The sequence below is a fragment of the Methanosarcina sp. 1.H.T.1A.1 genome (assembly GCF_000979295.1).
Classification (GTDB): domain Archaea; phylum Halobacteriota; class Methanosarcinia; order Methanosarcinales; family Methanosarcinaceae; genus Methanosarcina.
The window spans coordinates 57672-103177 of record NZ_JJQY01000074.1 but is presented as its reverse complement, the minus strand read 5'-3'; the positions used below and the strand labels follow the sequence as shown (position 1 = coordinate 103177).

Below are 45506 nucleotides of genomic sequence, written 5' to 3'. Positions count from 1 at the left end.
GCTTTTATGTTTGCCAAAAAGATCGCCGAAATTAAGCTTTTCATAAAAGAGTTGGACGGCAAGGATCGAGCCGATAGGAACACATATATTCTTGTTAGGAATTGTAGGGAATGCTCTCTGTTTTGTGATGTTCATTGGACCGAATTACACAAAATAGAGAGCACTTATTTTTATGTAACTGTCAAAGTCAGGTTATTATTTTGACCACATAATAGTTTTGGGATATGCTAAAAGAAAAAAGTTCATTGAGTTGAAAGTAAGAGCTTTCCACTCAATTTGAAGAGGATACGAAATTTACAAATTGCTCGTATAAAAGGCAATTTCTCCATCCTTTAAATATTTAAGATTTTTCAAACAATATAGGTAAGCTCCAAAAAGATATTTTATATATAAAAGATTATTTTGTGAAGGTTTTAAAAAGAAAACTCCTACTTTTGTCATGATTAAGCCAATCCGACTCCATACGAACATACACTTATTGAGGATGTTTTGATCAATGTTTTTAAAAAAAAGATATGTATGATAAACCTGAGTGGTAAAAATAATTTCTTTTTTTGCAGGTCTACCACTGCTTGAAACCTTATGTATTAATTTTGCAAAAGGAGTTTGATATAAAGTACCTGGATACATTTTATTTATTCTAAAAGATAGATCAGCATCATCACCAGCACAATATTTGTACAGATATTCATCAAATTTAAACTTATCGAATACGTCTTTTATATAGCATGTGCAACCAGCCATCAACCATTGACATGAAACAATTTTAGTTAAAGGATACGCATAAACATCTTGAAAAGAAGATAGTAATTGATTACGGTTTTTCCTAGAATGCTTTAAAAAAAAGACTCGTTCAATAATATCAATTAATGGGTTTACTTCCATATTTTGTATATAACCTTGTACACCTATCGCGTTAGGATACTGTGAGAAGGCATTTAAAATTTCTTTGATGAAATTAGGATCTAAAACGACATCATCATCTACAAATAATAATAAATCATTTTTAGCGTTATCTGCTCCAATATTCCTTGCAATATTTGCACTATTTAATTTTCCATTTTTAATATATTTAATAATAGCTCCTTTATTTTCAAAGAAGACTTTTTCTACTGAAACTATTTTTTCGGTTTCAAAATCATCTGCGTTATCAACAACGATTATTTCAGAAGGAAATTTAGTTTGAATAAAAATAGAATCAAGACACTCTTTTAAATCATGAGATCTCTTATATGTAGGAATAATTATTGAAACATTCATATCGCTCATATTTATACATCCTTGTAAACTGTAAGTAAATTTATTACAATATTATCCCATCTGAACTGCTCCATATAATCCAATATTTTGGACTTATCCCACTTATGATCAATTGCATACGAGATTTTTTCTGCAAGATCCTCTGAATTTTTAGGCTTTGCTAATAAACCGTAATCTTCAGAAATAATTATTTCTTCACTACCTCCATTATAAGTCGAAATAACAGGTGTTCCACATGCCATAGCTTCCACTTGTACAACTCCAAAGCTCTCACTTAAACTAGGTAGAACAAAAAAATCACAAGCATTCATCCACAAAGGCAACAAATTGTCTGGGACAGATCCTAATAATTTAACTTCATTTTGCAATTTGGAGGAATCTATCTGTTTCTGTAATTTATTTTTTAATGGACCTGAACCACCAATAAAACACAAAACTTCCTTCCTCCTTTTTTCTTTGAGAATCTTCATTGATTTTATAAGGTAACCAAAACCTTTCCTTTCCACAAGCCACCCCAAACTGAACAAAATAACCGCATTAGATGGCAAATTTAATTGCCTTCTACACTCAGTTTTGCTTAGAGGTTTAAACTTTGATGGGTATCCATTTGGAATAAAAAAGGAATTTTCATTAAATTTTTTTAGAACCGGAATATCTTTCTTGTTGACCCTTATTAAGGCATCAGCACTTTTCCAAGAATTGTTAATTAAAGAATAATCCATATTCACTTCATCACAGAACCATTTAGAATTTTCATGGATGGTAACAAAAAGAGGTATTTTGTATGTTTCTTTAAGTTTTGATCCAATGTATGCAGAAGGCCAAGTAAAGTGAGAGTGTATTATATCAAAACTAATTCCTTCTTTTTCAATCAAATTCCTAACAACTTTGAATCTATTATCAATCAAGATCTTATTGAAATAAAAAATAGGAATATAAGTACAGCGTGGGTAAAAAACCTTAACATTGTCATACGTATAATCTTGACATAATTTATCATTCGAAAGAACTTTGAAGCTAAATAAAACAGGACTGATAACAAAGATCTCTTTGAAATATTGACTCAAAGAATCAATCTGATTTTTGACAAAACTGCCCCCAATATATTCCCCACTACTATTAGGATATAAGGAAGTGATAACTAGCAGTTTTTTATGATGGAAATTTTTAAATTCTGTAGGGTCCACTGATAACACCAACAAATAAATTACATTGAACTCAATAAATGATATCTTGAATTCACAATGCTTTTTTTAACTTCTTTACATGCTTGTAGATCTCTTCTTCTATGAAACTCAGATTTTTTCGATACGTAATCTACAATTTCATCTACATCCCTAGAGTGCAAAACTCTACCTTGGTCCACAAAGTATTGGTCAACTGAAAGCAATTTAGAGCTCGGAAAGAAAGAAACCGAGGTAGTACTCATGCAGGCTGCCTCCCTTGTAAGCGTCCCAGTACCTGTTAAAACTGCGTTTGTGTAATAACAAAGGTCAAGTGAATACTTTGAAAGGTAATCTTCTCTTTATAGAGTGCTATCTGAATCAAAGAATAAACTATTTTTATCCTTTGTCAGAGTGTACTGATACACAGATTCGTAGATACCAGAGTTATCTGACAAATTCAAACCCAAAATATTTATTGCAAATTCATAATCACTGATTCTCAAGTCACCTTTTCTTTTCAGCATCAGCTTATTGTACACATGAATAGGAATTAATCTACTGTTATAATATCCAAAATGTATTACTTCTAAAATTGGTTTGCGGAATAACCGCTTGAAACCATAAAAATCACATTTCGTTTAAGATCCGACAGACTGAAGTCATTACTTCTTTTTTGACTATCCCACAACGGCCAATATCCCTAATTGAAGTCACCACTTCTTTTTTGACGGTTCCACGTCGGCGAATATCCCTGAGTTTAGAATTCTTAGACCTATTTAAGACATGATCTATGATTTCATCTACGTCTCTTGAATGAAGGACTTTCCCCTCATCTACAAAATACTGATCAACTGAAAGTAATTTAGAGCTTGGGAAAAACGAGACAGAAGTCGTACCTATACAAGCTGCTTCCCTTGCAAGCGTCCCAGAACCTGTTAAAACGGCATCTGCATAGTAACAGAGATCGAGTCCATCCAATGCCCTTTCGGGTTTGTAGAATTTGCATCCTTCCGCATAACTTAGATCCCCTTTTTCCCTCGGGAGATAGATAACATTGATATTTTCTTTTTCAAAGGCTTTCAAAAGATCATGAACAATGCTTTTATTTTCTTTGACATAAAATGATGCTAATGCTTCTGGGCGCACCACCACAAAATTTTTAAAAGGCACCTTATTCAGGAAATTCGGACCGGGCTTATAATCTGCAATATAAATATCTTCTTTACATCCATCATAAGTTATCAACTTATTATCATCAAATATTTTACAAAAATTCTCAAAACATACCTGAGGAATAATAACGTAATCAGCAAAGCTTTTTACTTTTGACTCCATATCTTGAACAAAATTTTTTTTCTGCGAAAACTTCAAGTCATTATCGCAAAATAAAATAGATGGTTTTAGGCGTACCTTCGAAATCGCTCCTGACATTGGATTTTCAAAAGACATAGATACATCAAATTTTGGTGCAGAAACCGCGAGATTCAACGTTCTAGAGGCAACGGATAAAATCTTCTTTAAAGGATGAGTGTCGACAGTTCCTACCACTCTACCATGTATTCCAAAAGATTTACACAACTCAACAGTTTCGGCTCGATCTCTTATCGTAATATTTACCTTATAATCTGATAATTCACTAAGTATCGAGTTAAAAAAAAGTGCATGAGATGGGTTTATGATATCAATCCAGATGTTAGTCATTTTACCACCGCATCAGATGAATAAATATCATGCATAAGATTTTGTGATTTAACTGATGAGTCAGACAAACAACTATAATCATCTAAAACATCGTTTATTGTAGAAAATTCAAATTCTTTTAATAATGCCTCAAATTTAGAGAGAGATGAATTAATTCCATAGTAAGCCACAAATCTAGAAAAAAGAGGCAATTTAAACCTGGGGGTATTTGGATATGTTTCCCAGGGATGGATATAAATTATCACTGGCCTTTTTTTATTTACATGCCTGATCCCCAATTTAAGAAACCAAAGTGGAAAGAGACGAAGATAGAAGCCCCCTGCAATAGGAATATTTATACCAATTTTTAAAACAGTCATTGGGAACTCAATGATTTTACCTTTAGAGTCATATTTCGTAATATCCTCTTTACAAGGTTTGTAAATATTTACAGGTGCCTTGGGTTCACCATATAACATTGTTTTGATAGGGAATATGCTGGAATCATATTTGAATCCGTATTTTTCCAGAATTTCAAAAGCCCACTTAGTAGAATTATCTATTGAGAAGCTGGGTGCACGAAAGCCAACTGGTTTTTCACCAGTAATTGATTCCAGAAGATCAACTGAGCTTTTAATTTCTTCCTCAAACGCGTCTTTCCCCAATTCCTTGAGAGTTTTATGCGAATAACAATGTGATTGAATTTCATGTCCTTTATTATAGATTTTTTTTATAGACTCAGGATTTCTTTTAGCATAAGTGCCAAGGACAGCAAAAGTTGCACTTACATTATATTTATCTAATAAATCAATAATCGGCTTTACGGCTTCAAGATCTTGATCTACTTTTTCAGATGGAAGATATTTTGTAAGAAATTCATTAGAGTACCAATGCTCAAGATCTATAACCAGTGCATTTTTCATTGTAACCCCCACGCAAACTCTATAAATTTTTTGCAATAACATCTATACCTTGATATGCAACGGATCATCCTGGACAGCTTTTTATATTGCTTCATCCACTAATTCGACTTCATGACATGAGTAAAAATATTAATTCTTTAGAGATCCCCTGATTATTCCTGCAATCGAATGCAGCATAATCCCTGTAAATGCCATAAACGTCCCGACTAAAGTTAGCAAAATCATCAAAATCGTAGGCCCGAAATTCAACCCCCCCCCGAGATAAAAAGTATGGAGAAAATTGATACCCATATAAATTCCTCCCGTTCCTAAAGCAATACCTGGAATCGTAAAATAATACAGAGGCCTGTTAAACTCCATATCTTTCAGAATTTTTAAAAGAACCATCAATCCATGCCTTATTGGATTCTCTGTCGAATGGCCCACATCATACCTTACCCCTATCTCCACCTCTTTGATCCTTAACCCTGCATTTCCTGCATCTGCTAGCATTTCGCTTTCTATTTCCATGCCGTTTGAGTTGAAGCGGAAGATGTCTTTGGTGTACCCGGCAAAGGCGCGAAAACCGCTCTGGGAATCGGTTACCTGGATGCTGGAGTTCATGTTCGTGGCTTTGTCCAGAATGGTCTGGCCTACGCGGCGGTAGGCAGGAGTGTTTTTGTCGTTTCCGTTGAGGTAGCGGCTACCGTTTACCATGTCGGCAACGCCCTCTACAATAGGAGCTACGAGTTTTGGAATGTCTGAAGGGTTGTGCTGGCCGTCAGAGTCCATCGTTACAATGACATCGGAGCCTTCAGCGGCTGTAAAGCCGGTCTTGAGGGCCATACCTTTTCCCCTGTTGGGTGAATGTACAATCACTTCGGCACCGACTTTCTCCGCGATCTCGGCTGTCCGGTCTGAGCTGCCGTCATCTACCACGATCACCCTGTCCGCATGCTGTTTCGCGAGCAGGACAATGCTTCCTATGGATATTTCCTCATTAAAGGCTGGAAGGATCACGGTTATTTTCTGGGGAACCGTTTCCCTTGCGCAGGAAGTATCCTCCTGTGCGATGCATTGGGAGCTGTTGCTCAGAAGCAGTTCGCTATTCACTTTCAATTTCTCTATTGGAAAAAATGAACCATTGGATGAGATACTACTTGTGAGCATCTAACCCCCTCACAAAGCTATTCCCTTTTTTATATTACAGACCGTTTATTCATATATTGCTGGGCAATCAGTGACAGGCAGCAGGAAAATCAAACAATCCCTAATTCAAACCTCTTCGTTAAAATTCTTGATAGTAACAACTATACCCCAGATACATTTCCCAATTTTTCCCCCTCAAAAAGGAGCCCTGGAGCCCCCACACAACTTTTTATCAGTTGTATATTTTCAAACAATATATCTCAAAAAGTATTCCTTACTTTAATATATTAATCTATATAAATAACTAGGAAATTTTATGTAGGAATATACGTATTTGAACTGATTAATCAATGTCATTAAACATTTAACGGTATTTTTGATTATTAGGTTATTAGTCACCTGGCATGGGAATTGCATCTGCAGGATTAATCAAATTCGTACCGTTCATCTTTTTGATACAAATGACTCTAACATTCAAAATATTAGATTGTAGTCAACTTAGCAATTAACTACACTTTTTATTTGTTCCTCAAATATTTTCATCCAATTCTTAACAAATTATTTTGTGACGAGCCCTAACCTCTCTAGGGAAAAATTAATGAGAATTGAGTGCAAGGTAAACAACACATATCTGAAATTACTCAAATGAAATTTTTCCCTTCTTCTGGAGTGTCCATCTTGAAAGTAAAAAAAGCAGTTATCCCTGCAGCAGGTCTCGGAACCCGTTTCCTGCCTGCCACCAAGTCCATGCCAAAGGAAATGCTCCCGATCATCGATACGCCCGTCATCCAGTATGTCGTGGAGGAGGCCATAGCCTCGGGGATCGAGGACATAATTATCATCACGGGAAGAGGCAAGAGGGCCATTGAAGACTACTTCGACGATTCTCCTGAACTGGAGATGCACCTTGCGAAAAAACACCAGACCGACATGCTGAAGCTGGTGAGGAACATCTCCTCCCTTGTGGATATCCACTACATCCGCCAGAAAGAGCCAAATGGTCTGGGAGATGCGGTTCTAAGGGCAGAAAACCATATCGGAGATGAGCCTTTTGCAGTGCTTCTCGGAGACGATATCATAGTCAACGACAAACCTTGCACTGCCCAGCTTATCGAGAACTTTGAAAAATACGGAAGGTCAACCATCGCAGTCGAAGAGGTGCCTTACGAAAAACTGAGCAGCTACGGGATTATAAAGGGCAAGCCTATTGATGATTCCCTGTACGTGCTTGAGGATATTGTGGAAAAACCCTCTCCTGAAGCTGCTCCTTCCAATATCGGAGCAATCGGACGCTATGTCTTTACTCCTGAAATTTTTGATTGCATAAAGGAAGCTGGAACCGGTGTAGGTAGTGAGATCCAGCTCACGGATGGCATCCGGCTCCTGAACAGGTCTCAGATGATCTACGCCTGCAGGTTCAAAGGAAAACGCTTCGATACCGGGGACCGGCTTGGGTATGTAAAGTCCATAGTGGACTTTGCCCTTAAGAATGAAAACCTTAGAGATGATGTACTTGAGTACCTGCGCGAAATCCTTGCAGTTGAAAAGGTTCCGGCAGAAAAGAAAGAGTAAAGGTAATAACAAACCAGATAATAAAAGAAGCATCAAGTAAGATCGATTTAAAAAAAGATAGCCAAAAGACTATCTAATAAATAGGTAATAAATGGGGGCGATAATTTCTGCTGATTTTCACCAGCAGAGTCCCTCATAATCCACATTTTTCGCTTTAATTACCCGCCTTCCGTCAATAACTATCTTTCCTTTCATGCCCTGGAATTCGGAATCGAGATTCTTGAACTCCTCCCATTCAGTCATCACAAGACAGGCATCTGCATCTTTAAGGGCATCTGAGGCCTTATCAAGGTATTCGATTGTGGGAAAGACGCGCTTCATGTTGTCTGTTGCCATCGGGTCATAAGCCGAAACTCTGGCTCCAAGCCTGAGGAGTTCAGCAATCACAGGAATTGCTCTGGATTCTCTTATGTCGTCCGTTTCATTTTTGAAGGCAAGTCCAAGGACTGCGATCTTTTTGCCTGCAGGATCCCCTATTTTCCTCTGGAGAATTTCAGTCATAAGAAGGGGCTGCCTTTCATTTACAGCTATCACGGACTCAAGGAGCACAGGAGCGTATCCTATTGCTTTTGCTTTTCCTATAAGCGCTTTTACGTCCTTCGGGAAACATGACCCTCCAAAGCCTGCCCCGGAATTTAAAAACTTTGAGGAAATCCTGAAGTCTTTCCCTACAGCTTCCATGACCTCATAGGTATCGATCCCCAGTTTTTTGCAAATATTTCCTATTTCGTTGGCAAAGGAGATCTTGGTTGCAAGCAGGGAGTTATTTGCATATTTGATCATTTCCGCGGTTGCCGGACTTGTACGCGTGATCTCACATTCAAAGGTCCTGTAGAGTTCGGAAACCAGATCTCCTGAGCGTCTGTCGATCGCCCCAACAACTATTTTGTCAGGGTGCATGAAATCCTGGACTGCCTTTCCTTCCCTGAGGAATTCTGGATTCATTGCGACACCGAAGTCTTTTCCGGCTGTCTTTCCTGATGCTTCTTCAAGGACCGGGAGGACAAATTTTTCTGTCGTTTCGGGCACTACTGTGCTTTTTACTACCACCACATGGTAGCCTTCTTTCTTTGCCAGGGCTGCACCGATACTTGCTGCTGCTGCCCGGACAATTGAAAGGTCTATACTCCCATCTTCGGCTGAAGGTGTTCCTACACAGATAAAGGAAATATCCGTTTCATTGACCGCAAATTCATAATCAGTAGTTGCTATGAGTTTTTTTCCTGCATATTTTTGCAAAAGCTCTCCGAGCCCCTCTTCATAGATGGGGGGAATGCCTGCGTTTATCTGCTCCGTTTTTTTCCTGTCAATATCTACACAGATGATTTCGTGTCCGACCTCTGCAAAACAGGCTGCAGTGACTGAACCCACATACCCTGAACCTATAACCGAAACTTTCATAATCTGAACCTCTTTCTTGGGAATTGAAGAGGTAATCGATCCCAATTCTTATTTATTTTTTGATAGGCTGTATCTCTTTGCAATTCCTGGTTTTTGAAGGTTCTCGTTTTCAGGCTTTCATATACTTATCTTTTTCGTACCGGTTTGAATATTTATATAGTTTGACAGTTTATAGGTTTCTATAGTTAGAATTTAGTACATGTTCTTACAATACCGTTAATGATAAGTTGGGGGATTTATAGTGCTTTCAATGCTGATCCTGGGTACCGAAAATCTTGCTCTGGGAAATCATTTTCCCGGTTCAGGCATCTGTTTTGTTTACACGGACTTTGGAGTTCCTGAATTTTACAGGATAACGGTTCTGGGACTAATCGTTCTTGTGGGGATGAAGGAAATGCTTCTGGTTTCCCTGAAAGAAGATTCTTTTTCAATAGATTCTATTGATATGGGGATATACCCTCTGTTGATATGTTTTGTTACCAATTTCCTCTTTGCATGCTTGGAAATGATTTTTACAGGGTTAACCCCCTAAACACTTTAATTTTTTTACGTTTTAGTGATTTTCTTCGTTCTTCCGGAGGTGGTCGTCCCGCTGAAATATTACCGAGTAATAATAGGTTATAATAGATTATTTTTTTTCGTTTGTGAAGCTAAAAAAATTGGAATTATCCGTGGGTTTTAATTTATACTTATCTTAGTTCAGTATCTTAGTTTCCATAACTATTTATTCCTGAACTATTTATCTTCTAAGCATAATAGTATTTGTTAGTGATCCTATCAGTATCAAATATTTAAGTTCAAGGAGGCGCTGTAATTGGGTGGGCTATAGCCGGGGGGCCGGGTTGCCGTCATCCTGTTGTCAGCTCAGGGGAAATTTAAGGGACGTTAAATCACATCAGGGTTCGGAAAAAAGGAACTTAAGAAGAACCAGGGTTCAACTGACTGCTTCTCTAATAGATGAAGTAGAATGACTTCCTGATTTATCTAAAGCATCTTGCCTTATCTGTTTCCGGATTTGGCATTTAAATTCGTTTCTTACCTTCCTTTATACCGTTGCCTTCTCGTAAGAAAAACTGTCTTTTTCCTCAATTAATGGAATTATGATTGGGGGATCAGTTCGGGAGTGAAAATCTTGAGGGTCATTGTTGATATAGGGCATCCAGCCCACGTTCATTTTTTTAAAAACACTATTTGGAATCTTGAAAAAAAAGGACACCAGGTTATGGTTGTCTCAAGGGATAAAGATGTTGTAATAGAGTTATTAGATGCCTATAAAATCCCGCATAAAGTTTTAAGTAAGGTCAAACAGGGCAAGATTCACCTGTTTGAAGAGTTGTTCATAAGAGAGTCTAAACTTTATAAAATCGCCCGCCAGTTTAATCCAGACCTCATTATGGGCATTCTTTCCCCTCCTGTTGCCCATGTTGCGTGGGCACTGGGGAAAAAATCCATAATTTTTAATGACACTGAACATGCAGTAATAGCCCAGAAAGTTACCTATCCTTTCTGTGATGTTATATGCACGCCCACATCCTTTAAAAAAGATGCAGGAAAAAAGCAGATCAAGTACAGTGGCTATCATGAATTGGCATATCTTCATCCAGCTTATTTCTCCCCGAATCCTGAGGTTTTACGGGAGCTCGGTATGGAAGTAGGCGATCCGTTCGTAATCCTGCGCTTTATTTCATGGGGTGCACACCATGATGTGGGACAGCATGGAATCGATAATAAGATCGCACTTATTAAAGAACTCGAAAAATTCGGTAAGGTTTTCATTTCTTCAGAAGGAAAACTGGCTGAAGAATTTGACCGGTACAGAATCCGGATACCCTCCGAAAAAATTCATGACCTTCTTTATTATGCTACACTCTGTGTGGGTGAGGGAGCAACCATGGCTGTTGAAAGCGCAATTCTTGGAACTCCGGCTATCTATGTTTCCTCCCTTGCGGGAACGATGGGAAACTTTTCGGAACTCGAGGAGAAATACGGTTTGCTCTTCAATTACAGCGATTCGGAATCTGCCCTGAAAAAGGCTGTGGAACTCCTTAAGGACCCTGAACTCAAGAAGACCTGGGGCCTTAAGAGAGCTGCCCTACTCAGGGATAAAATTAACGTAACCGAATTCATGGTAGAACTCATAGAGGGCCTTCCTGGTAAAAAGTCCGGAGGTTCTGTATCTGCGGTTTCGGATGAGAGCTATGCATGATTTACTAAAGCAAAACGCAAAAATATGGGACATTTTTTCCCGAAAAGAAGAGTATTTGTCCGAAAAGCTCGATGAGCACGGGCGTTTTCTTTTTGCTGAGAAAGACCTCAGAAACGCCTCTGAGCCTGAGGCATCCAGATATCTGGTAGAACACGGGATGAAAGTTGAATTTCCGGAAAACAAAACCTTTGCTGTGTGTTTGACTCATGACATGGATGATATTTATCCTCCTCTTTCCCACAGCCTTCTATCCTCAGCCTACTGCCTGAAAGATCTGGATTTCCGGAGTTCGGCAGCTCAGTTCCTCTGGAAATCCCGAGGGCCTGAGCACTCGCCTTACCTTAACTTTTCCGAAATCATGGATCTTGAGGCAGGTTTTGGGGCAAAGTCCTCTTTTTACTTCATTGCTAGCAGAGAGGACCCCAAAAGGTTCAGATATGATATAGAGGATGTAGAAAGCTATCTGGGAGAGATTGCCGATAGAGGGTGGGAAGCTGGCCTGCATGGTGGATATTATTCATATAACAACCTTGAAGCGCTAAAAAGTGAAAAAAAAAGGCTGGAAAACGTTCTGGGTAAAAAAGTCATAGGTTTTCGCAATCATTATCTCAGGTTCAAAACTCCTGAAACCTGGGAACTGCTGGCAGATGCCGGTTTTAGCTATGATTCAACTTTCGGATACAGTGATTCAGTTGGCTTCAGGAACGGCATGTGCCACCCTTTCAGACCATATAATCTGAATGAAGACCGGGAGATAGGTATCCTGGAAATCCCGCTTACTGTAATGGATGTCGCTCTTTTCAAAGATTCCAGATCTTTTGAGGAAGCCTGGAGATGCACAAAGGACCTGATAGATACAACAGCAAGGTTCAATGGGGTCATTACCCTGCTGTGGCATAACTTCGTTTTCGGGTGCAGTTTCAGAAAAGACTGGATCAAACTCTATAAAATGGCTCTGCAGTACTGCTCTGAAAAAGGGGCATGGATGACAAGCGGAGAAGAGATTTACAGGTGGTGGGAGAATGAATTCTGATTCTAATGGGAAGTATCTGCTGATTACACCTGCAAGGAATGAAGAGGAAAACCTTCCTGATGTTTCTAAGTCTGTAACAGGGCAGAAAGTAACACCTGCACTATGGATCATAGTGGACGATGGGAGTACGGATGAGACTCCCCGCATTCTCGAAGGGCTGAAGGCAAGATACTCCTGGATTCAGAGCATAAGGCTCCCTCCAAGGCCAAGAGATATAACCTTTCACTATAGCTACGTCTGCAAACAGGGATTTGATCATGCACTGGATTACTGCAGGGAAAATGGCATTGAGTATGATTACATAGGTCTTCTTGATGCCGATACCGTACTAAATGAACACTATTTTGTAAAGTTGCTGGGTGAATTTGAAAAAGATTCCTCTCTTGGGATTGCAAGCGGAGGGGTTTACTATGATGTTGGCGGCAAACTTTCACGAGAAGTATCAGATAAAAATCTGCCCCGCGGTACAGGAAGGCTCTGGAGAAAATCCTGTTTCCTTGAAACTGAAGGTTATCTGGTAGAACCATCTCCTGATTCCATTTCCAATATTAAGGCCCTTCTTCGGGGCTGGCAACTCCGGCAGTACGCAGATGTAGTTGAAATCCAGAAACGAAAGACGAGTGCAGGGGAAGGGCTCTGGAAAGGATATGTCAAAAACGGCTGGATGGCTTATTATGTGGATAAAAATTTGCCTGTGGTTCTGTTAAATACGCTTTATTATACTCTGAAGTCTCCCTATTACACAGGAATTGCATACCTCTATGGATACCTCAATTCAACCCTTAAGAGGGAGAAAAAGATCAAGGACATGGAAATAAGGGCTTACTACAGAAGTTTAAACCTCAGGCTGTTGTTATCCAGAATTTCGGGAGCTTTAAGCCGTAACTCTACAGATGCCCAGCAGGGAGAGCGGTGAATATCTTAAAATATTTTATAAGAGTTATGTATTGAAGGTGATAGTATGAAGATGCTCTTTCTGGATATAGTATGGCCCCTTTACCTGGCTGATGGTTCGCTTATCCACAGGCATGAGCTTGTAAGCAACCTGGCAAAGCTGGGTAATGAAATCCATATCTTCACTACCGATAGTTCTACTCTTTCTAACCTGGACAATATCCGCTGCCATTATATACGTCCTGGAAGTCTTCTGACCCTTACAATTAACTATTTCCGGAGCTCTGCAGGTCTGGTCGGTTCCGAAACTTTTGATGTGCTGTATACCAGAAATCCTAATTTCGGTTTTCTTGCCGGGCTCTTTTGCAAAAGCAGATGCAAAAATCTGGTTTATGAATTAAATGGAATCCCGGAGGATGAAAGCAGCCTTATCAAATCCAGGTGTAGTGAGGAGAAGTCTTTGCAAGAGGAACAAATGGTAAATTTATCCAGGTATTTTTCTTCTGCAAAAGCCAGCTTAAAGGTTTCGGTTTTGAAAAAAGCTCTTGGGCTTTCAGATAAGGTAATCGCAGTAACTCCAGGAATAAAAGCGAATCTTGAGAGTTCTTACAACATTCCAGGAGAAAAAATAACTGTGGTATCCAACGGAGCAAACACTTCCCTGTTCAAACCTCTTGAGCAGGAGGCCTGCAGGAAAGAGCTTGGTCTGGACGCGGAAACTCCTTATATATGTTTTGTGGGAAACCTTGCTCCCTGGCAGGGGGTAGAATATCTGGTAAAGGCAGCTTCTTCAATACTTTCCAGGTCTCCTGAGTGCTGTTTCCTTATTGTCGGCGATGGAGTTATGAAAGAGGAGCTGCTCAACCTCTCAAAGGAGCTCGGAGTTGCAGACCGGTTTGTTTTCACAGGTGTGGTTTCCTATGACCGCGTGCCTGTGTACATCAATGCAAGTGATATCTGCGCTGCTCCCTTTATCCTGGCCAGAAACGCAAAAATAGGGCTCTCCCCTCTGAAACTATATGAATATATGGCTTGCGGAAAGCCAGTTGTTGCGAGTGCAATCAGCGGGGTCGATGATGTCCTTAAGGCTTCAGAAGGAGGAATTCCTGTCCCTCCAGAAAACCCGGAAGCCCTTGCAGAAGCTATCTCAAAGCTACTTGATAATCGGGAATTGAGGGCGAAACTGGGCTCAAAAGGTTTAAGTCATGTTACTGAAAATTACAGCTGGTACAGTGTTGCGAAACAGGTAGACGGGGTCTGCAAATCGGGACCCAAAGGCTGAACGCCCGGAATCCGTCTTTCGAATGTTATTATAACTTGTCAAAAATACAAATTATTGTCTTTCACACGGGGCTTAAAATGGACGAAATTGAAGTCAGAGAATTATTACAGTCTGAATATAATGATTGGGATCTGCTTGTGGAAAAAGCTCAACCCGGTACGCTCTTTCACACAAGTGACTGGCTGGGAATCTGCAGAGATGTCCTTTCCAGAGACTTAAAGATTTATGGTTGTTTCAGAAACGGTGAGCTTGTGGGTGGATGTCCCATTTTCATTAAGAACATCAAAGGTATGCTGAAAGTAGCATCTTCTACCTGTAATATGACTGATTATTGCGGTCCCCTTATAAAAGAGGGAGCCAGCTCTAAAGCTAGCAAACGTATGCAGGATACACACGAGATCCTTGAAGCTCTTAGGGAATTCCTCTGCAATCAGGGATTCGACAGCATTACCCTTACACTTGCCCCCGGGCTTGAAGACGTAAGACCTTTTACCTGGAAAGGATGGGAGTCGAGTGTACATTATACTCATCATCTCGACCTTAATGAAAATGTAGATAGTAATCTTTCTAGGAAAATCCGGAGAGAACTTAAGAGCGCAGAGGAAGCAGGGCTTAAAACGAGAGTCTCAAACGACCCTGAAACTTATTATCGCCTGCTTTCCCTTGTCTATGATAAACAAAATCTGGAACCTCCCGTGCCAAAGGAATTTTTTGAAAGGGTATTTAAGTTGATCCAGGAGAAAGATGTTGGCTATATGTTTGTCTCAGAGACTCCCGAAGGAGAAGTAATTGCTTCTCATCTGAACCTGTATGGTAAAAAATGCACGGTTACCTGGTCTTCAGCTCTTAACCCTGAATTCGGTAGAATGGGTCCAAATGCGCTTCTCTATTATAATGAGTTTCTCGACCTGAAGTCCAGAAATTTCGAATATATGAATGTAATGGCAGCAAACATCCCAAGATTTACGGACTTTATTATGGGATTTTCCCCGAAGATTGTCCCTTATTATAGAGTAACCCTGCGCAGCAAAAAATATTCCCTTATGAGGTTATTATACCAGGCTACACATGAAGAATCAGAATGATTGGAGAAGCAGGAGAACTTTATTCTTGCTTAAAGGAATATAAAGGAATATTTTCCTCACTGAAAAGAATAATTCCTTACCGAAAATCGGAATAAGCTAAAACCGAAATCAGGATATTTTTCCTGAAATCAGATATTTTTCCTGAAATCGGAATTTAATCATTTTTTGTTTTCCTGGAAGGAGATTTAATCTCCTTCTCAGTTCCTATTTCTTACGTTCACAAGAAAAGTTGAGAACATTTTTCTGAATATAGGATCGTCGTGAAGGGTTATTGCGTAATAGATAACTGTTATGATGACGGCTGCAAATATTATTACGTAAAAGCTTGAAGAAATCATTTCTATCAGAATTAACGGGATCGAAACAACGAGGCCGATTGTCGTATATTTTATAAGGATTTCTATGCTTTCTTTCTTGCTAATTCCTGCAAGGCCCAGCAGGTATGCATTGTTCCATAGCCAGAACACAATCCCTGTAAAGCTGTACAGGGCAAGAGCGAACTCAGGGGATCCATAAGTTCCCCCAATGACCAGGGCTACTATCCTTGAGACCAGGAGAATTATACTGAAGGTAAGCCAGACGGTCTGTTTCTCAAATACATTATAGAGAGTTGATATCGGTGAAGAAAGAAAGACCAGGAAGATCCAGGGCACAAGAATTTTTACATATGTGCCTGCAATGCTCCATTCCTCTCCGAAAGCAAATGTGAAGATCTGCTCTCCGAGAATCATCAGGAGTATCATAGGGAAGATTCCTATCGATATCAGCTTTTTATAAACCTCCCCAACTATAACCTTCATGTCTCCTTTCCCGTTCCCGTTCTTAACTTCGCTTACTTTCTGGAAAAAAACCTGTCCTATAGCGCTGCCTACAATTCCCATTGGAAGGTTTACAACCTGATTTGCAAGTGAAAAATGCCCTACAACTGATGTACTGTAAAAGTATGCGAGCAAAAAAGCAGGGACCTGTGGAGAAATAGTGTTTGCGATCGATGACCAGGAACTGAATAACGGAAATTTTTTGTATTGAATGGCCATCTCTTTCATTCTTTTTAGTGAGATCTTTTTGAAGACCTGGATATCTTTTTTAATGCCCTTGAGCATGACAAGGTCTGCAAATGCATATCCTGCAATAAATCCGCCAACCAGGCCTAATGGGGTAATACTCCATTTCGCAAATCCTATTTGAAATGCCTTTGATGTTAAGGTGTTCGAAACTCTGGACCCTGCAATGACTCCAAACCGGGTTTTTCTTGAAAGCCAGTAATTTTGCACAAAAAACATACCGTTGAGGAATATTATTAGCGGAAGGAGAGGTAAATACCTTGAAATCCCCGGGGTATTGAAAATATTAATATTATCCGGAATAAACAAAATCACTACGCCTGTCAGTAAGGATATGAAAGTTACCAGTACGGTGCATACAGAGGCAACATTTGCAGCATCCTCCTCTGTTTTTGGCAGCATGATCGCAAATTGATACGAAAAAGTAGAAACTATTACAAGTATGCCTGAGATTGACATGAAAAGCTGAAAAATCCCAAAATCATCTGGGTTATAAATTCTTGTGATTATGGGTATAAGAAGTATACTCAGAAACTGTGCAGTAACACTTCCGGATATAAGCTTTAGTACGTTAGTTATAAAGTTCGACATGGGGTTTCCAGCTTTGAAATATATCAATTCAGTTTTTGCCGTAGATAGGGGGTTTCACTCAGGTGATTTATATAATAGTTTCCGATGAAGTTTTATTTTTTTACTTCTTTATTTTCTTTAAGGTAAGCAAGTACCTCTGCATTGTCATATACCAGTGCATACTCCGGAGCTTCGAAGCTGTTGAAGAACTCTACTGGTAATGGCTGGATTGTGTTTATCCCGTATCTGTTCGGGTCATTTATGGATATTGGTTCCCCCAAGGATGATCTTCTCAGCAATACCATACGATCGCCGCTTATTTCTCTCGATTCGATCTGGTTTGTATTGAAGTATGTTGCGTTATTTGCATCATATCCCTGATCCCTGTAAAAAAGACAGCTGTCATAGGGGGAATCCATCAGAATGTTTCCTGAGTACACGGCAGATAATGTTTTCACAGGCTGGATTTCAATGTTCTTGAACTGGTTTCTTACGGTTGTCTCTTTTCCTACAAGAGGATTGTCTTTATTAATTCCTGGTGTGGTAACCATTACGAATGAGAATAATAACACTATGATGAAAATTGCAGAAATTTTCGCTTTTTTAGAGTTAAACAGGCTTGTTAGCTTCAATATATATGAGGCAGCTACCAGGACCAGAAATACTGCTATTAGCGGGAACCACCTGCTTGTAAGGAAATTTCTCATGCCCAGTAAAGGAATTCCGTAAGCAAAGCTATACAGAATTACAACAACCAGAGCAATTGAGAACTTATCTATTTTTTCGGCGTCCCTGCGGGAAAACCATGTCAGAACTCCTCCTATTGCAAAGAAAGGCAGGGCAAGGTAGCTTATGTGAAGTATCAGTACTTCCAGTGAGTCCGGATTGGTTGCAGTCCCCACGATAAGTTCCTCACTTGAGTAGCTGGATCCAACCTGAAGTACTTCCATAAGAGGTTTGAAGATCATCTCAAAAAAGGAGGTCTCCGGATTGACATATGTAAACATCCAGTAGGTTTGCAGGCTAATCACAAAAAATAGGAGGTAATTAAAACTGGCTGCTGCAGTGGGTAAACTCTCATACAGGAGGTTGTGCAGGTATTTCCCTAATAAAATTGAAACTAAAGACAGAAAAACCACAAAAGTAGTTAACTGGTGGGTCAGCACCATCAGAACCGTAGCCAGGAGAAGAAGTCCTGTCTGCACCAGGCCCGGCTTTTCGCTAAAGATTGCATACAGGATAATTATAAAGTAGCAAAGAACCAGGGAACCCGGGGTTATATTTGTAATCCCGCTGACAATATTGTGATTATTCAAGTTTATTAATAAAGCTGCAAGCAAGCCCATCTGAGGGCCTTCGAGTTTCTTTCCTATAAGGTAAATCCCTGCCGTACTGAAAATATTGGCAAATCCTATAGAATAAAAGAATCCGTCCTTGATATCCAGTCCGCCCATAAGCTGGGTTATCGAGACAAAAATGTGGGCAAGAGGATAATATAAATATTTACTGCTTATCTCAATAGGGGGAATAGCCCCTGTTTCAGTTATCAGTTTTGCCATACCTGCATGAAAATAAGCGTCATAGCCCATGAGACTTGGGAAATTATAATAGATTCCAGCTCTTATAAGGATTGAAAGAAGGAATATCTGCAGTAGTATTGAGGTTACCCTGTCTCCTTCTCTTACATACAGGATTTCCGAAGCTATGATTCCTGCGAGTATGCATATCAGTATGAAATAAGATATGGGCCTGTAATACAGGTTCATGCTATATATGAGCACACTTATCAGGAATACGAGATAAAAGGAAAGGTTGAGTACATTCTTTAACCTGTCTTTTCCTGAGGAAATGGGTGCCTCATTTTTAAATTTTTTTCTAAATATAAAATAGATTAAGCAGGCAGAAAGCACAGCAATTCCGATGTCTTTCTGGTTTAAATTGATCAGGTAATATAACGAAACAATAAACACGCCTAAATTGAATCCCATTACACTGAGAATCGTGTCAAGATTTCCTGTAAATCTCTCTTTATACCTTTTTATAGTTTCCATACAACCCTCAACATAACAACTTTCTTTAGGATTATATAGTTTCCCGATGAAGCATTTTTCTTTTATAAGAAGAAGCGTAAAACCCCAGGGTTTTAGCCTGGGGATAGTTCAAAAATCCAAACTATCCTTTTTATCGGACTGCAATTTCTTTTAACCTTTCCTTTAAGCCTTGATAGCTGTTTTTCTCCATTCTCTTCTAAACTAATTCTCTTTCTTTTTAATTGAGGTCTCTTTTACTTCTTTTTAAATCCCAGCATTGTCCTTAATGCCTTATTCTTTTTTTAACCAGTTACAGATCTGAGCCCCTGGGGCCACTCCTACTCCTTTTAAAGAGTCAGTTTCATGAGTAAATTCAGATCGATTACTTCACCCGGCTGCAGCTTCATATCTCAATCATTTTTTCTTCCCTGTATGACTGGATTGCGGCCAGTGCCACTTCCAGAGCATGTTTTCCTTCTTCTCCCGAGGGCATCGGGCAGGTTCCATCCTTTGCACAGCAGATAAAATGGGAGAGTTCCTTTTGCAGAGGTTCGGCTTTTTCTACCCTGGCTTTCTGGATCCAGCCATCGTCGTGGAGCTCTACACTTTGGTCAAGATAGTCCAGATATGCAACACCCTTCAGACCAACAGCCGTAAGCTTCCGGATTTTGTGGGGGGTAAGCCAGTTTGTCTCCACAAGCCCTGAGTATGCATGGTTCAGGCGGAGATGAATTGTCGCATGATCTTCAAAGGAATGAATGTCTGATCCCGCTACGGCATATACCTGGTTTATCTTCATTCCGTAGATACAGGAGATTATATCTATGTCATGTACTCCAATATCCAGGATTACCCCCACATCCCTTATCCTGGGATTGTAAGGCCCGACTCTTCTGGTTGAAACAGAGACGATTTTTCCCAGAGCCCCTGAGTCAACGATTTCTTTTAATTTCAGGACCGCAGGATTAAACCTTTCTATGTGTCCTACCATCAGGTGCCTGTCCATCTCTTCAGCAGATTCTATCATTGCAGCTGCATTTTCCACACTGTCTGCAATAGGCTTTTCTACAAGCACGTCTGCCCCGGCTTCAAGTGCATCAAGCACTATGGGGCAATGAAGGGTAGTAGGAGCTGCGATACTTATTGCGTCAAGCTTTTTTTTCTCAAACATTTTTTTATGGTCTGCAAAAGGCAGTGTATTATATCTTGCTGCAAGCTCTTTTACCCTTGAAGTATTGGGATCGGAAATCCCTATCAGTTTAACGTCTTCCATTTCACTATAGATCCTGACATGGTTCTCCCCCATGTAACCGGTTCCAACCACTCCTACGCGTATCAATTCTTTTACCCCCCACAATAACTTTATCAGGCGCTTTTGTCTCGATTTGTCTGATCTCCTGCAAAAAAAGCAGGGTAATTTACACAGGTAGTATACTATCAGTAAACTATTCAGTAAATAAGATCAATTCGTGCAAAGAAAGACCTTGAGTTCTTACTGCTTTTTCAGATCGGCTTCAATTCGGTTTTTCCATGTTCCTTTCATTGTATGGAAGCCTTCCAGAATACAGTTAAGTTAAATCTCAAACTCTTTTTCCCCAATTGACGGTATATGCTTTCACCATTATGCCGTCTCCCTTTAAATTAATAAATATTCTTAGAATATAAGTTTTAGCCTTAGACTAATATTTTTCATCAGTATACTCTGGCTACGTGCATATATTGAACTCATCTGCCTTATTTTTTAAATCCTATTGGTACTTTTCATATTTTGCTTGGATCCCTCTGAAATAAAGAACCCCCTAATTACTTTATGCGCTCTCAGGGCATGGATATACAGGGGCGTTTTTTATACCACTTAACTCTATGTTCCCGCAGGTCGCTCCTTTCCCTATTCACCTGAGGGTTAAATAAGCTCCCTGTGGATGTATTATTTTCCGTAACGGCTACTGCCTGAAGTCCAGGGATTTTTCCGGTGTTTATCTCCCCCTTTTTCTTCCCGCAATAGCCATATCATTTTTCGCAATGTACTATGCCTTTTATGGTGTTTTTTTCTCTTGCCCGCTCGCGCAGATCGGTTAAGTTCTTCCCTGCCCCGGTCCCCGAGAGTCATACTATGACATGTAACTGGGTCAGGGCATACAACTAAGGTTTACTACCTGAATTTTAACTAATTTATCTATAATTTTTTTCTCGGTTGCGATGCCTTCATAATAATTAACTCTGGAGTAGCACATGTACATTTTTGCATAATAGAACGGCTTTTCCATTTGCTGTAGGAGCGTAAACTATAACCCATATTCTACACACTCATATGTTTTATGGTGTATGAATGGGCTTCATGATTCTGTTTTCTTCCTAAAATCCAAAGTTCTATCTTGTGTTTTTTAATTTTTTTCTATTTTTCATTTTTCGGACCCATTATGCCGCTAAAACGTGTTTTTTGTGATGAAATACTGTATTTTATGTTAGTAGGATCTTCCAACCTTGGGCTATATACCATAACTCTCTATTCAATAAAGGAAGCATCCTTGTAAGTTATTAATATTTTAACAGATTATTTTCAGTCACATGTTAACTTTATATATATTTTTCTCCAAATATCTTTTAAATGATAGCCTTTAATATTTTTGCATTTATACACATACAGGGGGTTATAGTATAATCTATATTCATAGGGGGTGGAGAGGGTTTGTATTCAGCCCTTACACTTTGTTTTAATTCTCTAATTTCCGATCCCATCAGTATAGTTTCATCGCCATCTCAACTTTCCGATAGGCCTCTAAGGCATGAGTTTACGGTCTTGATTCCAGCTCAAAACGAGGAGGCCTCCATAGGAAGCAAGGTACTGCTTGCGGCGAGTTATGCAGACCGCGTACTTGTGCTTGACAAAGGTTCTACTGACCGAACTATGGAAGTGGCAGCTCTGGGAGGGGCAAGAGTCGTCCCCCTGGCCGGAGGAGAGGAAGCATTGCTCAAAGTCCTTTACAGGGCATCCCTTGATTCAGAGCTTGTGGTTCTTATCTATCCTGATTGCATGCAGGATATAGATCTGCTGTCTCATGTTCTCGAGCCGCTCAGGCAGGGATTTGACCTGTCGGTAGGTTCCTGGCCCTGCCGGGTTTCCTGCGAACAGGAGACAGTCATGCTTCTGAACGGGAAAAGCACCTTCAAAGAAAAAATAGGCTTTCTTGCCTTAACCTCAAGATCGCTTCAGAATATTAGCTCAGGCAAAGAGCATATGTCTTTGAAATCCCTGCTTTCTGCTGCCAAAACTGAAAAACTTAAGGTTAACTACCTGAGCTTTGACGTTGATCCTGCATTTCGGAAGCTTGAGAGCACCCGTATAGGAGTTGTAGTACCTGCCTATAATGAAGAACTGCTTATCGGCGAAACCCTGAGAGGGATTCCAGAGTATGTGGATCGGATCTATGTTATCGATGACTGTAGTACTGATCGGACTGGAGAAATTGTAAAAAAGTTCGGAGATCCGAGAATCGTTTATCTGCGCCACGAAGTAAACAAAGGCGTCGGGGCAGGGATAATTAACGGGTACAAGCTTGCTCTAAAAGATGAAATGGATATTGTAGCAGTTATGGCCGGGGATAACCAGATGGACCCTACCCAGCTTCCGAGATTGATCTTTCCGATTATCGAGGGATGGGCTGACTATACAAAGGGTAACCGGCTTCTCTCCGACAATTTTATGACCGGGATGAGCAGGTGGAGGTCTTTTGGAAACCTTCTGCTGAGTTTCCTTACTAAAATAGGGAGTGGATACTGGCATATCATGGATCCGCAGAACGGGTATACAGCCATTTCCAGGCAGGCCCTTGAGGTTATCGATCTGGATTCGGTTTATCCTTACTACGGCTACTGTAATGACTTGCTTATCAAGCTTAACGCCTTTGGAATGAGGGTCATGGATGTAGTAATCCCTGCCCGTTATGGCAGAGAGAAGTCATCCATTAAGTACAGTAAGTATATCCGTAAGATTTCGCCTATGCTTTTCAGGGGCTTTCTCTGGAGGCTAAGGATCAAATATACGGTTCTGGATTTCCATCCTCTGGTTCTGTTTTACTTCCTTGGGATGCTTGCCCTACCTGCGAGTGTCCTCTTTGGTATCTGGGGACTTTTGCAGATATTGCTTCAAAACCCGCTACCGTCCTATTACCCACTGCTTGGTTTCCTCGTACTGGGTACTGGACTTCAGATGCTTCTGTTCGGAATGCTCTTTGATATGCAGGTTGAAAAGAGAAGGAATGAAAGGGTAGGACTTGCTCGTTGAGGTCCGGAAGTTTTCCTTCCGGGCTTTTTCTTTTAATGTATTTTTTCTTGCAAAAACAATAAGAGCCCGCTTGTTTAATTCGGGCTCTTTAATCTGATTCTTTTTTAATCAGGATTTTCTAGTCAGAGCTATTTTGATTCAGTCTTTTTTTTATCCAGATTCCAGTAAAAATAACAATTATTCCTATTCCCATAATTTCTGCAATGTAAGTCTGGGAAAATTCAGGTTTGAATGAGCCCTCTAGCATTTTTATTAAGTATTCAAAGCCTGTGTAATCAATAGAATCTCTCGGGAAACTCCATCCAAGCAGAGGCCATAAAAAAGTTTGAGGCCGCCCCCACATCTGGTCTTCGAGGATATGGAAAAAAGAACCCAAAGCTAGGGTACATATTCTGGTATCTCTTCTTTTTTGATACAGGTAGATACCGGCAAGAACAAGAAGGCAGCTGAACAACAGGGTATGACCTATCATACGCCCGTTTGCAAAGGTCGATGCGAATATTACTTTTCCTATTGGTTTATCTATCAGGTCAGGTAAAAGGGCTCCAATAGCAAGATACCTTAAATCTATTACGGATTTTAAGCGAGGAATAAGTCGCCGAAGGCCGATAAATGCCCCCAGTGTTATTCCCAGATGTCCGAAGAGAAGCATCGAAGGTTATAACGGCTCTTCATTTATATCTAAATATTGCCTGTGCTTTATATACTCTAACCTTTGCTTAATCTCAGATTGTATTATTCGCCTGTATACTCTATAGTAAGTTTAGGTCTCTGAGCTTTGTTTTGCCACTCTGAACTGTATAAAGCAATATAGTTATTATCTTCCACTCTGGCTTTTATAAGGAAACCAGTATTTTCATACTTCCCGCTGGTATATTCCTGCACAAGCTCTGTTACATCAAGCTCGTAATACCTGTCGTCTGGAAGGGTACTGCCCTTAATAGTTATTGTCGCATATGGGGTGCTGCCTTGAGATACACCTTTTTTATCGTACCAATCACCCCCTGGATTCTGCCAGAGAGTTCCTGTTTCTCTTACTTCCCAGGTAACATGTTCCTCACACCATTTTTCCGGCCTGTATACTTCCAGAATAGTATCTTCCGGTCTGGCTTCGTCAGGGTAATACCAGAACAAAGAAAGGGTTGCCTTTTCAATACTATCCGTTTGACCCAGCTGGTTCAATTCAAACAGTATGACATCCCTGTATTTTCCGCCCTCTGCTCTTTCACCCACATCCATATATTCGGTTTCCCTAAATGTCGTGTTAGGAGACTCTTCTTTCAGCCTGTTGTCTGAGACAACCGAAGGTAAGGCGATTTTTATGTTTTCGTCCTCTGATTCTCCCGAAGTGAACCCCAAAAAGATATTTTTCACAAACCGTACCATTTTTGAGATCGCCCTTTTAATATCTGATCCAAGACCTTCTTCCTGTCCCATATCGATGCCATTCTCATCTATCTCATAAGGCATTTCCTGTGGTCCTACTTTCATAGCGTCTGCACAGGGCAGGTTTTGCACTGAAGACCCATTTTTTTCCAGCTGTTCTATAAGTGCAGGGTCGGCTTGTACGTCCGATGTAGAGCTGGTATACATATAGTCCCCGCCTGCGTTATTTGATAGACAGTTTTTTTGAAGGGCGAATGAGTGGGTATTTTCCAACTTATTATAAAATGCGTAACCTTCTCCGGCTGCAGGGCTTGATTTTGTATTTATTATTATATTGTTCCGCGCAATGGTTGTATAACCTGTACCCGTGGATGTAAACTCTTCATCTACCTCTTTATGGGCAATTGCCGCCCCGTAGCATCCATCGAATAAGTTGTTTTCTATCAGGGTATCATAAAAACCGTTGAGGACGATACCTCCTGCCCAGTCAGCACCGGGATTAATACCAGTTTTGTAAAATTTATTATTGTGAATGTATATGTTTTTAGCAGAGTCTTTCGAATATGCTGACCCATACCCTGTAATCCAGATTCCTGCGGTATTTGTCTCATAAAGCAGGTTGTTGTAGATTTCGATATCATTCATTACTGTTGAAGAACCTGCCTTCTGGATTTCAATTCCAGCTCCCCCCTCCCCTTCGGAATTAATTATATTGTTATAGAATTTAACCTGATTTCCATTATATATTCTGAGTCCGCTGTTTGTTCTGCATGTTATTTTGTTGTTCCATGCTTCCACATTTGAAGAATAGATTACGTAAAGAGCGTCATGTCCTAGCTTGTATATTGTGTTATTATAAAACTGAATATTGGCACCTTTCACCACTTTCAGCCCATCACCGTGGCTGTCGTGCATATACATGTCATAAACCTGAATATTTTTACAATTGAGGAAATGTATCAGGTTATAGTACCCTTTTCCTCTGCCTTTTTCTTTATTTCCGTCATGATTCCCGTCAATTTCAAAACCTCTTATAGTAATATTCTGGTTTCCCGAGCTATCGATCTGGGTAATCAGGGGCTTATCCAATGGCCAGTCTGCTTTATCTTCAAGTTTTATCACAGCTGTAGAATCCCCTTCCAGGATGGAATTGCTTCCAATGAAAATACTACTCGAGATAACGTATGTGTTAGGGCCTTTCAAATGAACGGTCGTAAGCTCTGGATGTTCTGCAACGTATGCGAGAGCTTTATTGATCTCTATCTGGTCATCGATTCCATCGCAGTTGAAATCTCCACTCCCGTCGGTATTTACATAAACCGTCATTTCGGAAGGAGCGGTTGAGAGGGCAATAGTTACACTTGCGACCAGAGTAATAAGAAGTAAGATCAGGATCCCTTTTTTCTTTTTTTCTCCCTGTCTATATATCCAATGAGTTTCGTTCATTTTGTACCCCCAATACACTAACTATAACTCTCTAAACTTAAAAAAAGTTATCTGTTGATATCTGCAAAAAACTTTACAGGAAAGATTTGAATCCTTTTCATAGCCTGATTTCCATAGAGCTTGATTGTTAAATGAGGCATCTCCCAGTCTCTTCATAATTATTGGGATATAATATCTGGAAGTCGTGAATCTTTGAGGTTAGTAGAAGGGCCTGTTCTGAACCTTGTCTTATATCTTCACCGCAGAAAGTTAAAGTTCCAGAGCACTTTATTTTCGTTTTTACCTTTTCTGGTGTGACTGGCCAGGATTCAATCGTCAGGTGTGATAAAGATCTAGATTTATAAGCATTCACGTTAGGCTTACATGGACCCGGGGCAGATTTGACTCTAAAAGTTAAAAGCAAACCCCTGAAAGTTTAAGTTAAAATCTTCATCCAGGGGCTGGAAAAATTAATATTTTTTAATTAGGGACACACCTGAGAAAGCATTAAATCTGAATTTTAAAGCAGAATAGAAGGAAGGTCTTCAGGAACATCCTGAACATCCTCCATTCAGGCGAAAATATCTGATGCCACCAGGCCACATATCCGGGCATTATCCCTGACTTTGATGCTTCTTCAGTGTTTCCGTATCTTCCTATATTGATCCGTTTTCCATTGTTTTCGGGCTCATTTGAGTAGTCAGAGGAGGAATAACCTGCATCAATGCACGGAGAACTTTCAATATCCTTTATCCATGTTTTCCCATCCCATCTGCCGCCTGTCGATCTAAGATGGTAATCATTTCCTTTCTGATTTGTGAAAAGAGGGTTTACATAAATATCACTTGTTGATGTTGCGTTTCTATAGTCTCCTGCAACATTATTGTAAAAGCAGTTGTTTTCCAGTACAAGGATATGGGTTTCGGGGAGGTAATTGACAACACCAAATCCTGTTCCGCTTGACTCGCTCTTGCGACGTTCCGTATTTGTAATTATGTTATTACGGACAATGGTCGTGTATCCCTTACCTTTAGGTGAGATGTCTATGGTGCGGTCTGTAGGGTACATCAGGACGATAGCAGCATGATATGTGCCATCAAACACGTTATTCTCAATAAGGGTATTGTTAAACCCGCTGGTTACAATACCTCCTACCCAATCAATACTTGGGTTCGTGCCTGTGCTGTAGAATGTATTGTGATGAATATGGACATTCTGCGCTTCTTTCAGAGGGTAGCTACCATAGCCCAACAGCCAGATGCCAGGTCCGTAAGTGTTGTGGATGGTATTGTTATATACTTCTATATCATCCATGACGGCTGCAGATTTCTGGATCTGAATACCCGGACCACCTGCGCTCCAGTGATAAAAGGAATCAATAGTATTGTCATGGAATTTTACATGATTCGAGTCCCATACTCTAAGCCCGCTGTTAGTCCTGCAGGTTATCGTATTATTCCAGGCTTCCAGATATTGAGACTGGATCCCGTAAAGACCGTCGTGACCGAGCTTATATATTTTATTGTTGTAAAACTGAATATTGGAACTGTTTTCAACTTTCAATCCATCTCCATGACTGTCATGCATATACATATCATGAACCTGAATGTTTGTTGAGTTCATGAAATGGATAAGATTGTAGTATCCAGCGCCTTTCTTTTTATCTGTATTGGCGTCGTGATTTCCGTTTATCTCAAAACCCTTTATAGTAATATCCTGGTTTCCCGAGCTATCTCTCTGCGTAATCAGGGGCTTGGCAACTGGCCAGTTTGCTTTGTCTTTAAGTTTTATCACAGCCGTGGGGGCCCCTTCCAGAACGGTATTGTTCCCGACAAGGATACTGTCTGAGATAACGTATGTGTTAGGGCCTTTCAAATGAACGGTTGTAAACTCCGGGTGTTCTGCGACGTATGCGAGGGCTTGATTGATCTCTACCTGGTCGTCAGTCCCATTACAGTTAAAGGTCCCACTCCCGTCTCCAGCCACATAAACTGTCATGCCTGATGGCGTGATCGAAAGGGCGGTTGTTACCATTACAATCAAGAACATGAAGACTGCAATGTAAAAACCCGTTTTTTTTCTGTTTCCCCATCTGTTTATAAGATCTTTTCCGTTCATTTTTTATCCCTGCACCCTGAGATATAATTCCTCCAAACTTGAATAAAATTTATCGCTGGAAGGTACTGTCACTGGAGTTTTTTAAAAAACCTGATGTCATCAGTGATCTCACGGGTTTAATCTTCACAACAGTTAAAAATAATTCTTTGCACGCTATCGGCTTTTCTCGAATCCATATGAGCTCTAACATAAAGATACTAATCATTGATTGCGGCAGTGTACAAAAAGCTTATGTGCTTAAAGTTATTCACATTGTTGGGGGGTATGTATTGAATAGACAACGTCTTATGAATCAGAATAGCTCTATTTATATAATCCGATTTGAAACAAAATTTATGTACAGTGAGCTGATTTAAATTTTTAACAGCAACACACGAGTACTTTTTGAAATATATGTACTATTAAATTATATATTTGCTCTGAGGGGAGTTAAATATGTTCGATAAAACTTTATTCCTACTTCTGTATGAAATTGTCTACTCATTTTTTTCTAACCTGCAGACATTCCATCAGATCTCAATGAAATTCATATGAAAAGAAGATCAAAGGAAAAACTTTCCGCAGTTTTTAGCCTGAAAATTCTCCCTTATGACTAAAATAAGTTGGAAGAACTCAAAGGTCTGGGTTACGGAGGTCTTTTTGTCATCTCCGCACTTCCCCGCCTTTCAGAGGTCTCTTCCTGAAGTTAGGGCTGTTAAGCTACAGCTTTCTCTTCTATATTCAGCATTGGACGCTGGTTTTCATCTTCGATTTCGCTGCTGTAGAATGCTACGTAATCCGCATTTTCGGTACGGGTTTTAATCAGGAACCCTGTGTTTTCGTACTCGCCGCTGACGTACTCTTTTACGAGATCAGTTACGTTCAGCTCATAGTACCTGTTGTCCGGTATATCGGTTCCGTTCAGGGTTATCGTAGCGTACGGTGCATCTCCCTGAGAGACATTATTCATGTCTAACCAGTCTCCTCCGGGCTGTGTCCAGAGCACACCATTATCCCTGCTGTTCCAGGTCACATTTTCAGGATTCCAGGTTGCAGCGGGTCTGTATATCTCTACAACCGCATCTTCTGGTCTTTCCCGTCCGTCAGGATAATACCAGTAGAGGGAAAGGGTTGCATTGCTAATATTTTCAGCATCGTTGTAGTCACTCAGGTCAAACAGGAGCAGATCTCTGTACCTTCCTATTCCGGGCCTGCCTCCGATGTCAATATAGGTCTTGTCCTGGAAAACTGTATCAGGGGAAACTTCTCTGAGGCGGTTGTCTATAACAATGCTTGTTGCATTCTCTTCTGTCAATGATGTATTATCAGTTCCAACTACCTGCTCAGGAGCGGTCTCTGTTACAGGAGGTTCGTCAACTGGTGTCGCTACAGAAGTTTCGTTACCGGTTGTCTGATTGCTGGTCGTTGCAACTTCGGTTTCTTTTGCCTCTGTTACAGCAGTTTCATTAACTGTTGTCTGGGCATCTGTTCCAGATGTTGGATTTTCAGTTGTTGTATTCTGGGCATTTGAAGCACTGCCAATAGAGCCATATCCATACCCTTTTGCTACCCAATTCTCAACACTGCGATCAGATGGTCCTAATATGTTTGTGCCTGAGCCTACCTCAACGTAAGGAGACACATTCCACATAACGTTATCACGAACGCTAATAGACCCTTTTGCATTCCAATTTCCAATGCCTGCACTGCTGCTTGATCCTTTGTAATCATGCATAATGTTGTGATGGACATCCACATTTGTCAGTGTATTTTCCAGCTCAACGCAGCACCATCCGGACCCTGCACTACCTGTGAAGGTATTATGGTCCACTTCAATATTTGCACAGTTGTCTACCCTGACACCTGTGTTGGTCTGAACCTCAACGTAACAGTTATACATTCTGGAATCCTTAGTACCGGACAAAAATGACACACCATCGTGTCCTGAGGACGTTATTCTGCAATTATATACCTCTATTCCAGAACTTTTACCGATTCTGACACCATCACCATACAGATAGCGATTGAATAAAATGTCATGTACTTTACTGTTAGTTACAGAGGTAAATTTTATGCAGTTACGGTAGTCTCCATGACCTCCATCACCAGGTCCGGTTGCCGTACTTTGGAATTGAAGATTAGACACTTCAACGTTAGAAACACCTGATCCGTATACATACGCAGGTGATCCCGCGGAGTTACAAACTGAGCCAGTAGCAAAGATTATTGTACTGTCGCCCGCGCCTTTTAGTACTACATTAGATTTCAAAATTATAGGTGCACTTATCTTATAAGTGCCAGCACTAAGGAGAACATATCCCGGGTTACTTGATGTTGCTCCTGATGCTACAGAATTTATTGCATTATTAATTGCAGTCTGGGCATCTGATCCAGATGTTGCATTTACAGTTATTGTATTCTGTGCGCCTAACGCAGCGGGTACGGTTGTTAAAATAAGGCATGTTACTAGGAATAGGGTTCCTATCTGTCTTTTTAGCATCGTATCACCTTGGGTTGGATTTGGAATTCGAGCAATATCAAAAAATTTGTAGGGTCATAGTATATTTTTTCCCAAAGCACATACGGCCGTTAAACTAAGATATGTTGTCAGGAATAGGGTTTCCTGCTCCATCTCTAGCATCGTATCACCTTTGGGTTGGATTTGGAATTTGAGTAAACTCAAAAAACTATTATACAGTTTTACCTTTCTCCAACAGTTGATACGGTTGTTAAAATAAGACATATTGTCAGGAATAGGGTTCCTAAATTCATTTTTAGCATCGTATCGCCTCTGATTGGATTTAGAATTTGAGCAAACTCAAAAAATCCAGGATAATCGTATACTCTTTCCCAGATATTTCTCAAAATTCCATATTACGTATTCGTAATGTTTTTCCGAACTATCTAATTAGACCGAGTTTATCTCAAATATCTAATTATGTCGGGTCTATGCGGTAATTCAAAAATTCTAATTACGTCTTCGTAATATTTTTGAACCTTTTCAATTCGGTTCTCTGCGTTTTTGTGGGGCGGACACGGTGCAGAGGATTTTCCACTCTTCATTTTCACTGTTATGAGTGGCTATTTTTTCGGGGGTGGCCGGACATGAGAAGCTCTGGTTCTGGATTTTTATTCAAAATTTGTTATAACGACAGGATATTTCTCCTTTCAGGACAATATTTCCTGTTCTTATCAACCATAGCTTTTAGCCCGGTCAACTCATCTGCGAAACTTTTGTTTACTTATGTAATGTTGAGTTGACTTTGAAGTTTATGTGGTTCTACTATAAAACCTTTCCGTTACTTCTTTAAATATTTTTATACAGTCCACGGGACACTTTATATTCTTGTACGCACCTTAAGGCCGAAAAAAGCAGTTTTTTAGAAAAAAGGTTGCGTGAATTTTCAGGACTGGTACGTTGTTATTTCGGGGTTTGGCAGTTTGCTCTTCCTGTTTTTCTACATATATGAAATTTTGAGATGTGCGTCGAGTTCTTTTTACAGCCTGTGGAATCTATTTATCTAAAATTTATACCGTTATTTTTTCTACTGAATTATTCGACAGCAGGGGTTGGGCTAAATTATTACAGTTTTTTCACTTTTTTCCTCTGTCAAAATAAGATGTGATTCTAACACCATTAATTCTCATCCGGGTTGGATTTATGAAACGCCTGTTTCCTGCCGGTCTCATACACGGAGATTCTTACATTATGAATTATTTTTGCTTTATCAAAGTGTTCTTTATACTGTACTCATTGTCACTGCGTGCAGTAAAAACCTTTTTCTGAGAACCTCTTCAATATCTCTTTAAATAGAATTAGGGATGCTGAGATAAAACTAATTCTAAAAGTGCATCCATTTTCTCTCCTTATCTATTATATATTTCTTATTATGTTTTTCTAATTAAGTCTGTATCTCTTAGCAAACTGACCTTTCTACTGCTCTTCTCAACCATATTTCTAAAGATCCCACATCAAGATTATATTGATGCTGACGTTATCAGTTCCTGTAACTGAAAATCCCTTTTCAAAATTGTGAGGGCATCTGCTAAAAGTAGTGATGCTTTTTTCTGGAATGTTCGTCAACCGCAGAATCCATCACAGAATGTGCGATTCGCACAATAATACTTTTTCTCTCTACGGCAACATAACTAATATTCAGGAGTCTAGGAGGCATTCTTTCTAGAGCCTTCCTTTTTCTAAAAGAGGCTGTTTTCTATTCAGTAATCTGGAAATTTTAATCGTAATTTCGTTTTTTCAATTGGTTTACAACTCAAAGGTCGCTTTCGGTTTTCGTGGTCCCAATAACAGTTCTGAGTTCTACACTTTCAGGTATCATCCCGAAAAACCCTTTTGAAGCCCAATACCATTAGGTTTGATCTGAAATTTTTGCGCCGTATTGTTCGACGGGATCGAAACCTGAAAAGTCTATACCGGGCAATTTATCTAATTTTCACTTTACAGAATTAGTTTAAATAAGTCTCAGCTTCATGGAATTATTCCTATTCCTGCTCTCAGACCGGGAGCAGAAAATTTTCTTCCGAACACTTTTTCCATAAAACCAGCTTTCTTGCCGCCAGCCTCTTTATATCCAGTACTTAATATAGTTTTATCATAGCTCTGCCTATGGAAAATCTCTCTAAAAAACACCTCCCGAAAAAAGACTTCAATCTATTTTATTTCTTGGAAATCCGTACTTCTTTTTTCGAGGCAAATAATTGAATCGATGAATTATCTTACTTTACTTAACACCCTAACATCTCAACAAGTGCCCAGTCCGACTATGTAAGCGAAACATGTACTATTAATTCTTATCTGCTTGGTGTAATTTATTTAGTCTGTTTTCGCCGTTACAGTATTTTTTTTCAATACAGTGCATCATGGCTCCTTTCTTTCTTATGATATCTCACAAAATCTTTTATACTCTTAATGTGTTCGTTTAGGTGGGGAGGCTTTCTAAGCCATTGGGGAATGCATAGTTGCTAAATTCCCATTCTTAGTGAAACTTCCAGTCTAGTTTCACGATATATGCAAATACAGCTCGTAGTGAGGGGATTTCATGAACGGTAGTCTTTCGGTTACAGTAGATCTTGAAGATTGGTATCATATTCCTTCTGTCTGCAGTTCTCCGTTTTCGGTTTACAGGAATGTAGATGAGTTCTTCAAAACATGGGACGGCAGGTATGATTTCTTGAGTGAGCCCACAAAAAGGGTGCTGGATATTCTTGATGAGTTCAACATAAATGCTACTTTCTTTGTAGTTGCAGATACCATTGAACACTACCCTGGATTGGTAGAGTCAATTGTAGATAGGGGGCACGAGCTAGCCTGCCACGGGCTGAATCATGCCTGTAAAATCGACCCTGATACAAAAAAACAGTTAATGAGTGTGGAGGAGTTTGAGCAAAGGACCCTGGTTGCAAAGAAAATGCTCGAAAAAATCAGCGGCGAAAAGTTGGTAGGCTACAGGGCACCAAACGCTCTGGTAAGTGGGTGGATGGTCGATTCCCTCGAAAAGCTGGGATTTAAGTATGATTCATCTGTTTCAGTAAATTCCTTTTACAACAAAACTGATTCAGCCCTTAATACAGTTTCATCCTTCCCCTATTATCCGGAGGAGAGCGAACTTGAAGCAGGCAGTGACCGGAACTTTATTGAGTTTCCATGGGCTTATTGTCAACATGGATTAAAGTTCCCTGCATCAGGCGGCCCTATGCTTCGATTCCTGGGTTCATCATTCATTCTGGACGGGCTTATGCAGAGTCTTAAAAGAGGGCACACCATTTTCTATTTCCATCCACTGGATATCTCCTGTACCAGATTTCCCTCTCTTGGGAATAAGAGGCCCTTTTACTGGTGCATAAAAGGGAAGCTTGTTGAACAGAGGGTCCGGCATATCCTGAGTAAACTGAGCGAAGTTGATGTAATGTGCTTGAGGGATTATTCCGGAGTATCATGTGTTTGAAAGGGAACTTCTTTCTGCTCAAAGCAGAACGGCCAGGCAGTGTTTGCCGTTTTCTGCTCTCTGAATATATCTAAATCCTGAATATTTCATCATACAAAGGTACATAGCCAGAAAGTATAAAGGTGTCAGGATTCGTAAGGAAACCGAATTCCTGTCCCTTAAAATCTAATTTTCGGACTCTGGCTTTTTGGATTTGCAGTCCGCCACTTATGTCCCCCAGGCTAAGGAGGCTGTCCGACAATTCTATTTCAGAGCAAAAACATGTAAAAAATAAGGTATAAATCCTTTAAATCGATAAAGAATAAATTCGGTTATTATTGGTAGTAATTGTAGGACAGCCTGTAAAGACCTGGAGTTTTTACGCTTCTTCTTATAAAAGCCCGAAAGTCTTTAATTCTTGGGGATTTTTACTTATGAGAAACATCAATTCTCTTGAGGGGCAGTATATCAACCTGCGACTCGGGCACAACAATTAATTATTTGTTGAGCGATTGGGTATACGAAACATAAATAGGAGAACAAAGTAAAAGAAATCTTTATATAGAAGGAAATTTTGAGCATGGAAGTTTACCTGCCGCGAGCTGCCTGTGAAAGCAGACTCTATGGGAGTAGAGGCGCTGTTTCAGGAAAGTTCTTATATAAAGGTGCGGAAACTGGACTCTGTAACTTTCCGGAAGGACGGGGGACATATTGTCTAAACTCAACAATAAAATCTTAAATCTGATTCCAGCGGTTTCTCTGTTACTACTTGTTTACAACCTCTTTGTTCTCAGGGAAATTCAGCCTGAAGGATATGCAGTTAATATCTATGAACAGCTTCCTTTCCATTTTTACCTGATCCTGCTCTTATGTTACCTTTCTGCCTGCTTTCTGCTTCTTGCATATAGAAAGATTAGTGCAGTTTTCACACTACTACTTGTTCATATTATTGTATTGATAATCCCGTATATGCTTGGTTACGCTTCAGTAGGCAGGGGAGATGAATTTTCATACCTGATTCTGGCAGGAAATACAGGGATTTTCGGTTCCTCAGGTCTTTCTGCCTTTTCAGATCTCTCCCCTACAGGTCCTCTACTGGTCTCAGCTCTGGCTCTGACCTCAGGAATGAATGCACGGGCACTATCATATTTTTTACCGGTTTTATTTTCTATTATATTTATTGCCGGTATGTTTCTGTTCTACCGGGGCTTTATGAGCCGGGAAAAGCTGGTATCGGTAACTTTTCTCTGCTCGGTCATTCCATACTTCGGGCATTTCCAGGTATCAACGGTCCCCTACTACCTTACTTTCTGTCTTGTTCCTCTCTATCTTCTTTTGCTTTGGAATGCAATCTCCAATAAAAACAGAACAGCGGGAGTTGTTTGTTTGCTCTTTATGATACCTTTGCTCCCGTTAGCTCATCCTTTTATCTTCATGTACCTGGTATGTTTCTCTCTGCTGCTTGCTTTTGCAGGTAAAGTCATGCAGTCAGGGCTCCTTAAAAAAATCCTCAGTCTTAAAAGCCTTGCTCGAGATCCCCTTTCAAGCTCTTCAGGAAGAATAGTTCCTCTATTTATCCTGCTGTCATTTACTTCGGGCGGCTTCTTGCTCTGCGCAAAGTACGCTTCAGGGTTTTTTGATATTTTTCTCCCGGCTCTTGCCTGGCGTATCAATTCCCTTGCAGCTGCGGGTTTTGCTACAATTCCAAGCATGGACCCCGGGATTTTCGAGTTCATACACCTTTTCAACCTTTATTACGGCAAGTACTACATCCCGTTAATTTTTGTTGTAATTAATACAGTAATCGTATGGCAGAATCGCAAACGCTTTTGCCACCACTTTGTTCGCAGATACCCCCGCTTTTTATTCCTGTATATAATTGCATTCTTCCTTGAGCTTGGCTTTCTCTTAAACCCCTTCATCCCTTACCCGCCAGATAGATTTGCAAACTTAAGTTTCATCATCTTTGCCCAGATCCCGCTTCTGGGGTACTCTCTCTATATTGTCCTTCTCAGGAAGGGGTATACAACCGGCCTTAGCGCTACAATCCTGGTTCTGGGTCTTCTCTGGACTTTAGGGTTTTTCAGCTGTTTCAGTTCCCCATATGCCGGAGGAATCTCGGAAGCTATCACACAAAATGAGGTGGAAGGAATGCAGTGGTTAGTAGGATCAAAAGCAGCAGACCCGTATGTTATGTCTTCTGGAGATAAAGTGGGTTATACCTTTTCAGGAAATTCTACCGACAGTCCGGGACAATATGATGCATTTCCCGAGGTTTCTATCATATCCGGGTCAGCCCCTGCAAACCATCCCGCGGATGTAAAGTCTTTGAATAATTCCACTACATTTGGACCTTTCTACCTCGTAGTAACAACTTTCTCAGAGGCTCTGAACCTGGAAAAATCAGGATCTGATAATCTGGGATATTCTTCAGCAGGAAACAGTTCCGAGACTCAGGACAATAAGCCTCTGTACAAGATTTACGACTCTCTTAACATAAAAATCTACAAGCATACTCCTTGAGTCTGCTTTTTCCCTAGTAGCGCCACCCTAGTTGCGCCACCCTAGTTGCGCCACCCGAATTGCGTCTCGGGAGTACGCGGTCCTTTTCGCTGCGCTCAAGAGGACTAATTTTTGGGTTTTAGAAGTGAGCTTTGCTCAAGAGGACTAATTTTTGGGTTTTAAAAGTGAGCTTTGCTCAAGAGGACTAATTTTTGGGTTTTAAAAGTGAGCTTTGTTCAAGAGGTCTAATTTATGGATTCTGTCACGTTCGATGCGGGAGAGCGAGCTTTCAGACCACAAAGAAGAGATAAGTCCAAAATAAAAGTTATAGAGGATCGATAAAAATTAGAAATCGCAGAAAGACCCTGTGATTTTTTCTTACGTGGCTGGTGAGACGGCTTTAGCTCTGTAAGGCGCAGAAGAGATAATAAATATTTCAGCCTCTGATTCTGGAATCTATAAGCCGATTAATCAGATACTACATTTTTTATTAGTCCTGCTCTTTTGCTTTCTCTTTCATTGTTTGAGGGCTGTATTTTTTTCTTCTATTTTTGTCCTGATATAACTGCCCGCAAAAAGGAGAATAATGCTCAATCCTATTATTTCCGGGATAAATGCGCCTGAATACGCCGGATTGTATGAATTACTCAGGATTCTCATGAAGTACTCAATAAAACCTCCGGAAAGCGTATCTTTTGGAAACTCCCATCCCATAAGTGGCCAGAAAAGGACTTCAGGTGAATTCCATATCTGGTCCTCAAGCAGGTGACAGAATGAAGCGCCTGCAACAATAAGGGGTATCATCCAGCCCTTTCGGTAGAAGGTGTAACCTGCAACCAGCCCTATCAGGACTCCGAAGAGAAGGGTATGGGCAAAGATTCTTCCGCTTCCTATAGTCTCAGTAAGAATTATCCTGCCAAGGGGTTTATCGATAAAGTCCGGAAGGAGAGCCCCAAAAGCTATCCATTTAAAGTCTACCGGAATATTCTTTTTCGAAAATAAACGGTTCAGGGAATAGAAGATCCCCAGAGTAATGCCTATATGCCCGAGAATAAACATCAGATTAAAAAAGTTGATTGCGTATAATTATGTTTTGGCCGGCCGGCCTAAAAGGCAGGCCAGCAAAGGGTTCCGACGTTTTACTGATGTACGAAACTTTTCAGATCTGGCACTCAGATACAAGCTTTTCTACAAGTTCCTGCCTGATCGCAGTTCTCCGGTCTCCGCCGCAGACCATACCCCGGACGCCAATTATGTCGGGCCCTATCCTTTCGAGTACCGGAAGGTCTTCGAATTTCAGGGAACCGGCAATTGCATTTTCAAGCCCGTGTTCATGAGCAAGGTCAGTAAACTCTGTCAGCTCTTTTTCATCCATGAATTCGAAGGTAGATTTCCCGTCCTTGATGCCTGTATCTACCATAACCACATCTACTCCGGCCTCTGCGGCAACAGCGGGGAGTAAAATCGGAGAAATCGAATTAATACGTTTATAGTCCGAATATCCTGAGGCAACAACCTTTTTTGATGGGTCATAGTCTTTTACGGCTCTTGTAATCTTTGTGAGCAGTTCAAGGGCCTGTGCTTCGGTCTGGATATCGTAAAGGCCTACTTTAATATAATCCGCTCCAGATGCTGCTGCTCCCAGGGCAGCAAGGGCAGCAGTTCCGGGTTTATAGTTGAAATCTCCTATTGTTGCGCTTATCGGCTGCCTACCGTTTACAACCTCTTTAATATCCCTGATCACCCAGGGGAAATTGGCTCCAAGAGAACCTTCTTTCGGGTTTTTGACATCTACAATGTCTGCGCCGCCTCTGGAAGCGATGATTGCTTCCTCTTTATTTATTGGACTTACAAGCAGTTTCATAAAAAGCCTCTAATTAAGAATGAAGTTAAATCTCTAATGATATATATTGTTTATTTATATACAATCAATCTTATTTTATATTTTTTTATAGGATGATGCAGCTATGTGATAAGTATGTTCCGAGTAATTTTTGTGATGGATATATTTAACCGTAACGTTGTTCTTGCAAAGGGCGGAGTAAGGGAAAATTACCGCCCGGTTTCGGATTCAAGTGTTATATGCAGCAGTTCGGACCCTGTTGATATACTCGAATCTGTGCACCCTCGCGAAGTCTACATTGCCGATCTTAATGTACTGCAGGGGAAAGGTCCCCTCGAGACTAATGCCAGTATTATCCGGGAAGTAAGTTTTAGAGCAGAGACAATGCTTGATTTTGGAATCGCTTCTCTTGAAGATGTGGACAAAGCGCTTTCCATCGCCCAAACTGCAGTCATAGGCACAGAGACAGGCACACTTGCAGTGATCAAAGAAGCAGCTTTACGATACCCCGGAAAAATAAGTGTCAGCATTGATATAAAACACGGGAAGCTTCTTAAACAGGACCCTGAGATCCCTCAAGATCCCTTCGAAATCGTAAAGCTGCTTAACGGACTCCCCTTAAAAGACCTTCTCTTCCTCGATCTCGACAGAGTTGGGACGGCTTCTGGCTTTGATTCTGAATTCCTTCGCAAACTGGCTGAAGCCTCTGAGCACAGTGTGCTGCTTGCGGGCGGGGTCAAGGGCATGGACGACCTTTTTGCTCTGGAGAGGATCGGCGTAAGGGGCGCTCTGGTAGCAACTGCAATCCACTCAGGTTCGGTCCCTCCGGAAGTGATGGACCTGGGACTTGAAATAATTAAGAAAGGCAATTAATGAATTCTCGGGAAGGATTTATGTCCTGCCTTATGCCTCTGGTATATAAGGCATTGAGTATCTTTATAAACCAATTAGCAGATTTATATCCAGATCATCAGATTTCATCATCAAAACAAAGAGTTTACGAGGTTACAGCATGGCAACAAGAAAGGTAACTGAAGAGAGCATTGAAGAGCCAGTAGAGGAGCGAGCAGGAGAAAACAGTGGAGACGGGTACACGGAGATCAAGATGGGGGGCGGCTGGTACATGACCATCTCTCTGGCGCACAGCGACCGTTTTGAAAAGGAATATGTAGAGCTCGCAAAAGAACGTGGAGGCGTGAAAAAGTCCCGCTTCAATCTCAACCCTTCGCACGTCCGGATGCTGGCGGAAGCCCTGATCAAATTTGCGGATGACAACAAGCTCTAACCGGGCTTTCATTTTCTTTTCTTTTTTTATTTCAGTCGAATACCCCGCTAGCCTGCTGCGGGGTGCGCCAGCGCAACTTTGATTTTTATATTTATATCCGAGGTTTAATTTTCGAATTTACTCGCCGGGATCAATCTTCGGGTTAATCTCCTGCCTGACTCTTTGATTTTAATTTAAGATTTAATCTTCATGCCCGGGCAATATCCAATTCAATCCCTTTGAACAAACTCAAGAATTTTTTGGACAACTGTTTTTTCCACATTTTCTGGAGAGCAGGACGCATCAACTACTATAAACCGCTCCGGCTCTTCTGAGGCAAGCCTGAGGAAATTTTCTCTGACTCCATGTAAAAATTCTATCTTTTCGAATTTGGTTTGTTCTCCCCGCTTCCCGCAGCGCTCAACTGCGATTTCAGGTTCAATATCAAAAAGAAAAGTAAGGTCCGGAACAATGGTCCAGCCTTTGTGCAGGCTCCTTACCCATTCAAGCGGGTTCTCGATACGGTTTTTAAGAGTTATTCCCTGGTAAGCATAGCGGCTGTCGGAATAACGGTCCGAAATCACGGTTTTCCCGTTCTCAAGTGCAGGCTTTACAAGCTTTGCCAGATGTTCAGCATGGTCAGCTGTAAAAAGGAATAGTTCGGCAAGCTGGTCGGTATCCGACTGGATTGCTTTTTCAACAGCATTTCCAGTAAGGGTATCTCTTGTCGGCTCTCTGGTAAAGATCGGCTCAAAAGCACGAATTTCATGGTTTTTCTGAAGTTTTTTTGCAACCGTACTTTTGCCTGAACCATCAATACCCTCAAGTGTGATCAGTTTACCTCTCATAAGGACCGCCTTTTTAATTTTCTTTCTTTACAGGTTTTCATTCAAACGCACTATCTGTATTTATACTCTATAGAGAGTCACACATAGCTGATAGGTCAGGTCAGCAGTTCCAGATAAAATGAGTATCTATTTATGCAAACATTAAAAATAACTTAAATTAATGACTGTAATAGGAGTTATCACACGGGGCAAGTACGGACACCGCCTTATTGAAATTGTAAAGGAACACAGTGATTTTTCAGTTGTAACTGCCGACCTGCCCGAGTTCGTGCCCATATTCATTGAGGAACCTGATGAGTTTCTGGAAAGACTGAATTTCGACCTGCGTGTCTTTTCTGCCGAGATTGTAGTTACTTATTCCCTGCATCCTGACCTTACCTCGGCAATTGCAAAACTTGCCGCAGAAGCCGGGGTGCGCTCTTTGATTATCCCTGGAGGGCCTTCCAGAGCATCGGTTCCTGAACTTAAAAAAATATCAGAAGCTTCCGGAATGGACATCGAGGTGGATGAAATTTGCTGCACCCTCGAACCCACCTCCTTCAATCGTCCGTTTGCTGATATTTTCGGGTCTCCCGTTTTGAAAGTCAAGACCGAGAACGGAAAAATAGCTAAAGTTGAGGTCATAAAAGGTGCCCCCTGTGGAAGTACCTGGCATATGGCAAAGGAAATTATTGGAGTGCCAGTAAAAGATGCCCCCCCGAAAGCCGGGCTGCTGGTCCAGCAATATCCCTGCCGGGCGGTCAGGGGCGAAATGGGAGGTATTCACGAGTCTGCAGAACTGCACAAGCAGGCGCTCATAAAAGCGCTTGAGAATGAGGAGTGATTATATATTCTTTGGAAAAATATATTCTAAATATGGTCGAAAAATGGGATCCAATTTTTAATTTCTGAAATTCCTGTTTTTTGCCTGTACCGGTTTCCAAATACCTTTGGGGGTGAAAACATTATTTCCCTATCTATCTCAGAAGATTCAGGGCCTGAAGACCTTGAGCCAATAGCAGTCGCAGTTCATTCACTAATGGGACTCCCTACCACTATTAGAAGCCTCAAACGAAAAGGGCTTCGCCTGGAAAAGGGAAAAATCCTTGACAGGGACTATACAGGACCTGTGCTTGAAGAGGTGTTAAAGACTAACAAAATTGCCCATGAAGTTCCCGCAGAAGGCATGTACCGTGGAAAACATGTGGTAGTTGTTCCCATCCGTTCAAAGGACGGTAAGGTTGTCGCGGCTCTCGGGATTGTGGACCTTCTGGCTACAATTGATCTTCCATCTGTCTTTCAGGAATATACTTCCGTGCTGGAAGAAGTCGAGGATGCAAAAAAATGAAGCCAAAGCAGGTTACAAGCAGCATTCTAATAAAGAAAAGGAAATAACAAATTGCTTTTTAAAACGAATTGCTTTTTAAAACGAATTGCTTTTTAAAACGAATTGCTTTTTAAAACGAGTTGTTTTTTTAAAGCGAATTGATTTTTATTGGAGGATTTTGTCCCCCACCTCTTTTTCAAGGTTTGAGAGGGACATTTTTCCAATTCCTCCAGTCCTGAATGAAATACAGGGTCTGAGTTTTAAAACCGGGAAAAGTTTTCCGGTATTTACTGTGGTTTTTCGTATAATTTGACCTTCTTCAACAGGGCACCACTCTTTGCGTGGGGCTGTCTGAAGACTGTGTCGTTGGATTTTTCGATTTCCCTTGCCTGGGTTGCGAGTTGCGCTGCAGCTCCCATTATCTCGTGCCCGGCTGCGGCTGTGAGGCAGACCTGGTCGATTTCCTTTAACATAAAGCAAGCAGGGAAGTTAACCTGTGCAACTTTCTCAGCCATGTGAAGGGCGGCAAGAGCCTTTGCTTTTGCGTATGGGTTTGCAAATCCTGCGTGTTCTACACATTTCTCAGGTTTTGCGAAGATATGCGGGAGTTCAAGCTCCTTTCCTGACTTTCCGGAAGCAACCTGCTCGGTTACCCTGTCGAGCTCTTCCTGGATAAGTCTTACAACACCACAGACGGAAAGGACTTTCATAGCATCGGAATTGAAGGATGCCATCTCAACGGGGTCGAGGAACTCTCTCTTTGCTCCGATAAGGGGGTCTACCGGAAGGATAATGTATCCGAAACCGTCCTGCTCAAAAGCCTCACGGGCTTCCTTTTTTGTAGGACCGTCTGAAACTACGATACAGGGTACATCTTTCCAGAGTTCACGGGCTGCGGTAGGGCCTGGAGCTGCTGCATTCGGACTGATAATTACCACGAAGTCAGCATTCCACTGCTTGAAGCTTTCAGTGTCCGCGGCATCAGCTGGGCCCATTTTGGCACCAGTACCACATACCCTTACAGTAATTCCTTCTCGCGCTGCAATTTCATCCTGGATCAGATTGATAACCTGGCTCATTCCCAGGTTGCCCATTTTTATAAAGCCTATGTTGACCATTTTTCTCAAAATCCTGTGTTGACCTTTTTCTTCAATAGTGGAATTCCTAAAGGGTTTATAATCCTTTTGGCAATCTCCCTTTCGTATCCATCTTATTTTATATATATCTGTCCTATTTATAATCATTATTCGGTACCTTTTGTTGCTCCTCCGAAAAGCTTAAAAGGGATGTGATTTATTTCACTCAAAAACGTTGACATCAATGCTGTTGTTTTGTGGTTTTGTTTTCGCGAAACCCGCATTATAATTTGAAGAACTTTATCCGTTGGTGGGCTTTTAATGTCAGGGCACATATATTCTATCAAGCTGCGGGGGTACCCTGAAAACGGTATTTCGTGCGGCATGCCCTTTTTCGGGAATTGTCCCGCTATATATATAGCTATTCAGGTCCAGGTTTTGATTGAGTGAACTGTCCTATACATAATTCTACTGAAAACAAACTTATTGTTTTTGATATGGATAGTACCCTTATAGACGCTGAGACCATCGATGAGCTCGCCAGGGCCGCAGGTGTTGTAAGCAAAGTAGAGGAGATTACGAAGAGAGCGATGTATGGAGACCTCGATTTCGAGCAAGCGCTTGCAGAAAGGGTCAGACTTCTTAAGGGACTTCCCCTTGAAACTGCCCTTGATGCTGTAAATCAGATTAATCTTATGCCGGGAGCAGCCGAACTTGTCCTGTATGCTAAAAATCGGGGTTATAAGACTGCGATGATTTCCGGTGGATTTACCATAGCTGCCGAGATGGTAGGTAAAGTGCTTGGTATTGATTTCGTCGTCTCTAACGAACTGCTTATGGAAGACGGCTGCCTCACGGGCGAAGTTGTCGGTCCTGTCACACAAAGCGATTCCAAAGCAAAAGTGTTCGAGGAATTGGCTCGGTTTTACAATGTCAGGCCTGAGCAGTGTGTGGTTGTCGGGGACGGCGCAAACGATGCTTGCATTTTTGAGGTAGCTGGGTTTGCCATAGCTTTCAATCCAAAGCCCATACTTAGGGAATATGCGGACGTGGTCATAACAATAAAAGACCTGAGAGCCGTGATCCCTGTTCTTGACTCTCTTTCTTATCAATTTTGTAATCAGGCACAGCATGTCGACATCGAACACTACTAAAATGCCAGCTCTTTTGCTGGATCGGGAGGCACAATAAGAGATGCTAAAGGAATTGCAGAAAAAAAGATCAGATTTGAAGGACATTTCTGAAGAATCCAAGGAAAAAAGGAATACTTTAAACGCTGAGGCCAGCGCGCTTGCCGCAAAGCGCAACGACCTGAACAAGAAGACAAAAGACCTTATCAACGAAGCCCAGGAACTAAAAGTTCTCAGGGACGAGATCAACGAGAAGGTCAGTGAATACAAGAACAAGCGCGATGACACCAACGCCAAAGCAAATGATCTGTTCGCAAAGGCAGATTCCATCAGGAAACAGAACAACCTTGGCGGGCCCTCAATCAAAGCCTTAAGGAAAGACATCGATCGCCTTGAATTCACCCAGCAGACCGAAGTTCTCAGCACAAGCAAGGAAAGAGAACTCGTTAGCAAGATTGCAGAGCTTCAGAAACAATACCACGAGAAAAAAGTCCAGCTTGAGGGCAACCTCGAACTGAAAGATATCCTGGATGAAGCCCAGCAAATCAGGGACGAAGCTTCGGAGTTCCACAACGAGCTTGCAGAATACGCCAGGCAGGCCCAGGAATACCACGAGAAGATGATTAATGCCTTCAAGGAAGCTGACAGAACCAGGGCAGAGTCAGACATTGCACACCGGGATTTTGTAAAAGCCCAGGAAGCAGCTGACGAACAGCACAAGATTTTCATCAATGCCCAGAAGGAAATCAGGGATCTCGACAAAGAAGTCTTCAAGCTCAAGAAGAAAGACAAGGACGGAAAGTCCCGTGTCGTCAAGTCCGAACTTCAGAAGGATGCCAAATCCATTTTCGATAAGTTCAAGGGCGGAGCTAAACTCACTACCGAAGACCTGATGACTCTTCAGCGGTCTGGTTTAGTCTAATCAATCACATCGAATATATTTGCTCGCTAAATTTTTAATTTCCGTTGCAAGTAAAGGTCCCAAACCTTTACCTGCACTCATTTTTCTGTTCTCAGCTTATTTTTCTGTTCCCAGAGCAGTAATGTGCTGCTTGTTTAATGTTGACTGTTTACTGCCTGTTTATATCCCCTGCTTATGCTGTCTCAG

At 40.9% G+C, this 45506-nt stretch carries 35 protein-coding genes and 1 pseudogene; 17 read left to right on the top strand and 19 right to left on the bottom strand.

Annotation, left to right across the window (positions count from 1 at the left end; all coding sequences use genetic code 11):
- Positions 1 to 294 precede the first annotated feature (294 nt).
- The 6 genes and pseudogenes from EO95_RS07550 to EO95_RS07530 all read right to left on the bottom strand — a co-directional run bounded on the left by EO95_RS07550 (position 295) and on the right by EO95_RS07530 (position 6178).
- The gene (locus EO95_RS07550; RefSeq protein ID WP_048133608.1) at positions 295 to 1269 is read right to left on the bottom strand and encodes a glycosyltransferase family 2 protein; all 975 of its coding nucleotides are present in this window, start codon (positions 1267 to 1269) and stop codon (positions 295 to 297) included.
- Between the two features lie 2 nt (positions 1270 to 1271).
- Positions 1272 to 2447, bottom strand: coding sequence for a glycosyltransferase (locus EO95_RS07545; protein ID WP_048133607.1), 1176 nt, complete (start codon positions 2445 to 2447; stop codon positions 1272 to 1274).
- Positions 2448 to 2467: 20 nt separating this feature from the next.
- A pseudogene (locus EO95_RS18750) lies at positions 2468 to 2746 on the bottom strand (DUF354 domain-containing protein); the annotation flags it as partial.
- A gap of 307 nt (positions 2747 to 3053) precedes the next feature.
- A complete protein-coding gene (locus EO95_RS07540; RefSeq protein WP_052733537.1) occupies positions 3054 to 4127 on the bottom strand; it encodes a DUF354 domain-containing protein in 1074 nt (357 codons plus the stop codon).
- Entirely contained in the window at positions 4124 to 5029 is a 906-nt protein-coding gene (locus EO95_RS07535; protein ID WP_082105968.1) for a polysaccharide deacetylase family protein, read from the bottom strand. The genes EO95_RS07540 and EO95_RS07535 overlap by 4 nt, the downstream gene beginning before the upstream one ends.
- Positions 5030 to 5158: 129 nt before the next feature.
- A complete protein-coding gene (locus EO95_RS07530; protein WP_200895018.1) occupies positions 5159 to 6178 on the bottom strand; it encodes a glycosyltransferase family 2 protein in 1020 nt (339 codons plus the stop codon).
- Positions 6179 to 6835: 657 nt separating this feature from the next.
- On the opposite strand from EO95_RS07530, the gene galU reads away from it, so the two are divergent.
- Positions 6836 to 7729: a UTP--glucose-1-phosphate uridylyltransferase GalU gene (gene galU / locus EO95_RS07525; protein ID WP_156161326.1), complete on the top strand. Its 894-nt coding sequence runs from the start codon at positions 6836 to 6838 to the stop codon at positions 7727 to 7729.
- A gap of 117 nt (positions 7730 to 7846) precedes the next feature.
- Here the strand turns inward: galU and EO95_RS07520 are convergent, their stop codons facing one another.
- Entirely contained in the window at positions 7847 to 9130 is a 1284-nt protein-coding gene (locus tag EO95_RS07520; RefSeq protein ID WP_048133605.1) for a UDP-glucose/GDP-mannose dehydrogenase family protein, read from the bottom strand.
- Positions 9131 to 9380: 250 nt separating this feature from the next.
- Between EO95_RS07520 and EO95_RS07515 the strand changes: the two genes are divergently transcribed.
- From EO95_RS07515 to EO95_RS07490, 6 genes are all read left to right on the top strand, one after another.
- Positions 9381 to 9662 carry a hypothetical protein gene (locus EO95_RS07515; RefSeq protein ID WP_235282906.1) on the top strand — a complete coding sequence of 94 codons (282 nt, stop codon included), beginning with the start codon at positions 9381 to 9383 and terminating at the stop codon, positions 9660 to 9662.
- Between the two features lie 600 nt (positions 9663 to 10262).
- Positions 10263 to 11336 (top strand): DUF354 domain-containing protein, encoded by a 1074-nt coding sequence (locus tag EO95_RS07510; protein ID WP_048133603.1) that lies wholly within the window; start codon positions 10263 to 10265, stop codon positions 11334 to 11336.
- Positions 11320 to 12369: a polysaccharide deacetylase family protein gene (locus EO95_RS07505; RefSeq protein ID WP_082105967.1), complete on the top strand. Its 1050-nt coding sequence runs from the start codon at positions 11320 to 11322 to the stop codon at positions 12367 to 12369. The genes EO95_RS07510 and EO95_RS07505 overlap by 17 nt, the downstream gene beginning before the upstream one ends.
- The gene (locus EO95_RS07500; RefSeq protein ID WP_048133601.1) at positions 12359 to 13285 is read left to right on the top strand and encodes a glycosyltransferase family 2 protein; all 927 of its coding nucleotides are present in this window, start codon (positions 12359 to 12361) and stop codon (positions 13283 to 13285) included. The genes EO95_RS07505 and EO95_RS07500 overlap by 11 nt, the downstream gene beginning before the upstream one ends.
- 45 nt (positions 13286 to 13330) lie before the next feature.
- Positions 13331 to 14545: a glycosyltransferase family 4 protein gene (locus tag EO95_RS07495; RefSeq protein WP_048133600.1), complete on the top strand. Its 1215-nt coding sequence runs from the start codon at positions 13331 to 13333 to the stop codon at positions 14543 to 14545.
- A 77-nt stretch (positions 14546 to 14622) separates the two neighbouring features.
- The gene (locus tag EO95_RS07490) at positions 14623 to 15630 is read left to right on the top strand and encodes a GNAT family N-acetyltransferase (RefSeq protein WP_048133599.1); all 1008 of its coding nucleotides are present in this window, start codon (positions 14623 to 14625) and stop codon (positions 15628 to 15630) included.
- 197 nt (positions 15631 to 15827) lie between these two features.
- Here the strand turns inward: EO95_RS07490 and EO95_RS07485 are convergent, their stop codons facing one another.
- The 3 genes from EO95_RS07485 to EO95_RS07475 form a co-directional block, all read right to left on the bottom strand.
- Positions 15828 to 17285 (bottom strand): lipopolysaccharide biosynthesis protein, encoded by a 1458-nt coding sequence (locus EO95_RS07485; protein WP_048133598.1) that lies wholly within the window; start codon positions 17283 to 17285, stop codon positions 15828 to 15830.
- Between the two features lie 92 nt (positions 17286 to 17377).
- Positions 17378 to 19315 carry a hypothetical protein gene (locus tag EO95_RS07480; protein ID WP_048133597.1) on the bottom strand — a complete coding sequence of 646 codons (1938 nt, stop codon included), beginning with the start codon at positions 19313 to 19315 and terminating at the stop codon, positions 17378 to 17380.
- Positions 19316 to 19697: 382 nt separating this feature from the next.
- The gene (locus EO95_RS07475; RefSeq protein WP_082105966.1) at positions 19698 to 20633 is read right to left on the bottom strand and encodes a UDP-N-acetylglucosamine 3-dehydrogenase; all 936 of its coding nucleotides are present in this window, start codon (positions 20631 to 20633) and stop codon (positions 19698 to 19700) included.
- Between the two features lie 1461 nt (positions 20634 to 22094).
- On the opposite strand from EO95_RS07475, the gene EO95_RS07470 reads away from it, so the two are divergent.
- Positions 22095 to 23579, top strand: coding sequence for a glycosyltransferase (locus EO95_RS07470; RefSeq protein WP_235282905.1), 1485 nt, complete (start codon positions 22095 to 22097; stop codon positions 23577 to 23579).
- 118 nt (positions 23580 to 23697) lie between these two features.
- On the opposite strand, the gene EO95_RS07465 is transcribed toward EO95_RS07470, so the two are convergent.
- The 5 genes from EO95_RS07465 to EO95_RS17545 all read right to left on the bottom strand — a co-directional run bounded on the left by EO95_RS07465 (position 23698) and on the right by EO95_RS17545 (position 33135).
- Positions 23698 to 24231: a metal-dependent hydrolase gene (locus tag EO95_RS07465; RefSeq protein ID WP_048133594.1), complete on the bottom strand. Its 534-nt coding sequence runs from the start codon at positions 24229 to 24231 to the stop codon at positions 23698 to 23700.
- A gap of 83 nt (positions 24232 to 24314) precedes the next feature.
- Positions 24315 to 26411 (bottom strand): disaggregatase related repeat-containing protein, encoded by a 2097-nt coding sequence (locus tag EO95_RS07460; protein ID WP_048133593.1) that lies wholly within the window; start codon positions 26409 to 26411, stop codon positions 24315 to 24317.
- Between the two features lie 486 nt (positions 26412 to 26897).
- Complete coding sequence (locus EO95_RS07455) at positions 26898 to 28508, bottom strand: right-handed parallel beta-helix repeat-containing protein (RefSeq protein ID WP_048133592.1); 1611 nt, start codon at positions 28506 to 28508, stop codon at positions 26898 to 26900.
- A 694-nt stretch (positions 28509 to 29202) separates the two neighbouring features.
- Positions 29203 to 30987 (bottom strand): disaggregatase related repeat-containing protein, encoded by a 1785-nt coding sequence (locus tag EO95_RS07445; RefSeq protein ID WP_048133590.1) that lies wholly within the window; start codon positions 30985 to 30987, stop codon positions 29203 to 29205.
- 1986 nt (positions 30988 to 32973) lie between these two features.
- Positions 32974 to 33135 (bottom strand): hypothetical protein, encoded by a 162-nt coding sequence (locus EO95_RS17545; RefSeq protein WP_156164009.1) that lies wholly within the window; start codon positions 33133 to 33135, stop codon positions 32974 to 32976.
- Positions 33136 to 33544: 409 nt separating this feature from the next.
- On the opposite strand from EO95_RS17545, the gene EO95_RS07440 reads away from it, so the two are divergent.
- The gene (locus tag EO95_RS07440) at positions 33545 to 34450 is read left to right on the top strand and encodes a polysaccharide deacetylase family protein (RefSeq protein ID WP_048133589.1); all 906 of its coding nucleotides are present in this window, start codon (positions 33545 to 33547) and stop codon (positions 34448 to 34450) included.
- Positions 34451 to 35140: 690 nt separating this feature from the next.
- Positions 35141 to 36952 carry a hypothetical protein gene (locus EO95_RS07435; RefSeq protein WP_048133588.1) on the top strand — a complete coding sequence of 604 codons (1812 nt, stop codon included), beginning with the start codon at positions 35141 to 35143 and terminating at the stop codon, positions 36950 to 36952.
- A gap of 495 nt (positions 36953 to 37447) precedes the next feature.
- Here EO95_RS07435 and EO95_RS07430 read toward each other — a convergent pair whose 3' ends face one another.
- Together EO95_RS07430 and EO95_RS07425 are read right to left on the bottom strand one after the other, a co-directional pair.
- Positions 37448 to 37990, bottom strand: coding sequence for a metal-dependent hydrolase (locus tag EO95_RS07430; RefSeq protein WP_048133587.1), 543 nt, complete (start codon positions 37988 to 37990; stop codon positions 37448 to 37450).
- A 100-nt stretch (positions 37991 to 38090) separates the two neighbouring features.
- Entirely contained in the window at positions 38091 to 38795 is a 705-nt protein-coding gene (locus tag EO95_RS07425) for a (5-formylfuran-3-yl)methyl phosphate synthase (protein ID WP_048133586.1), read from the bottom strand.
- Positions 38796 to 38909: 114 nt separating this feature from the next.
- On the opposite strand from EO95_RS07425, the gene EO95_RS07420 reads away from it, so the two are divergent.
- Together EO95_RS07420 and EO95_RS07415 are read left to right on the top strand one after the other, a co-directional pair.
- Complete coding sequence (locus EO95_RS07420; RefSeq protein WP_048133585.1) at positions 38910 to 39647, top strand: HisA/HisF-related TIM barrel protein; 738 nt, start codon at positions 38910 to 38912, stop codon at positions 39645 to 39647.
- Between the two features lie 139 nt (positions 39648 to 39786).
- A complete protein-coding gene (locus tag EO95_RS07415) occupies positions 39787 to 40059 on the top strand; it encodes a hypothetical protein (RefSeq protein ID WP_048133584.1) in 273 nt (90 codons plus the stop codon).
- 209 nt (positions 40060 to 40268) lie between these two features.
- Here EO95_RS07415 and tmk read toward each other — a convergent pair whose 3' ends face one another.
- Complete coding sequence (tmk, locus tag EO95_RS07410; RefSeq protein WP_048133583.1) at positions 40269 to 40886, bottom strand: dTMP kinase; 618 nt, start codon at positions 40884 to 40886, stop codon at positions 40269 to 40271.
- 160 nt (positions 40887 to 41046) lie between these two features.
- On the opposite strand from tmk, the gene EO95_RS07405 reads away from it, so the two are divergent.
- Together EO95_RS07405 and EO95_RS07400 are read left to right on the top strand one after the other, a co-directional pair.
- On the top strand, positions 41047 to 41709 hold the full coding sequence (locus tag EO95_RS07405) for a DUF166 domain-containing protein (protein WP_048133582.1): 663 nt from the start codon (positions 41047 to 41049) through the stop codon (positions 41707 to 41709).
- A gap of 195 nt (positions 41710 to 41904) precedes the next feature.
- On the top strand, positions 41905 to 42213 hold the full coding sequence (locus EO95_RS07400) for a DUF2111 domain-containing protein (protein WP_327037149.1): 309 nt from the start codon (positions 41905 to 41907) through the stop codon (positions 42211 to 42213).
- Between the two features lie 266 nt (positions 42214 to 42479).
- On the opposite strand, the gene EO95_RS07395 is transcribed toward EO95_RS07400, so the two are convergent.
- Positions 42480 to 43310, bottom strand: a complete 831-nt coding sequence (locus EO95_RS07395; protein ID WP_048133580.1) for a F420-dependent methylenetetrahydromethanopterin dehydrogenase — start codon at positions 43308 to 43310, stop codon at positions 42480 to 42482.
- A 279-nt stretch (positions 43311 to 43589) separates the two neighbouring features.
- Between EO95_RS07395 and EO95_RS18450 the strand changes: the two genes are divergently transcribed.
- Genes EO95_RS18450 through EO95_RS07385 form a run of 3 tightly spaced genes read left to right on the top strand, consistent with a single transcriptional unit; the run spans position 43590 to position 45320 of the window.
- Positions 43590 to 43718 (top strand): hypothetical protein, encoded by a 129-nt coding sequence (locus EO95_RS18450; RefSeq protein WP_255350183.1) that lies wholly within the window; start codon positions 43590 to 43592, stop codon positions 43716 to 43718.
- On the top strand, positions 43715 to 44422 hold the full coding sequence (gene serB, locus EO95_RS07390; protein ID WP_048133579.1) for a phosphoserine phosphatase SerB: 708 nt from the start codon (positions 43715 to 43717) through the stop codon (positions 44420 to 44422). The genes EO95_RS18450 and serB overlap by 4 nt, the downstream gene beginning before the upstream one ends.
- 40 nt (positions 44423 to 44462) lie before the next feature.
- Positions 44463 to 45320, top strand: a complete 858-nt coding sequence (locus EO95_RS07385; protein WP_048133578.1) for a coiled-coil protein — start codon at positions 44463 to 44465, stop codon at positions 45318 to 45320.
- Positions 45321 to 45506: the final 186 nt, after the last annotated feature.

Coding starts and splice junctions, on each gene's coding strand:
- EO95_RS07550 (WP_048133608.1), bottom strand. CDS start 1,269: ATGAGCGATATGAATGTTTCAATAATTATTCCTACATATAAGAGATCT.
- EO95_RS07540 (WP_052733537.1), bottom strand. CDS start 4,127: ATGACTAACATCTGGATTGATATCATAAACCCATCTCATGCACTTTTT.
- EO95_RS07535 (WP_082105968.1), bottom strand. CDS start 5,029: ATGAAAAATGCACTGGTTATAGATCTTGAGCATTGGTACTCTAATGAA.
- EO95_RS07530 (WP_200895018.1), bottom strand. CDS start 6,178: ATGCTCACAAGTAGTATCTCATCCAATGGTTCATTTTTTCCAATAGAG.
- EO95_RS07520 (WP_048133605.1), bottom strand. CDS start 9,130: ATGAAAGTTTCGGTTATAGGTTCAGGGTATGTGGGTTCAGTCACTGCA.
- EO95_RS07515 (WP_235282906.1), top strand. CDS start 9,381: ATGCTGATCCTGGGTACCGAAAATCTTGCTCTGGGAAATCATTTTCCC.
- EO95_RS07505 (WP_082105967.1), top strand. CDS start 11,320: ATGAGAGCTATGCATGATTTACTAAAGCAAAACGCAAAAATATGGGAC.
- EO95_RS07500 (WP_048133601.1), top strand. CDS start 12,359: ATGAATTCTGATTCTAATGGGAAGTATCTGCTGATTACACCTGCAAGG.
- EO95_RS07495 (WP_048133600.1), top strand. CDS start 13,331: ATGAAGATGCTCTTTCTGGATATAGTATGGCCCCTTTACCTGGCTGAT.
- EO95_RS07490 (WP_048133599.1), top strand. CDS start 14,623: ATGGACGAAATTGAAGTCAGAGAATTATTACAGTCTGAATATAATGAT.
- EO95_RS07485 (WP_048133598.1), bottom strand. CDS start 17,285: ATGTCGAACTTTATAACTAACGTACTAAAGCTTATATCCGGAAGTGTT.
- EO95_RS07480 (WP_048133597.1), bottom strand. CDS start 19,315: ATGGAAACTATAAAAAGGTATAAAGAGAGATTTACAGGAAATCTTGAC.
- EO95_RS07465 (WP_048133594.1), bottom strand. CDS start 24,231: ATGCTTCTCTTCGGACATCTGGGAATAACACTGGGGGCATTTATCGGC.
- EO95_RS07460 (WP_048133593.1), bottom strand. CDS start 26,411: ATGAACGAAACTCATTGGATATATAGACAGGGAGAAAAAAAGAAAAAA.
- EO95_RS07455 (WP_048133592.1), bottom strand. CDS start 28,508: ATGAACGGAAAAGATCTTATAAACAGATGGGGAAACAGAAAAAAAACG.
- EO95_RS07445 (WP_048133590.1), bottom strand. CDS start 30,987: ATGCTAAAAAGACAGATAGGAACCCTATTCCTAGTAACATGCCTTATT.
- EO95_RS07440 (WP_048133589.1), top strand. CDS start 33,545: ATGAACGGTAGTCTTTCGGTTACAGTAGATCTTGAAGATTGGTATCAT.
- EO95_RS07430 (WP_048133587.1), bottom strand. CDS start 37,990: ATGTTTATTCTCGGGCATATAGGCATTACTCTGGGGATCTTCTATTCC.
- EO95_RS07425 (WP_048133586.1), bottom strand. CDS start 38,795: ATGAAACTGCTTGTAAGTCCAATAAATAAAGAGGAAGCAATCATCGCT.
- EO95_RS07420 (WP_048133585.1), top strand. CDS start 38,910: ATGTTCCGAGTAATTTTTGTGATGGATATATTTAACCGTAACGTTGTT.
- EO95_RS07415 (WP_048133584.1), top strand. CDS start 39,787: ATGGCAACAAGAAAGGTAACTGAAGAGAGCATTGAAGAGCCAGTAGAG.
- tmk (WP_048133583.1), bottom strand. CDS start 40,886: ATGAGAGGTAAACTGATCACACTTGAGGGTATTGATGGTTCAGGCAAA.
- EO95_RS07405 (WP_048133582.1), top strand. CDS start 41,047: ATGACTGTAATAGGAGTTATCACACGGGGCAAGTACGGACACCGCCTT.
- EO95_RS07400 (WP_327037149.1), top strand. CDS start 41,905: ATGGGACTCCCTACCACTATTAGAAGCCTCAAACGAAAAGGGCTTCGC.
- EO95_RS07395 (WP_048133580.1), bottom strand. CDS start 43,310: ATGGTCAACATAGGCTTTATAAAAATGGGCAACCTGGGAATGAGCCAG.
- EO95_RS18450 (WP_255350183.1), top strand. CDS start 43,590: ATGTCAGGGCACATATATTCTATCAAGCTGCGGGGGTACCCTGAAAAC.
- EO95_RS07385 (WP_048133578.1), top strand. CDS start 44,463: ATGCTAAAGGAATTGCAGAAAAAAAGATCAGATTTGAAGGACATTTCT.